Below are 53825 nucleotides of genomic sequence, written 5' to 3' on the forward strand. Positions count from 1 at the left end.
TACGACAGGGCGGCCCCGCGCAGGCTGACGACCGCGCCGGTTCCGCCCTGTGCCGGGATCCGGCCTGGGCTCCTCACTTGTCGAGCGCGCCCGCGAGCGCGTCGACGTTGGAGGTCATCCAGCCGAGGTAGTCCTTGCCGCTGGGCAGGGTCTCGGTCACCGGGACGACGGGGATGCCGGCCGCCTTGGCCGCGGCCTCGGCCTTCTCGGTCTGCGGGCCGGAGGTCTGGGAGTTGTAGACCAGCGCCTCGACCTTCTTGCCGGAGAACAGTGCCAGGGCGGCCTGAAGGACCTTGGGGGAGACGTCGCCGCCCTCCTCGATGGCCTCGCTGAACTCCGCGGGCGTCGCGTTCTCCAGCCCGCTCGCCTCGATCATGTACAGCGGCACGGGCTCGGTGATGGCCACGGCCTCACCGCCGTGCTCCTTCTTGATCTGCGCCTCCTTCGTCTCCAGCGGCTGGAGCTTCGCCTTGAAGGCCTCGGCGTTCTTGGTGAAGACGGCCGCGTCGGACGGGTCGGCCTTGCCGAGGGCGGCGGCGATGCTGTCGGCGATCTTGGAGACGGTGGGGAAGTCGTACCAGACGTGCTCGTTGAGCTCGCCGCCCTTCGGTGCGGCCTTTCCTGAGATCTTGACGGCGTTGACGACCTCGGCGGAGGAGTTGCCGCTCTTCAGCATCCGGTCCACGAAGTCGTCGTAGCCGCCGCCGTTCTCGATGACGACCTTCGCCTTCGACAGGGCCAGCTGGTTCTGGGTGTTGGCCTCGTAGGAGTGCGGGTCCTGGTCGGGGTCGCTGATGATCGAGGTGACGTCGACCTTCGCGCCGCCTATCCGCCCGACGATGTCGCCGTAGACGTTCGTCGAGGCCACGACCGGTATCGCGGAGGCGGCGGCCGGGCTCTGTGAGGTGCTCCCGCCGCTGTCGGAGTCCGACGAGCTGCCGCAGCCTGCCAGGACGACCAGCGAGGCGCCGGTGATCAGGGCGGCCAGGCGCCGGGACGGGAACGTGGACATGGATCCTCCGCGAGGGGGGTGGAACAAGGGGACGCCCGCCACGTTAGATGAAAATGAATGTCAGAAGCATTGCCGAATCCGATCCATGTGAAAACCATTGCCAATACTTGACGTGCTGGCCGAAAGCTGACGCGGGCTTTGCCGCTGACTGGTTGTACCTGCGAATTGTTCGCAGAAGCCTGGAGGGCGCGGCTGAAGACGGCCGTTCACCGACGAGTAAGGCCCGCGCCCCCCATGACCACCGCTCACCGCATCCGCACGTCGATGACCCGGAAGGAGTGGGCGAGTCTCGGCGGGATGGCCGCGTTCATCCTGGCGCTGCATGTCATCGGCTGGTTCACGCTGGTGGTGATCGTCGCGCCGGAGCACTACAGCCTGGGGGAGAGGAGCTTCGGGATCGGTATCGGCGTCACCGCCTACACCCTCGGCATGCGGCACGCCTTCGACGCCGACCACATCGCCGCGATCGACAACACCACCCGGAAGCTGATGAGCGAGGGCAAGCGGCCGCTCTCGGTGGGCTTCTGGTTCTCGCTCGGCCATTCCAGCATCGTCTTCGCGCTCGCGTTCCTGCTCTCGCTCGGGGTGAAGGCGCTGGCCGGACCGGTCGCGGACGACGGCTCCGCGCTGCACAGCGTCACCGGCTGGATCGGCACCACCGTCTCCGGGACCTTCCTGTACCTCATCGCCATCATCAACATGGTGATCATGGCCGGAATCTGGAAGGTCTTCCGGCAGATGCGCACCGGCCACTTCGACGAGGCCGCCCTGGAGGAACAGCTCAACAACCGGGGGTTCATGAACCGCCTGTTGGGCCGGCTGATGAAGTCGATCACCGAGCCGTGGCAGATGTACCCGCTGGGCCTTCTCTTCGGCCTCGGCTTCGACACGGCGACCGAGATCGCGCTGCTCGTGCTGGCCGGCTCGGGCGCCGCGTCCGGGCTGCCCTGGTACGCGATCCTGTGTCTGCCGGTCCTGTTCGCGGCCGGCATGTCCCTGCTGGACACGATCGACGGCTCGTTCATGAACTTCGCCTACGGCTGGGCGTTCTCCAAGCCGGTCCGCAAGGTCTACTACAACCTCACCATCACGGGGCTGTCCGTCGCCGTCGCGCTCCTCATCGGCACGGTCGAACTCCTCGGCCTCCTCGCCGAACAGGCCGACCTGCACGGCCCGTTCTGGGACCGGGTCTCCGGCCTCGACCTCAACATCATCGGCTACGTCGTCGTGGCACTCTTCTTCACCACGTGGGCGGTGGCCTGGCTGGTGTGGAAGGTCGGCCGCATTGAGGAGAAATGGACGCAGGGCCTGGCCCGGCCGACCGCGGTCTCGTCGACCGAGGAGGGCTGAACGGGCCGGCTCCTGTCCCCTGCCGCGGCGCCCGGCGTCGGGGGCGATCTTGGTGCCGACACGGGTGTGTGAGGGCCGGCCTCGGCGACATGCTCGGCACAGGGGGCCGGGTTCATCGTCCCCGGACTTGCCCTGGCGCGTGTCGGCCGGACCTCGGCCCCGGGGGCCACCAGGTCGCGCTCAGCGATGGCATGCGCGTGCTGTCGGTCAGTCCTTCTTGCCGCGGCCGGTCAGGGTGTCGCGGAGGCGGTCGACCATGCCGACGCCCGGGGCCAGCAGTTTGTTGGCCGGAGGGGTGCTCGGGGTGGACGGGTGCGGGCGGGTGGGGGCGACCTTCTTGGCCTGGCGGACCTTGTCGCCCAGGGCGTCGAGGGCGTCGGGGGGACAGGACGCGCGGAGCTTGGGAAAGAGGTTCTGCTCCTCGTCGGCCACATGCGAGCGGATCTCGGTCATCAGCGCCGTCATGAGCCGGTCGAACTCGGGATCCCCGGCCTCGCAGCCCTCCAGGTCCTTCATCAGCTGCTCGGCCCGGGCGTGGTCCTCGATCTCCTGGTCGGCCAGGGCGTCCCCGCCGGGCACATGCTCGCGCACGGCCGGATAGAGATAGGCCTCCTCGGCCACGGAGTGCCGCACCAGTTCCATCGTGACCTGGTCGGCGTACACCTTGCGGTCCTTGTCACCGGGCGCGAGACCGTCGATCCGACCGAACAGCTCCTCGACCTCCCGATGATCGGTCATCAGCTCGTCGACGACGTTCCCACCATGGCCCATGTCCTCCACCTCCCTGGAAACGGCGGCCCGGACGGCCGCCCGCGACCCCGAGTGCCCCGTCGCAGGCGGACCCACACGACGGCGGGCAAGCCGGACACAGCGGGGTACTCGCAGGAGCAGCCCGCTCGTACGGGGAGGTGACACGGTGACCGAAGGCCGTGACCGCACCAAGGACATCTGGGGAGCGCGCACCCCCTACGACCCCGGCACCCCCTGGCCCGCCCGCGCCGACGCGCACCTGGCCCCCGGGGTCGCCGAGGACGACGTGGAGAGGTGGGTGCCGTCCGCCTCGCTGCTGCACTCCAACGGCGACGCCATGGACATCGCCGTCCGCGACGGACGGATCGTCGGTGTGCGGGGCCGGACCGAGGACCGTGTGAACCGTGGCCGCCTGGGTCCCAAGGACCTCTACGGATGGCAGGCGAACGGTTCCCCGGACCGGCTGACCCGACCACTCGTACGCCGGGACGGGCACCTTGAGGAGTGCGACTGGGACACGGCGATGGACCAGGTCGCGGGCCGCTCACGGGAACTGCTGGAGCAGCGGGGACCCGGAGCCATCGGCTTCTACACCACCGGGCAGCTCTTCCTCGAGGAGTACTACACGCTGGCCGTCCTCGCCCGCGCCGGCATCGGCACCAACCATCTCGACGGCAACACCCGCCTGTGCACGGCCACCGCAGCCGAGGCGCTCAAGGAGTCCTTCGGCTGCGACGGGCAGCCCGGCTCCTACGAGGACATCGACCACGCCGACGTGATCGCGCTGTTCGGACACAACATGGCCGAGACCCAGACCGTGCTGTGGACGCGCGTGCTGGACCGGCTCGCCGGGGCCCGGCCGCCCCGTCTGGTCTGCGTGGACCCCCGGTACACCCTGGTGGCCCAGCAGGCCGAGGTGCATCTCGCCCCGCGGCCCGGCACCAACGTCGCCCTGCTCGACGCGCTGCTCCACGAGATCATCCGCAGGGACCTGATCGACCAGGAGTACATCGAGACCCACACGGTCGGCTTCGACGACCTGGCGGCCGCGGTCGCGCCCTGCACTCCGCGATGGGCGGCCGGGATCTGCGACGTGACGCCGGCCGCGATCGAACGCGCCGCGGAACTCCTCGGCACCGCCGAACGGCTGACCTCCACGGTCCTTCAGGGCGTCTACCAGTCCCACCAGGCCACGGCCGCCGCCGTGCAGGTCAACAACCTGCACCTGATCCGCGGCATGCTGGGCCGCCCCGGCTGCGGGCTGCTCCAGATGAACGGCCAGCCCAGCGCGCAGAACACCCGGGAGTGCGGCGCCGACGGGGATCTGCCGGGGTTCCGCAACTGGCAGAACGACGACCATGTCGCCGACCTGGCGCGGGTGTGGAACGTGCGCCCCCAGGACATCCCGCACCACGCGCCGCCGACGCACGCGATGCAGATCTTCCGCTACGCCGAGCAGGGCTCGATCCGCATGCTCTGGATCACCGGCACCAACCCGGCGGTCTCCCTGCCCGAGCTCTCCCGCATCCGTTCGATCCTCGCCCAGGAGCGGCTGTTCGTGGTGGTGCAGGACCTGTTCCTCACCGAGACGGCACAGCTCGCCGACGTGGTGCTGCCCGCGGCCACCTGGGGAGAGAAGACGGGCGTCCTCACCAACGCCGACCGCACCGTGCACCTGTCGGAGAAGGCCGTCGAACCGCCGGGCGAGGCCCGAGCCGACCTGGACATCTTCCTCGACTACGCCGCCCGCATGGACTTCCGCGACAAGGACGGCGGCCCCCTGATCAGCTGGCACGACCCGGAGTCGGCGTTCGCGGCCTGGCAGCGGTGCAGTGCCGGGCGCCCCTGCGACTACACCGGACTCAGCCACGACCGGCTGCGGCGGGCGGACAGCGGCATCCAGTGGCCCTGCACCGAGGAGGCGCCCGACGGCACGGCGCGCCTCTACACCGACGGCATCACCTTCGCCGACCCGGACACCTGCGAGAGCTACGGCAAGGACCTCGTCACCGGGGCGTCCACCGAGGTCGTCGAGTACCGGTCGCTCAACCCGGACGGCAAGGCGGTGCTGAGGGCGGCGGAGTATCTGCCGCCCCATGAGGACACCTCCCCGGAGTATCCGGTGCAGCTGATCACCGGACGGACCGTCCACCACTTCCACACCCGCACGAAGACCGGCCGCGCCCCCGAGCTGAACGCGGCCGCCCCCGACGTATGGGCGGAGATGTCACCCACCGAGGCCGCCCACCAGGGTCTGTCCGACGGCGATCTGGTCCAGGTCGGCACCCCGCGTGGGGCGGTGCGCGCCCGGTTGCGGACCACCGCCATGCGGGACGGCGTGGTGTTCGTGCCGTTCCACTACGGCTACTGGGACACACCCGAGGGACACCGGCCCCCGGAGGGGAGCGCCGGCCGCGCCGCCAACGAGGGCACCATCACCGACTGGGACCCCGTCTCCAAGCAACCCCTGTTCAAGACGTGCGCGGCCCGCGTCACCCTCGTCGCCCGCCGCGCCACGCCGCCGGTCCGGGAGCGGACCGACGCCGACGCCGACGCCGGGAGCCGGTCATGAACGGCATCGCCCACACCCTCCGCGCCCTGCACGACGGCGAACGCGCGCTGGAACGGGACCTGCGGGCAACCGCCGAACGTCACCGCACCGACCACGAGGTCCACCATGTGGCGAGCGACCTCGCCCGGTGGTCCCGCCGGCACAGCGCCCTCCTCGCAGAAACCGGCCGTCACTACGGCCTCGACCTCGACGGTCCGAAGGACGACCCGTCACCCGGCGCCCTGGCCGCCCTGCGCGAGAAGGCCGCCGACGCCCTCGGCCGACGCCCCGGAGCCGGCCTGCTGCTCCTGCAAGACCTGTGCGACCTGCACCTGGCCGCGAGCCGCAACTCGCTGCACTGGGAGATGCTCGCCCAGGCAGCGCAGGTCACCCGCGACGAACGGCTCCTCGACCTGGCCGGCGACTGCCATCCGCGGACTCTGCGGCAGATGCGCTGGACGAACACCCTCATCGAGGAACTGTCGCCCCAGCTGCTGACCAGCGCCTAGGAAGCGCTGCCCGGCACATCGGCGCCGGAGCTCATCCGCCGTCGCGTCGCATGGGGCCCCATCGTCCGTCCTGGCCGACCACCGCGGCCTCCGCGTCCTCGATGACCTGTTCGTCGATCCAGCCCACGGGTTCCACATCCCGGACCAGCGGCTCGTTGTCGGGCCCGCGCCCCTCCTCCCGGCCGCGCAGCACCCAGGGACGGACGCCCTTGCCCTTCTCCCGCGGCAGATGGGAGTAGTCGTACAGACGCCGGGCCACCCACAGATCGATCGGCCGCGCCTCCCACCAGGGCTCGACGGCGAGCGGGTTGGCCGACAGCCCGGACATCCGGACACCGGTGAGGGCGTCACGGCTCTCGTTCAGGGCCCGGTCGGCCTCGGGCCCTCGCGACCAGCGCACATAGAGGTCGGGACTGCGCTTCACCAGTTTTGCCAGTTCACCGAGGGTGCGCAGAACCGGGAGCCCGTCAGGGGTGCTCATCAAGTCGTCGCTCCGTCTTCTCGTGCGGGACCCGGCGGGGTCAGATGTCCCGTTTCTCCAGCGGCCGTACGGCGGGCCCCTGCACGATGTCTCCGTCGGGGGTGAAACGGGACCCGTGGCACGGGCACTCCCAGGCGCGTTCCGCCGAGTTGAAGGCGACCAGACAGCCCAGGTGCGTACAGCGGGCGGAGACGGCGTGCAGCTCGCCGTCCTCGTCGCGGTGGACGGCGCAGCGGTGTCCACCGACGCGGACGATGGCGCCGTCCCCGGGGGCGATGTCGTCCACCGAGCCTCCGGTCGCCGACGCCAGACGGTCCCCGACGAAGTGCCGGGCGACCTTGACCTGGTTCTTGAGGAAGGCGGGCGCCTCACCGACGACGGTGCGGACGCGCCGGGGGTCGTACAGGTCGCTCCAGGCGGACTTCCGACCGGTGATCTGCTCTGCGAGAAGACGGCCCGCCATGATGCCGCCGCTCATTCCCCAACCGCCGAAGCCGGTGGCCACGTACGTGTGCTGGGCACCCGCGTGCAGCGGACCGACGAGCGGTACGGAATCGGTGGGGTCGTTGTCCTGCGTGGCCCATCGGTGCGTGAAGGCCAGGTCGCCGAAGTGCTCGGTGGCCCAGCCGGCGAGCCGCTCGAACCTGGCCTCCACCTCGCCGGTGCCCGGCGTGAAGTGCTCGCCGGTGACGATCAGCAGCCGCTGTCCGTCCTCGTACGGGGCGGTGCGCACGGAACGGGTGCCCTGCTCGGGCGTGATGAACATGCCGTGCGGATCGAGGCCGGCGGGGATCGGCGCGGTCAGGACGAGCTCGCGGCGCGGGGACAGCCGGGTGAACAGCAGCGCCCGGTCGAAGACGGGGTAGTGCGTGGCCACCACGACGTCGTCGGCCCGTACCGTCGCTCCCCCCGCGGTCCTCAGAGTGCAGGGGCGGCCTTCGTGGAGGTCCACGACGCGGGTCCGCTCATGGATCACCGCGCCCTGCCGGACCAGGTCCTCGGCGAGTGCCAGGAGGTACTTGCGGGGATGGAACTGCGCCTGCTCCGTCACCCGGACGGCGCCCGCGACGGGGAACGGCAGACCGGTCTCGGTCACGTACTCGGCGGGCAGCCCCGCCTCCCGCGCCGCGTCCGCCTCGGCCTTCAGCTCCTCGGTCGCGGCCTGCTCCCGGGCGTAGGTGAAGGCCGCCGTGTCCTCCCAGTCGCAGTCGATGCCGAGCTCGTCCACGATCTCGGCGGCATGCCGGACGGCCTCCGTCTGCGAGCGCGCGTACAGCTTCGCGGCCTCGGGGCCTCGGGTCCTGCGCAGCCGGGCGTAGACGAGCGTGTGCAGAACGCTCAGTTTGGCGGTCGTGTGCCCGGTGACGCCGGCGGCGATCCGGTCGGCTTCCAGCACCGCCACGCGGCGGCCCGCGCGGGCCAGCTCCCAGGCGGTACTGAGGCCCGCGATGCCGCCACCGACGACGGCCACATCGACCGTGAGGTCGGATTCCAGGGGCGGATGGAGGGGTCCCGGAGGTGCGGTGTCGATCCAGTACGACCGGTGATCGTCTGCGGGTGTGTTCATGGGGGCCGAGTTCCCCGGGCGTTCTCTGTGAAGCACTCGGGCATCCAGGTCAGGAGGCTGATTGCATTCGGCGGTCTTCGCTCCGCTTCCCCCGGGTACCCGGCGCGGACGACGAGAGTTGAGGAGGAGAGCAGATGAGCACGGTCAAGGAATCCGTGGACGTCGAGGTCCCCGTCCGCACCGCCTACAACCAGTGGACCCAGTTCGAGGAGTTCCCGCAGTTCATGGAGGGCGTCGAGGAGGTGCGGCAGCTCGACGACAAGCACAACCACTGGACGACCAAGATCGGCGGGGTGCGGCGCGAGTTCGACGCCGAGATCGTCGATCAGCTGCCGGACGACCGGATCACCTGGCGGGTCGTCGAGGGCGACGTCCGCCAGCGCGGAACGGTCAGGTTCCAGGAGCTGGACCCGACGCATACGCGCGTGGAACTCACGATGGACGTGGAGCCCAGCGGTGTCGCCGAGAAGAGCGCGGACATGCTGGGTGTGCTCGACCGCCGGATCAAGGGGGACATGCGGCGCTTCAAGGACTACATCGAGCACCGCGGCGGTGAGACCGGCGCCTGGCGTGGCCGCATCCGGCCCGACGAGCCCGGTTCACCTCTCGTCTGAGCCGCGTCCGAGCCGTCGGCGAGTCCGAGGCTCCGAACGCCCCGGGCGGTCCCGCACACGGCGGACCGCCCGGGGCGGGCGTTTCACGGCTCGGTATGCGGCCTGGACCAGCGGCACAGCAGACGGAACGCCTGGAGGAGGGTCACCGGCCACAGGACGGTGAAGGCCCAGAGCACCGCGAGGTCGGAGGTCTTCACTCCGACGACCGCGAGGAAGACGGACGCCGTCCCCAGCAGCCCCACGGCCAGGGGCAGCCACGGGTCGCGCCTGCGCCCCCGCGTGCCGGATGTCTTCCCCGGAGGCCTGTTCCGGCGGCGGTCGCGCCGCATCTCGGTCTCTATGTGCTTGAGGACAAGACGCTCTCGGATCGAGAGACGGACACCGGCATCATCGCGCATGGCGGCCTCCTGGGGGCGTGCGAAAGTGGCCCACGAGTACCCCGGCGGCGCCACCGCGAACCCGCGCCGGACGCGGCGCTGTCCCCACCCTGACCCGGCTGTTTCCGGGCAGCGCTTGACGTGCCGTACCGGCAGGCGGTGAGGTGAGGCCAGGCCAGATCAACTCCGGGAGTCCGTATGCCACTTGACGCCAAGCTCATCAACAGCGATGTGCCCCACTCCGCCCGGATCTGGAACTACTGGCTGGGCGGCAAGGACTGCTACGAGATCGACCGCCTCGTCGGTGACCAGATCGTCGAGGCGAACCCGCAGATCCTCGACATAGCCAGGGCCCAGCGGGCCTTCCTCGTCCGCGCGGTGGAACACCTCGTCCGAGAGGTGGGCATACGCCAGTTCCTGGACGTCGGCACGGGCCTGCCCACCGCCGACAACACCCACGAGGTCGCCCAGCGGATCGCCCCGGAGACCCGGATCGTCTACGTCGACAACGACCCCGTCGTACTCGCCCACGCCGAGGCCCTGCTCACCAGTTCGCCCGAGGGCGTGACCGCCTATATCGACGCCGACATCCGCGACCCCGAGGGCATCCTGCGGACCGCCGCCGAGACGCTGGACTTCACGCAGCCCATCGCGCTCGTGCTGCTGGGGATCACCGCCCACATCGTCGACGACCAGGCGTACGACATCGTCGGGCGCCTGATCGAGGCGCTGCCCTCCGGAAGCCACGTCGTGCTCTGCGACGACACCGAGGTGCTCGACCCCGAGGGCATGCGCACCATGATCGAGCAGTGGAACGAGGCGGGCGACAACCCGCGGATCAACCGGAGCCCCGAGCAGCTGGCCCGCTTCTTCGACGGCCTGGAGCTGGTCGACCCGGGCGTGGTCTCGGTGTCCCGCTGGCGCCCGGGCCCGGCCGGAACGGAGGGTCCGGAGGTCGACGACTTCGGGGGCGTGGCCCGCAAGCCGTGACAGCGGAGGGCCTCTTCCGCGGGGGAGGTGTTGGTCACCGCATGCCGGGCGCCGGCCCAACGGGCTCCCGGCCGACGCCCCGCCGAGAGCCCGTCCGGTGCTTCCCCGTCCGGCCCGGGTTCAGCGGGGCCGCCTTCCCTCCCAGCCGCTGCCCGCGGCCTCGTCCCGTAGGGTGTCCGAGATCGACTTGACTCCGCCGTGTGCGGTGAGACCGCCGTCGACGGGGATCTCGGCGCCGGTGATGAAGGACGCCTCGTCGGAGAGCAGGAAGGCCACCAGCGGGGCGATCTCGGCGACCGTGCCGGTGCGGCCGAGAGGGGTCTCGCGGAGGTTGGCCTCGCGGAAGGCGGGGGCGGCGGAGGCGGTCATCTCGGTCTCGATGAAGCCGGGGTGGACGATGTTGACGCGGATGCCGCGCGGGCCCAGCTCCGTGGCAGCCGCCTTCGACAGGCCGCGCAGGGCCCACTTGCTGGCCGTGTAGGCGACCGGGTAGTGGCCGGTGAGCGCGGCGGTCGAACCGACGTTGACGATGGAGGCGCCGGGCGGCATCAGCGGGGCGAGGTGCTGGATGCCGAGCAGCGGGCCGGTGACGTTGACGGCGTGGACGCGGGCGAAGTCCTCGGGGCGTACGTCGTCGATGCGGGCGCGCCAGGTGATGCCCGCGTTGTTGACCAGGCCGTGGACCTGGCCGTACGACTCCCGCAGTTCCGCGGCGAGTTCGGCCCACTCCTTGTCGCTGGTGACGTCGAGGCGGCGGCAGCCCGGGGCGTCCGTGATGTCGGTGGCGATGACCCGGGCGCCCTCCCGGGTGAGGGTCTCGGCCTCGGCGGCGCCCTGGCCGCGAGCGGCGCCGGTGACGACCACCACCTTGCCCTTCAGCCGTGTCACGGCCGCTCCCGGCTGCGGCGGCGGCCGGTCGCCAGCGGCACCCGGTCGACACCGGCGACCACGGTGTTGGAGACACTGCCGATGCCCTCGACGGTGAGCGTCACGGTGTCGCCGGGCTTGAGCGGCGGCGGGTCCTGGCGGCCCCTCACACCCCAGAGCTCCGCCAGACAGCCGCCGTTGCCGCAGGTGCCCGAGCCGAGGACGTCACCGGGTCGGACGACCGTGCCGCGTGAGGCGTAGGCGGCCATCTCCTCGAAGGTCCAACTCATGTTGGAGAGCAGGTCCTTGCCGATGACCTCGCCGTTCACGGAGGCCGTCAGGGACAACCTGAGGAACCCGTCCGCGTCCCGGTACGGCTCCAGCTCGTCGGCGGTCACGAGATACGGCCCGAGCGTGGCGGCCGTGTCCTTGCCCTTGCAGGGGCCGAGGTTGACCTGCATCTCACGGGACTGCAGATCGCGGGCGGACCAGTCGTTGAGGATCGTGTAGCCGACGATGTGGTCCCGGGCCCGCTCGGGCGTGAGATCCCGGCCCTCGCGGCCGATGACCGCGGCGACCTCCAGCTCGAAGTCCAGGACCCGCGAACCCGGGGGCACGGGCACGTCGTCGTACGGCCCGATGACCGCGTAGGGGTTGGTGAAGTAGAAGGTCGGGGCGTCGTACCAGGCCTCCGGCACCCCGGCGTTGCCGTCGATCGAGCGTCGTACGCCCTCGACATGTTCCTCGAAGGTGACGAAGTCCCGGACGGTGGGCGGCTGGAGAGGCGCCAGCAGGCGTACGTCGGTCAGCGGTACGGCCGTTCCGAGGGGGTGCCCGCCGAGCGCGGCCTCGACCGGTGAGGTGCCGTCGGGCACAGGGCGTACGACGGTGTCCTCGACGACACCGACCCGGCGGCGGCCTTCGTGGAGATAGGTGGCTATGCGCACGGGGGCCTCACACCGGCGGGGCGACGAACACGCCGCGGTCGACGTCGTTGAACGACTCCTTGGCGACCAGCTCGTTCATCGGGTTGGCGGTGCCCCACTGGTCGGCGATCTCGGGCTGGGAGAAGTCGTAGACGTGCGGGTGCCAGGTGTCCTCGTCCAGCAGCTCCAACTCGGTCGTGTACTCGACCGTGTTGCCGTGCGGGTCAAGGAAGTACGTGAAGGTGTTGTCGCCCGCTGTGTGCCGGCCCGGACCCCAGAGCTTCCTGTGGCCGGCCCGGATCACCCGGCCGGAGCCGCGCAGGTACTCGTCGATGCCGCGCATCTCGAAGGAGACGTGGTGCAGGGCGGTGTGCGGGCCCCGGGCGATGGCCATGGAGTGGTGCTGGTTGCTGATCCGCATGAAGTGCATGGCCTCGCCCATGCGCGGGTGCATGAGGGTGTCGGAGAGCCGGAAGCCCAGATGACGCTCGTACCACTCCCGGGTGACGTTGAGATCGGGTGAGTTGAGGACGACGTGCGACAGCTTGACCGGGATCGCCTCCTTCTCCTCGATCCTGCGGTGCTGCCGGACCTCGACGTCCGCCGAGACCTCGATGGTGCGGCCGTCGACGTCGAAGAAGCGGAAGCCGTAACCGCCGCCGGGGGTGTCGACCTTGCCGGGCCGGGAGATCAACCGGACGCCGCCCGCGAGGAGTTCCTCCGCGAGGGTGTCCACGTCGTCCGCCGAGGCGGCGCCGTACGAGACGAGGTCCAGCCGCTTCTCCTCGGCCTTGCGCAGCCGGACCACGTACTGCTCCGGTGAGCCCTCGGCGGCGAGGAAGGAGATCCCGGAGTCCTCGGCGACCTTGGTCAGGCCCCAGACGCCGGCGTAGAAGTCGAGCTGCTTGTCGTAGTCGGGCACGGCGAGGTCGACGTGCCGCAGATGGGTGAGCAGACGCATGAGGTCAGTCCTTCCGGAGGAGGGCGACGGCGTTGCCGCCCCGTACGGCGTGGAAGTCGGGGTCGGGGAGCCGGGCCGCGCGCAGGGCGCCGACGGGGTCCTCGGTGCCCATGTCGAAGGGGAAGTCGGAGCCGAGCAGCACCCGGTCGGCGCCGGCGGCCCGGACCAACTCCCGGAGCACGTGCGGGTCGTGGACGAGGGAGTCGAACCAGATCCGCCCGAGGTAGCTGCTCGGCGGGTGCGCGCAGCCGGCGCCCGCGTCGGAGCGGGCCGACCAGGCGTGGTCGGAGCGTCCGATGTGGGTGGGCAGATAGCCGCCGCCGTGCGCGGCGACGATCTTCAGTCCGGGGTGGCGGTCCAGCACTCCGGAGAAGATGAGGTGGGAGAGCGCGACGGCGTTCTCCGTGGGCTGGCCGACGACGTTGGACAGATACCACCGGTCCAGGCGCTCGTCGAGGGTGCAGCCGAAGGGGTGCAGGAACAGGATCGCGCCGGTTGCCTCGGCCAGGGCCCACAGGGGTTCGTAGGCCGGGTCGGACAGTTCCCTGCCGGGGGCGTGGGACGAGATCTCCACTCCCGACAGGCCCTGGTCCAGGGCGTGGGAGAGGGCGCGCACCGCCTGTTCGGGATGTTGCAGCGGGACGATGCCCAGCCCGCGGAGCCGGTCGGGCGCCTGTGCGCAGTGCGCGGCCGTCGCCTCGTTGGCCAGGCGGTACACCTTCTCCGCGGTCTCCTCGTCCGCCCAGTAGTGGTAGTGCGAGGGGGAGGGGCTGACCAGCTGGATGTCCACGCCCTGGGCGTCCATCGTGGCCAGTCGCAGCGAGACGTCGGTCGCCTTCGGGACGATGGAGCGGACCATCGGGCCGCTGACCGCGAGGGACGCGGCGCCGTTGCGGCGGGCGTCCAGTGCCCTGGCCTCGGCCAGGCCGGGGAGTGCGGCGACGGCCTCCTCGACCTCCGGGATCAGGAGGTGGGCGTGCACGTCGACGGTGGGTGGGGTCACGGCAGTTCCTTCAGGATGGTCATCGTGCGGCCGATCAGCCCGGGCACGTCGGCGTCGCGGACACCGTCCAGCTGCCACTGCCCGATCTGCACGGACGCCTCGACGACGGTTCGCACGCGGGGGATGCGGCGCTCGTAGTACGCCTGCAACAGGTCCTCGTCCCAGTCCCGCCCGCTCGTGAGCAGCTCGGCGAAGACGGAGGCGTCCTCCAGGGACTGGGCAGCGCCCTGGGCGATGGTGGGCGGACAACAGTGGGCGGCGTCGCCGACGAGGACGACCCGGCCGCGGTGCCAGGAGCCCTCCACCAGCAGCCTGTCGAACCACGTGTAGTTGACCTTCGCCGGGTCCGTGATGTGCTCGACGATCTCGGGCCAGACCCCGCCGTACGCCCGCGCGAGCCGGCGCATCTCGTCCGCGTAGGTCTCCGGCGGGATCGAGGCGCGGTCGCGGTTCGCCTCGACGACGTACGCGTAGATGGTGTTCTCGCTGGTCGGGCAGTAGCCGGCGATGTAGGCCGGGCCGCCGTAGGCGAGGTCGGTGCGGGTGACGCCCGCGGGGCGCGGGGTCGGCGTGCGCCAGATGGCCATGCCGGTCGGCTCCGGTTTGTCGGCGATGCCGATCGCGGCGCGGGTGGCGGAGTTCAGGCCGTCGGCGGCGATCACGAGGTCGTAGCGGCCGGTGGTGTCGTCGCTGAAGCGCACCGAGACACCGTCGGCGTCCTGTTCCAGGGTCTTGGCGGTGGTGCCCAGCCGGACCGTGGCCCCGCAGGCGCGGACCGCGTCGATGAGGATCTGCTGGAGCCGGGGCCGCTGCATGCCGAGCGTGGCGGGCAGGTCCTCGCCGCCGGTACGGATGTCCTCGATCTCGTGGAGCACGGTCCCGTCGGGGATGGTCACACCGAGCGAGCCGAAGGCGTACCCGCGGGCCGACACCTCTTCCCACACGCCGAGTTCGCGCAGCACGCGCAGGGCGTTGCCCTGCAGGGTGATGCCGGAGCCGTTGGTGGCGTTCCAGTCCGGCCTGGCCTCGATGAGGTCCACCGTGACGCCGGCGCGGCGCAGCAGGATCGTCACCGCGTTGCCGGAGGCGCCGCCGCCTATGACGAGGACTCTGCGGGGTGTGCTCATGGGGAACTCCCTTGTTCCGCGGGTTACTTGACGGCGATCGGGTTCACCGGGGAGCCGACGGCCCCGGTGATGGGCAGGGGCGCGGCGGTGAGCCAGAACTCGTACGCACCGTCCGCGGCGCAGTCGGCGGCGAGCGCGTCGAGGTCCCACATCTCGCCGATCAGCAGGCCGATGTGCGGGATGGCGACCTGGTGCAGCGGCTGGAAGGCGTGCTCGAACTCGTTGGGCCGTACCTCGAAGCCCCAGGTGTCGGTGGCGATCGCGGCGATCTCGGTGCGGTGCAGCCAGCCCGCCGTGGTGAACGACAGCCCGGCGGAGCCACCGCCCGCGTAGTCGCCCCAGCCCTCGCGCCGGGCCCGGGCGAGGCGTCCGGTCCGTACGGTGACGATGTCGCCGCGGCCGACCCGCACGCCGTGGGCCTCGGAGGCCGCGGTCAGGTGCTCCTCGGTGACGGCGAAACCGTCGGGCAACTCGCCGTCTGAGCCGATCACTTGGCCGACGTCGAGGAGTACGCCCCGACCGGCGACATGCGGTGCCATGTGCTCGATGCCGGTGACGAGGTCACCGTCGGAGGTGACGACCTTCTCGGCCCGCCGTCCGTTCCAGGCGTTGCCGTGGTCGAAGATGTGCCCGAGCCCGTCCCACTGTGTCGAGCACTGCAACGGCATCGCGATCACGTCGTCGGCGCCGCCGATGCCGTGCGGGAAGCCCTGGTTGCCGAGGGCCGCGTCGGTACCGGTGTCGAGCATGGTGTGCACCGGGTTGGTGCGCCGCCGCCACCCCTTCTGCGGACCGTTCATGTCGAAGGACTGCGACAGCGAGAAGCTCACGCCCCGCCGGACGAGCGCGGCACCCTCGCGCCGCTTGGCCTCGTCGAGGAAGTTGAGCGTGCCGAGCACGTCGTCCTCACCCCAACGCCCCCAGTTGGAGTACGCCTTGGCGGCCTCGGCGATGGCGCCCTCGGGGTCGGTCCGGTCGAGCGTCACCGGGGCACCTCCGCGGTACAGCGCGTGCGCTGGGCACCCAGACCCGTGATCGACCCGTCCATCACATCGCCGTCCCGCAGCAACCGGCCCCAGTGCATGCCGTTTCCGGCCGGGGAGCCCGTCAACACCAGGTCCCCGGGGAGGAGTCGGGCGCTCTGGGAGGCGTACGACACGATCCGCGCGACGCCGAAGAGCATGTCCTTGGTCGACTCGTCCTGCATCGTCTCCCCGTTCAGCCGGAGCGTGACCCGCAGGTCACCGGGGTCGGCGATCGACGAGGCGGGCACGATCCACGGGCCGAGCGGGGTGAAGCCGGGCGCGTTCTTGCTGCGCAGCCAGTCCGTGCCGATGGCCTTCATGTCCCGGCGGAAAACGGTGGCGCGGTCGGTGAGGTCGTTGGCGATGGTGTACCCGGCGACGTACTCCAGGGCCGCCTCGACGGACACCCGGTAGGCGGGCCGGGAGATCACGGCCGCCAACTCCAGCTCCCAGTCCGGCTGTTCGGCCCAGGACGGGAGCACGACGTCGTCGTACGGGCCGGTGATCGCGCTCGGCAGTCCGATGAAGACGTACGGCAGGTCCTCGGCGGCCCGGCGGTCCATGAGCTCGGCGGTCTCGGCCCGCGCCTCCTCGACCGTGCGCGGGTCGTCGGGGGAGCGGTGGGCGAGCTCCAGGTCGATCACGTGCTGCCGGTAGTTGGCGCCGGACTGGAAGACCTGGCGGGGCTCGACGGGAGCGTGGACGTGCAGGGCGTCGAGCGTCCGCCGGTCCGCCCGCGCGTCCGCCGCCAGCTCGTGCAGACGCGGGAGCAGCTCGGCCCAGCGTTCGAAGACCGCGCGGGTCGTCAGAGCGGGTTCGCCGAGGGCCGTACGGAGATCCAGCACGTGCCCCTCGGGGACCACCAGGCCGGGGAAGGGAGCCTCGCCGGGGGCGGAGAAGGTGCCGAGGGCGAACGGTCCGGAGAAAGCTGCGGGTTTCACGGGCATGTCCTCCTGATTGCGATGTGACTAATCTGGCCCTCCGTCTCGTAATCTGGGAAATCGATTCTGTGGATGCGGATCATCCACGCCGTCTATGCCTTGTGGAGCGCGCCGTGAACCTGGCCAGCCTCGACCTCAACCTGGTGGTCGCCCTGCGCGCCCTCCTGGAGGAGCGCAACGTCACCCGCGCCGGGCGCCGGGTCGGTCTGAGCCAGCCCGCGATGAGCGCGGCCCTGGCCCGGCTGCGCCGCCACTTCGACGACGACCTGCTCTCCCGCGTCGGCGGCCACTACGAGCTGACCGCGCTCGGCCAGGTCCTCCTCGACCGCACCTCCACCGCCTGCGATCTGCTGGAACGCCTCTTCACCAGCCAGGCCGACTTCGATCCGGCGGTCGAGGAGCGGGAGTTCACGATCGTGTCCTCCGACTACGCGGTCGCCGTCTTCGGCGCCGAACTCGCCCGCACGGTCCACCGGGAGGCGCCCGGCATCCGGCTGCGCTTCGTCCAGACCCCGACCGGCATAGTCGAGCAGGCCGGCACCCTGCTGAGCACCACCGAGGGAGTGCTCATGCCGCACGGCATCATCAGCGGCTTCCCCACCACCGAGCTCTATCGGGACCAGTGGGTCTTCCTGGTCGCCGACGACCATCCGGACGTCGGCGAGCGGCTCACCCGGGACGATGTGGCGCGGCTGCCCTGGGTGACGTACCAGCGCACCTACGACGCCCCGGCGGTCCGCCAGCTCGGCATGCTCGGCATCGAACCCAAGGTCGAGGTGTCCGTCGACAGCTTCACGGTGCTGCCGTTCCTGGTCGCCGGGACCCGTCGCATCGCCCTGGTCCAGGCGCTCCTCGCCGAGCGGCTGCGCGGCGTGGCCCCCGTGCGGATCATGGAGGCGCCCTACGAGTCCGTGCCTCTCCAGGAAGCCCTGTGGTGGCATCCGGTGCACACCCACGATGCCGCGCACATGTGGCTGCGCGAGACGGCGGCACGGGTCGGGGCCTCGGTGACGGGACACGACGTCCGGGCGGCCCAGGGACAGGGGCATCCAGCCGACGGATGATCCCGATCCGGGAGATCGATCGGCTGAGGGGTAGGCGTGGCGGGCACGCCGGTTCATAGTCGGGGCAGTTCCTGACGCCCGCCGCTCGGGCGCAGAGTCCCTCCGGTGCGCGGTCGCCGCACCTCCTGCCCCTGACGTGGAGCCCCGCCATGCCCGGATCCGTACCCCTGCGCGCCCCTCTCCTGATGGCCGGCAGCTGTCTGCCCGTCCTCGGCGCGGTCCTGATCGCCCCCGTGCTGCCGAAGATGCAGGACCACTTCGACTCGGTGCCCGGTGCCAAGACGCTCGTCCCCGTGGTCCTGACCGTCCCGGCGCTGGCGCTCGCCCTGCTGGCACCCTTCGCGGGCGTCATCGTCGACCGGCTGGGCCGCCGACGCCTGCTGGTCGTGGCGACCGTGCTGTACGCGCTCTTCGGCACCGCCCCGCTCTGGCTCGACTCGCTCGGCGCGATCGTCGCCTCCCGGGTCCTGGTCGGCATCACCGAGGCCGCGATCATGACCTGCTGCACCACACTGATCGGCGACTACTACACGGGCCGGGTCCGGGACCGCTATCTCGCCCTGCAGACCATGTGCGCCTCCGCCTCCGCCACCGCGTTCTTCGTGATCGGCGGCGCGGCCGGCTCGGCGGGCTGGCGCGCACCCTTCTGGATCTACGCGGTCGGCCTGCTGCTGGCCCCCCTCATGGCGACCGCCCTGCCCAGGCTCCGCCAGGACGACGCCCCCGAAGAACTCACCACCGGCTCACGCCCGTTCCCCGTACGACGGCTGGCCGGCATCTGCGCGCTGACCGTGTTCGGTGCCATGGTCTTCTACACCGTGCCCGTCGAAACGGCCTACCTCCTCGACGACCTGGGCATCACCTCCACCGGCGTCATCGGCCTGGCCACCGCCCTCGCCAGTGCCGCCACGGTGGCCGGATCGATCGCGTTCACCAAACTGCCGGGCACCCCCGCGAGCCGGCTGCCCGTGGTGTTCGCGCTGTGCGGCACCGGGTTCGTGGTCATGGCCCTGGCGAGCGGCCCCGTGCTCCTGATCGCGGGCGCCGTGCTCAACTGCCTTGGTACGGGCGTCCTGTTGCCGTCCCTGCTCACCGTCGCGATGTCCGGGCTGGAGTACGCCGACCGCGGGCGCGGCACCGGACTGTGGACCGCGGCGTTCTTCTTCGGCGAGTTCGTCTGCCCGCTGATCCTGATCGGGCTGGAGTCCGTGGTCGGGAGTCTGGCCACCGCGGTCGGTGTCCTGGGGCTCGCCTCGGGGCTGGTCGCGGGCGGACTGCTGCTCGCGGGACGGTCGGCGGTCGTGGAGCACGAGCACGCCGCCTAGACAGGCCGAAGGCGGCGCCCCTCGACGGGGCGCCGCCCTGCTCTCTCAGTCCACGTGGCCTCGGCCTCGGTGTGTCAGCCCGTGTCTCGGCCCGTGTGCAGGATCCGGAAGCGGCCGGGTTCCGCCGGATCGCGATCCACGACCTGGACCGGCGGCGAGGCCCACTGCCACACACTGACGCCCGGAGTGCGGGAGAACCCGATCCGCCCGCGTGTCCCCTCGACCGCGACGCGCGGCCAGGAACCGGCGATGCCCGCCCGGTCCGTGCCATGAGTACGCAGCAGATCGGCGAGGACGGCGACCGTGTCGTAGCCCTCGAAGGCGACGAAGGAGGGCACCTCACCGAGCCGCTCACGAAGGGCGGCCTCGACCCGTGTTCCGAGCGAGGTGAGGCGCTCGGGCAGATAGCGCAGGAACGGCACCCCGGCACCGTGATCACCCAGCAGCGCGGCCCATTCGGCGAGCTCCGGCTGCCCGGCCGGCGCACCGATCAGGACCTCGGCGAGACGCCGGTCGCGGCGGACGGACTCGACGACCGGAACGGCCGGCTCCGGGTGTCCGACCAGAAGCAGGAGGGCTGTGGCGCGCCGCTCGACGAGCGCGTCGCACACCGCGGCGGGCGCGAGCGCGCTCATGTCCAGTTCGACGACGGTGCCGCCGCGCTCGGCGAGGTGGTCCCGCAGGACGCGGGTCCCGGACGCCCAGTAGACACTCGGCTGCGTCGCCACGGCGATACGGCTGTGGCCCGCGCCGAGGAGGAAGTCCGCGTAGACCCGCCAGCCGCGGGACTGCGGCGGCGAGAGGCGCGCGACCCAGTCCGTCGGCCGTTCCGTGAGCCCGTCGAGCACCGCCGACGAGCAGAGGAACGGCACCCCGAGGGCGTCGGCACGGCCGGCGGCGGCTCGCGCGACGACGCTGTGATACTCCCCGGCCAGGGCGGCCACACCCAGGCCGGCCAACTCGTCCACGGCCGCGGCGGCCTTCTCCGGATCGGCCGCGGTGTCCCGGACCACCAGCTCCAGGGGTCTGCCGGCGATCCCGCCGGTGTCGTTGACGTCGCGAGCGGCCAGTTCGAGGCCCGCGAGCACATGCCGGCCCGCCTCGACCCAGCCGGGGCGGGTGAGCGGAACGAGAACGCCGATCCGGACGGGCGCTTCGTCCCGCCGGGATGGGTGCACCGAGGTGATCATGCCGGACATTGCATCCACCAACCCGGCGGACGGGCAAGCGATCGGGGGATCGCTCTCGGCCCTTGGGATGCGACGGGCGCATGGCTATAGTCAACAATGTTAGTAGGTGTCTATTTGGCTGAGCGGGGCGGTCGACCATGACGGAGAACGGACCTCTGCGGTACGTCGCCCTCGGTGACAGCCAGACCGAAGGGTGCGGCGACGGCGACGACGTACGGGGACTGCGCGGCTGGGCCGACCGGCTCGCCGAGCACCTCGCCCGGGACACACCGGAGCTCCTCTACGCCAACCTCGCCGTGCGCGGCCGGCTCGCCGGGCAGGTGCGGGACGAACAGCTCGCGCCCGCCCTCGCGTTGGAGCCCGGCCTCGCCACGGTCGTCGCCGGGGTCAACGACCTGCTGCGGCCCCGCTTCGACGCCGACGAGGTGGCCGGGCACCTGGAGGCGATGTTCGCCGCACTCACCGCGCAGGGCGCCCGCGTGGCGACGGTGACCTTCCCGGACGTCGGCCGGATCACCCCGCTGGCCCGCCCGATCGGCCTCCGGATCATCGCCCTCAACGACCGCATCCGACAGGCCGCCGCCCGGCACGCAGTCGTGGTCGCCGAGACCTCCCACCACCCGGTCGTGACCGACCCGCGCCTGTGGAGCCCCGACCGGCTGCACGCAAGCCCGCTCGGCCACGCCCGGATCGCCGCCGCTGTGGCCGACGCCCTCGGCCTGCCGGGCAGCGACGACGGCTGGACCCGCCCGCTGCCCGTCGATCCACGCCCGGCCTCCGGTCTGCGGGCGGTCGGCGGCGAGTTGCGCTGGGCCGGCTCCTTCCTCGGTCCCTGGCTCCTTCGGCGGGTCCGGGGACGGTCGTCCGGCGACGGCCGGCAGGCCAAGCGGCCCGAACTGCTCGCGATGCCCCGGCCCGCTGCCATGCACTCCCTTGACTAATCAATTAGGTTGGGCCCATGGCTCTGCGCAACGCTGTGATGGCCGCCCTCCTGGAGGGCGAGGCCTCCGGATACGACCTCGCCAAGGGCTTCGAGGCCTCCGTCGCCAACTTCTGGATGGCCACCCCGCAGCAGCTCTACCGCGAACTGGAGCGCATGGAGACCGAAGGCCTCGTCTCCGCCCGCGTGGTCCAGCAGGAACGCCGCCCCAACAAGCGCCTGTTCTCCCTCACCGAGGCCGGTCTGGAGATCCTGCGGGCGTACATCGCCGACGTGCCCGCGAAACCGACCGCCATCCGTGACGAGCTGATGGTCAAGGTCCAGAGCGTCGACATCGGTGACGCCGACGCCGTGCGGACCGCGATCGCCGAGCGCGTGGAGCGGTCCACCGCCAAGCTGGCCCGCTACGAACGGATGCGGGAGCGCATGCTGGCCGGCCGCACCGAGGACGAGTACTTCGCCGAGGCCGACCGCATCGGGCCCTACCTCACCCTGCTCGGCGGCATGGACTTCGAACGCTCGAACCTCAAGTGGGGCGAGACCGCACTGAAGCGGCTCGACCAGCGCGCCGCACGCCAACCGGTTCCGCCGGGACCGTGACGCGGAGGCCCGGCGCCTCAGCTGAGCGTGAACCCCTTCGCGCAGAAGTCCCAGATCTCGTCGGCGGTGACCGGGTGGGAGTCCGTCCGGCCGCTGGACTGCGCGTTGGACATGACGGTCTGCACGGTCAGGGCCGCCACCCGGCGGGGCTCGAAGCCCTCACGCAGCAGACCGGCCTCATCGAGGTCCGTCATCAGCTCGGTGAACAGGGCGAGCAACGGTGCGTTCGCGACCCGCATCTCGTTGGGGTGCGAGACCAACAGGCGCTGCGCGGCCGGGTCGGGGCGGGAGTTCTCGAACAGCGTCCGCACGGCGACCTCGAGCCGGTCCAGCGGGTCCGAGTGTTCGGCCGCGGCGGTCCGCAACTGCTCCGCCGACTTGCTCATGGCGTCCTCGAACAGGGCGAGCAGCAGCTCGTGTTTGCCGTCGAAGTGCTGGTAGAAGCTGCGCAGCGACTGCTTGGAGCGGTCGACGACCTCCTGCACGGTGAAGTCTGTCGTCCCCTTGTCCGCCATGATCGCCTGGGCCGCGTCGAGGAACCGCTCCACCCGCTGCTCGGCCCGGCGCTTCGCCGCCTGGGTGGACCGCTCGACGGCGCGCTGCTTCCAGGCGGGCTCTTCGGTGGGGGTGCCCAACGGCTGGTCCGCCTTCTCTGCCATAGGGAGAACTTTACTGCGGCGTAGCGACAACGGGCCTACCGAGCAGGTCGGGCATCTCCTCTCCTCACCGGGATACTCTCAATTCCCCTGAGCGAGATGGTGATTCTCGCCGAGCCATCCCGATGCGTCGGGACACGTGCAGGCGGGGCCCCAGCTGTCGGGGTTCGGCGTTGCCTGGGGTGGCTGACGGATGCCGCAGCCACCCCAGGTGCAACCACGTCAGCCCTTGCGGGTGTTGATCTCCTCGGTGAGGGCGGGGACGACGTCGAAGAGGTCGCCGACGACGCCGTAGTCGACGAGGTCGAAGATCGGGGCCTCGGCGTCCTTGTTGATCGCCACGATCGTCTTGGAGGTCTGCATGCCGGCCCGGTGCTGGATCGCGCCGGAGATACCGGAGGCGATGTACAGCTGCGGGGAGACACTCTTGCCGGTCTGGCCGACCTGGTTGGTGTGCGGGTACCAGCCCGCGTCCACCGCGGCGCGCGAGGCGCCCACGGCCGCGCCGAGGGAGTCGGCCAGGGACTCGATCAGCGCGAAGTTCTCCGCGCCGTTGACCCCGCGGCCGCCGGAGACCACGATCGCGGCCTCGGTCAGCTCCGGGCGCCCGGTCGACTCGCGCGGGGTGCGCGCGGTGACCTTGGTGCCGGTGGCCAGCGCACCGAAGGACACCGACAGCGCCTCGACGGTGCCGGCGGCCGGGGCGGCCTCCACGGCGGCGGAGTTCGGCTTGACGGTGATGACCGGGGTGCCCTTGGCGACGCGGGTCTTGGTGGAGAAGGACGCGGCGAACACCGACTGGGTGGCGACCGGGCCCTCGTCACCGGCTTCCAGGTCGACGGCGTCGGTGATGATGCCGGAGCCGATCCGCAGCGCGAGACGGGCGGCGATCTCCTTGCCCTCCGCGGACGACGGCACCAGCACCGCGGCCGGGGAGACGGCCTCGTACGCGGCCTGCAGGGCGTCCACCTTCGGGACGACCAGGTAGTCGGCGTACTCGGCGGCCTCGTGGGTGAGGACCTTGACGGCGCCGTGCTCGGCGAGCGCGGCGGCGGTGTCGGCGGCGCCGGCACCCAGCGCGACGGCGACCGGCTCGCCGATACGGCGGGCCAGCGTCAGCAGCTCCAGGGTGGGCTTGCGGACGGCGCCGTCCACGTGATCGACGTAGACGAGAACTTCAGCCATGGATCAACGCACCCTCTCTCAGATGAACTTCTGGCTCGCGAGGTACTCGGCGAGCTGCTTGCCGCCCTCGCCCTCGTCCTTGACGACTGTTCCGGCCGTACGCGCCGGGCGCGCGGTGGCGGAGTCGACCTTGGTCCAGGCACCGTCCAGGCCCACGTCCTCGGCCTCGATGCCGAGGTCGGACAGGTCCCAGGACTGAACCGGCTTCTTCTTGGCGGCCATGATGCCCTTGAAGGACGGGTAACGCGCCTCGCCCGACTGGTCGGTGACCGACACGACCGCCGGGAGGGATGCCTCCAGCTGCTCGGTGGCGGAGTCACCGTCGCGGCGGCCCTTGACCGTGCCGTCCTCGACGGAGACCTCGGACAGCAGCGTGACCTGCGGGACACCGAGTCGCTCGGCGACCAGCGCCGGGACGACTCCCATGGTGCCGTCGGTGGAGGCCATACCGGAGATCACCAGGTCGTAGCCGGCCTTCTCGATCGCCTTGGCCAGCACCAGCGAAGTGCCGATCGCGTCGGTGCCGTGCAGGTCGTCGTCCTCGATGTGGACGGCCTTGTCGGCGCCCATCGACAGCGCCTTGCGCAGCGCATCCTTGGCGTCCTCCGGACCGACCGTCAGAACGGTGACCTCGGCGTCGTCCGCCTCGTCGGCGATCTGCAGCGCCTGCTCGACCGCGTACTCGTCCAGCTCGGAGAGCAGACCGTCCACGTCGTCACGGTCGACGGTCAGGTCATCGGCGAAGTGCCGGTCGCCGGTGGCGTCGGGCACGTACTTCACGGTCACAACTATCTTGAGACTCACGGCAATTGCTCCTCTTTCGACAGTTCGGCATACGGCGTCACCGGCCGCTGCGCCGCAGCCGTACGCGGTACGAGTAGTGCTCGGGCAGGAAGTGGCTGATCGCCAGCTCGACGAGTTGTCCGGCGACCGTCTGGTAGACCCGGTCGATGCGCAGCAGCGCGCGGCCCGGTTCGCAGCCGAGGTGTCCGGCGAGTTCGGGGGTGGCCTCCGCGACCGTGATGCTCTGCTCGGCCTCGGCGATCGGCTCGGGCAGCCGGCCGTCGAGGAAGCCGATGACGGTGGAGGCGCTGGGGATGCCGGGCTCGGTGAGTTCGGGGACCGACTCCAGCAACTGGCCGACGGCGGGCGGCAGGGAGACCGCGGTGTGGCAGAACGCGGTCTCCTCGTGCAGCCGGACGAAGGCCAGCCTGTGCACCCGGTCGGTGTGCAGGCCCAGTCGCCCGGCCGCGTCGACGTCGACCCGTCGGTGCAGGGGCGTGACGACCCGCATACGGGTGTCGATGGACAGGCCCATCAGGTCGTCCACCGAGCCGAACTGGCGCAGGTACTGCTCGTCGCGGGGCGTGGCGAAGGTGCCGCGCCCCGGCACCCGGTGGACCAGCCCTTCCGCCACCAGGTCCTGGAAGGCGCGGCGCACGGTCTGACGGCTGATCCCGTGGTGCTCGGCGAGTTGGGCCTCCGTCGGCAGCCGCACCCCTTCGGGGTAGTCGTGCCGCAGGATCGCGGTGCGCAGTTCGCGGGCGAGCTTGAGGTAGGTGCTTTCACGCTGTGGCTGCTCGAGCATCGACGTCACCCCGTCATCAGACGACGCCGTCGGCGCGCAGCGCCTCGATGTCGTCGCGGCTGCGGCCGAGCCCGGTGAGAATCGTGTCGGTGTGCTCGCCCACCGCCGGTACGGGGTCCATGCGCGCGGGCAGCCCCGCCAGGTCGGCCGGCGGCACCAGCGCCCGCACGGTGGCGCCCGGTACACCCACCTCGCGCCAGCGGCCCCGGGCGGCCAGCACGGGATGGTCGAGGAACGCGGCGATGTCATTGACACCGGCGCAGGCGATGCCGATGTCCTCCAGGTCCTTGAGGATCTCCTCGGCGTCGGAGCGCGCACAGCGCTCGGCGACGACGGTGTTGAGCTCCTCGCGGTGGGCGACACGGTCGGAGCCGGTGGCGAAGCGCGGGTCGGTGGTCAGTCCGGGATCGCCGAGGAACTCCGCGCAGAGCACGGCCCATTCGCGCTCGTTCTGGATGGAGAACAGCACGTCCTTGCCGTCGGCGGACCTGAAGGTGCCGTAGGGAGCGATGGTGGCGTGCTGGGTGCCCAGGCGTGGGGGCTGGCTGCCGCCGTACTGCGTGTAATTGGCCGGTTGGCCCATCCACTCGGCCAGTGCCTCGAAGAGGGACACCTCCACCGGGTGGGCGGTGCCCGTGGTGGCGCGTGTGTACAGGGCGGTCAGGACGCCGCTGTAGGCGTACATCCCGGCGGCGATGTCAGCGACCGAGATCCCGACGCGTGCGGTCTCCTGCGGGGTTCCGGTCAGGGAGACCAGGCCGGTCTGGCACTGCACCAGCAGGTCGTACGACTTGCGGTCGGCCCACGGTCCGTCGGTGCCGTATCCGGAGATCGTGCACGGGATCAGCCGTGGCCAACGCTTGCTGAGCGTGTCGGTGTCGAGGCCGAGGCGGTCGACCGCGCCGGGGGCGAGGTTCTGCACGAAGACGTCGGCGTCGTCGAGGAGCCGGTGCAGGATCTCCAGGCCGCGCGGGTCCTTGAGGTCCAGGGTGAGGGATTCCTTGGAGCGGTTCAGCCAGACGAAATAGCTGGAGTGACCGTGGACGGTCGTGTCGTACCGCCGCGCGAAGTCTCCGCCGCCCGGCCGCTCCACCTTGATGACCCGGGCGCCGAGGTCGGCCAGCTGCCGGGTGGCGTAGGGGGCGGCCACCGCCTGCTCCAGGCTGACGACCGTGATCCCGGACAGAGGAAGCTTCGGGACGCTCATATGGCCCATTTGTACGGCCAAATCGAGGACACGTCAAAGTGATCCAAGTCATCTGCACGGAGTCATCTGTGGGCGGGGAGGAAGGACACCCGGTCCTCCCTCCTCACCCCGCGTCATCAGGACTGGCGGCTCGGATGGCACAGCACCATCACGGCGCGGGCGACGAGTTCGCCGGCACCGCCGAGCTCCTGGCGGTAGCGGTCCGTCATCTCCCGTACGGTCTCCGCGAACTCGGGATCGACGGCGCGGGCGCGCGCGGGGGGAGGCAGTTCCTGCGCCATGGCGCGGCGACGGGCGAGAAGGGTGATGATCTCCTCGTCGAGCCGCTCTATCCGGTCCGGTGACGGGTCCGCCGTCAGGTCGGCGGTGCTGTTCGTCGTCACAATGAATCTCCGTTCTTCCGCGGGTGATGCGACGGGCGTCATCGCAGTCGGTCCTTCAACACCTTGCCCGTGGCGCCGATCGGCAACTCCTCTCCGGACTCCGCGGATCGGGGAACGCGTGCACCTGCCGCGCTGAGCCGTGAAACCCGCTGGTCGGTGTCTCGCCGCCGCGGGTAGGGTCGCCGCGTTCCGATCGGCCACGCACGTCGATCACCCACCTCGACCACGTACGGAGCCCGACCCCCATGACCAGCCCTCGACCGACGACGACCCTCTGGCGCCCCACCGGCCCCGTCGAGCTGGAGCTGGTCCGCGAGCTGAACTGGCGTGCCTGGCCGCCGCGGCTGCCCGAGCAGCCGATCTTCTATCCCGTCCTGAACGAGGACTACGCCGTGAAGATCGCCCGGGACTGGAACGTGAAGCACGACGGTGCCGGCTTCGTGACCCGCTTCGAGGTCGACGCGGACTTCCTGCGCCGCTATCCCGTCCAGCAGGCCGGCGGCGAGACGATCCTGGAGCTGTGGGTGCCGGCCGAGGAGCTCGACGAGTTCAACGCGCACATCGTCGGCGAGATCGAGGTCGTCCACGAGTTCCGGTGACGGGGGCGACGCTGACCGCGTTTACGAGCGGGCCAAGTGGCGCATCGTCAGGGCCAGTTGCAGCCTGAACCGGCCCTGCGGGGTGCGCACGGGCCAGCCCAGCACGTGCTCGGCGTGCACCAGCCGGTCCTGGAGCGTCGAGTGGTGCACGTTGATCTCCACGGCGGCCGCCCGCAGGCTCGCCGTCGACGCCACGGCGTGCAGCGTGACCAGAAGCCACGGTGTCGCCGCGGCCGCGGACTCCAACGCGACGACGTCGGGCGGGGGTTCGGCCCCGGGTACGACGAGGTCGGCGAGGAGGGCCGTGCCGCCCAGCTCGTCGGCGTACACCACTCGCTGACCGGGATCCTGCGCGGTGCCCTCCGCGGTGAACCGCAGCGCGGTGCGCGCGGCGGCCCAGGAGCGCGGCAGGTCGAGCACGGGCACGGCGGGGCCCAGACCCAGGCGCCCGGCGGGCAGTTCCGCCCCGAGCGGCTCGGGGACGATCCGGGGCAGGCCGTCGGCGGCGGCCACGGCGCGCGCGGGCGCCGCCGGGTCGAGGCCCAGGCGCCGCGCCGCGTGCAGCCGGGCCGGTTCCGGGGCCGTGGCGTCGAGGAGTGTCTCCACCAGCGCCGGATCGTCGACCGGGGCCCGCCCGCGGGTGCGGTCGAGGACGAGCCGCACGGCACCGGCGGCCCGTTCCAGGATCACGGCGTCCACCACGCTGGGCTCGGCCGCCCGCTCCAGCCACAGTGCGGGCACCCCGCCGGGCGCCAGCGCCGCCGACGGCCAGGCCGCGTCCGGTGGCAGATCCGAGTCGCGGCGCGTGCCGTCGGCCTCCACACGCACCCGCACCCGCCGGTCCGCGTCGACGAGCCGGGCGGGCACCCCTGCCAGGACGGCCGCCCCGCGCACCAGGGCCTCCAGACCGGCCCGTGACTCGGCCAGCCGGTCGAAGTAGGCGATCACCTGGACGGCGGCACCGGCGTCCGGGTCCAGCGCGGTCAGGCGCCCGGCCAGCTCTTTCATGGGTCCATGGTGCGCCATGCGGGGCCCGGCCGGGGAGCCAGCGGCTCACACCGGGCAGCACCCGAGGTGAGCCGTACCGCACGGTCACGCGTCGAGGAGCCTGCGCAGCCAGTCCAGATGTGCCGCCCGGGTCCGCTGGGACAGCGCCGCCTGCGGGGCGAAGCCGTCGAAGCCGTGGAAGCCGCCCGGCCACACATGCAGCTCGGCGATCCCGCCGGCCTGCCAGATCCGGGAGGCGTAGGCGACGACCTCGTCCCGGAACGTCTCCGCGGAACCCACGTCCAGAAACGCCGGGGGCAGCCCGGTCAGGTCCTCGGCGCGGGCCGGTGCCGCGTACGCGGGGACGTCCGGGCCGCCGCGCCGGTCGCCGAGCAGCGCCGTCCAGCCGGTCTCGTTGGCTGTCCGGTCCCAGACGCCCAGGCCCGCCATCTGGCGCGAGGACGGGGTGTCGTTGCGGTCGTCCAGCATGGGGCACATCAGCACCTGGCCGATCGGACGCGGCCCCTGACGGTCCCGGGTGAGCAGGGCGAGGGCCGCGCACAGTCCGCCGCCCGCGCTGGCGCCCGCGAGGACGATCCGCTCCGGGTCGACACCCAGCTCCCCGGCGTGCTCGGCCGTCCACACCAGACCGGCGTACACATCCTCGATCTGCGCGGGATACGGGTCCTCCGGGGCCAGCCGGTACTCCACCGACACCACGACGGCGTCCAGCTCCTTGGCCCAGGCCAGCGCCACGTCCACGCCCACCCGGTTGGTGCCGAGGACCATGCCGCCGCCGTGCACGTGGTAGACGACCGGGCGCGGGCCCGCGGCCGAGGGCACCGTGGGGCGGCAGATCAGCAGCGAGATGTCGGGGGCGCCCTGGGGACCCGGCACCACACGGTCCTCGGCCTTGAAGAAGCCGTCGAGCGTCAGGTCCAGCTCGGCCAGCATCTGGATGCCGGGACCCTGCCGTATCTGCTCGATGTCCTCCAGGGTCATCCCCGGGGAGATGACCTCTTTGATCAGCTCCAGGGCTCCGGCAAGTTCCGGGTCGAACGGCGGCGGCACCAGGGTCATGTCTTCTCCTCACGCGGGAACGCGGCGGCTCATGCCGACATGATCCGCGCCCTGCCCTCCGTCCGGAGCGCCGCCGTACGGCGGAACCTGCCCGCCGTACGGCGGGTGGCACCAGCGTGACCTGGGCCCTTGCAATGTCATGACTTTTTGTTCACCCGGTAGGGGTGGAAGAGATCAGAACCTGAGACAACCCTGTGAAGGCCCCACACGTACCAGGAGTAACAAGTGAATGTGTCCCTCTCCGTCTGGCTGCTGACGGTTGCCGCCTTGTGCGTGCTCGTCGGTGTCGACTTCTTCATCGGCCGCAAGCCCCACGACGTGTCGATCAAGGAAGCCGGCATCTGGACGGTCGTCTGGGTCGTGCTGGCCTGTCTCTTCGGCGTCGGTCTGCTCATCTTCAGTGGCGGAAAGCCGGCCGGTGAGTTCTTCGCCGGGTTCATCACCGAGAAGTCGCTGAGCGTCGACAACCTCTTCGTCTTCGTCCTGATCATGGCGAAGTTCGCGGTGCCCTCGCAGTACCAGCAGCGGGTCCTCATGGTCGGCGTCGTGCTGGCCCTCGTGTTGCGCGCCGGGTTCATCGCGGCCGGCGCGGCGATCATCTCCACGTTCTCCTGGGTCTTCTACCTCTTCGGCGCCTTCCTGATCTGGACCGCCTGGAAGCTCGTCCAGGACGCCCGCAAGGAGGAGCACGAGGAGGAGTACCAGGAGAACAAGCTCCTCAAGATGGTCGAGCGGCGCTTCGGCGTGGCCGACCGGTACCACGGCACCAAGCTGTGGATCGAGGAGAACGGCAAGCGGGTCATGACCCCGATGCTGGTCGTCATGCTCGCGATCGGCTCCACCGACGTGCTGTTCGCGCTCGACTCCATCCCCGCCATCTACGGCCTCACCGAGGACCCGTACATCGTGTTCACGGCGAACGCGTTCGCGCTGATGGGGCTCCGCCAGCTGTACTTCCTCATCGGCGGCCTGCTGAAGAGGCTCGTCCACCTCAGCTACGGTCTGTCGATCATCCTCGGCTTCATCGGCGTCAAGCTGGTGCTGCACGCCCTGCACGAGTCCGGCGTCCATGTGCCCCAGATCAGCATCCCCTTCTCGCTCGGCTTCATCGTGCTGGTCCTCGCCGTCACGACCTTCACGAGCCTGAGGGCCACCCGGAAGCAGGAGGAGCGGGTCTCCTAGCCGCGCCTCTTGACTTCGAGAGCGCTCGAAGACCTAGCGTCACCAGGGTCGGTTACGACCCTGGTGAACGGAGACGGCCATGCGCGTGGGCGTGCACATCAACCGGTTCGACCATTCCGGGGGAGGGCCCGCGCTCGGCGCCGAACTCGCCGCCGCGGGCGACGCCGCCGAGGCCGCGGGCCTGAGCTGGCTGTCGGTGATGGACCACTACTTCCAGATGGAGTTCAACGACCGGGCCGAGGACCCCATGCTGGAGGCCTACACCACCCTCGGCTATCTCGCGGCCCGCACCTCGACGGTCCGGCTCGGCGCGTTGGTGACCGGGGTGACGTACCGGCACCCCGGACTGCTCGCCAAGATCGCCACCACGCTCGACATCCTGTCCGGCGGCCGGGCCACCCTCGGGATCGGCGCCGCCTGGTACGACCGGGAGCACGCGGGCCTCGGTGTGCCGTTCCCGCCGGTCGCCGAGCGCTTCGAGCGGCTGGAGGAGACCCTGCGGATCTGTCTGCAGATGTGGGACCCGGAGGAGAACGGCCCCTTCGAGGGCAAGCACTACCGGCTCGCCGAGACGCTGTCCGTCCCGGCCCCGGTCAGCGACCCGCGCCCCGAGATCATGATCGGCGGAGGCGGCGAGAAGAAGACGCTCCGGCTGGTCGCCCGGTACGCGGACGCCTGCAACCTGTTCACCACCACCCCCGAGGAGATCGCGCACAAGCTCGACGTCCTGCGCGGCCACTGCGACACCGAGGGCCGCGACTACGACGCGATCCGCAAGACCGTCCTCTACTCCGGGGACCCGCTCACCACCGGCGACCTCGACGCCTTCACCCAGGACATCACGGGCTACACCAAGCTCGGCATCGACACCGTGATCCTCTCCCCGCGCACGGGGGAACCGGCGGCGTTCATCGAGCGGTTCGCGGCCCCCGCCGTTCAGCGGCTGGCGGGACTCGACTGAGGGACGGCGGGCTCGCTGCGGGACACGATCCGCATCCCGCGGTCGTCGACCACACGCACCTGCAGCGAGCCGCAGCCGCAGCGGGTCCATACCGTGCGGCCCGCCGCGGTGGCGTGCCGGGACACCACCTGGAAGGGCTCGGCGCCGTCCGGCCATCCGCAGTGCGGGCAGACGGAGCCGGCCGGGGTCGTGCCGGTCGGGCTGGTCATGGGGAACTCCTCGTACGTCATGGATGGTTGACCGTCGCGACACATCCAGGGTGCAGCGCACGCTTCGTACACGTCCAGGTTGACTTTCCGGACCTCACCTTGAAGCGTGGGCTTCATGATTGATCTGCGTCGGCTCCACGTCCTGCGCGCGGTCGCGCACTACGGCACGGTCACCGCGGCCGCCCGCGCCCTGCACTTCACCCCGTCCGCCGCCTCCCAGCAGATCCGCCAGCTCGCCCGCGATCTCGGCGTCGACCTCCTGGAACCCCAGGGCCGGGGGGTCCGTCTCACCCCGGCGGCCGAGAGTCTGCTGGCGCACGCCGACGCCATCCAGGCCCGCTGGGAACAGGCGGAACTCGATCTGCGCGCCGAACAGGGCGCGCCCGGCGGGCCGTTGCGGGTGAGCGGCTACCCGGTGGCGATCTCGGTGCTGCTGGCGCCGATGGCGGTGCGGCTGCAGGAGCGGTATCCGCGGCTGTGCGTGCGGATCCAGGAGGCGGATGTACCGGAGAGCTTCGATCTGCTCTTCGAGGGTGCGACCGACCTCGCGATCGTGGAGGCCACCCCGCACAACCCGCCGCTGAACGACGTCCGTTTCGATCAACAGCCGCTGCTGGACGACCCGTTCGACCTCGTCGTCCCCACCGGTCATCCGCTGGCCGGGCGTGAGCGCGTCGACCTCTCGGAGGCGGCGCACGAGGACTGGATCGCCCCGATGCCGGACAGCCCCTGCCGCCCGCACATCATCTCCGCCTGCGCGGAGGCCGGGTTCAGCCCCGCGGTGGTGCACCACGCCGTGGACTGGAACGTCATGGCCCATCTCGTCGCCCACCGGCTCGGCGTCGCGCTGATCCCGCGCCTCGCCCAGCTCGCCCCGCACCTGCCGGTCACGCGGGTGCCCTGCACCGGCGACCCGCACCGCAAGCTGCTCACCTGCACGCGGCGCGCCGGACGTGAACGCCCTGCGGTGGAAGCCGCGTTGACACAGCTGCGGGAGCTGGCGTCCACCGCTGTGGCCTGAGTGTTGTCAGTGCCGTTCGGCACGATGGGGATCATGAGTCGCAACATCAGCTACAACACCGCCGACCAGCACGACATCATCGCCTTCCTCGGCGCCGGCGAACTGACGAAGGACCAGCAGCGCATCCTCGGCAATGTCCGCAAGTACGCCGAGGCGCACCAGGCCGACCTCGAACGGCAGGGCGTCGACTGGGGCCTGACCGTCCCCGAGGCGCTGGACCACCTCATAGCGGGCCGCGCCGACTCGGACGCCGAGTGCGCGGGCAACGCGTACTACACCGCCCTGCAGAAGATCATCGACCGGAACGGCAGCGACCCGTACGAGCTGGGCACCTTCTCCAAGCCCTTGACCTTCTTCGGGCTGATGGACGACGAGCTGCGCCGCCTCGGCGTCCCCGCCGACCTGCTGCCGGGCGGCTTCCTGTTCGCCGGACCGCCTGACGGCATCCCCTTCCACATCCCCTGTCCCGTAGACGGCACCCCGGACATCGGCCGTCTGCCGCTGGCGAAGGCGAAGCCGGCCGCGGACGCCTACCGCGCCGTCCTGGACCGCGTCGACAGCGCCTTCTCCTACGAGCTCGGGCAGCTCGCCGGACAGCTGGAGTTCGAGCACGACGAGTGGCGGTCCGCGCAGTCGATCGACTGGTACAGCCAGGACACGATCTTCTTCTCGATCACGGGCTGAACCGTCGTACGGGCGGGAGGGCGTTGGAGGGCGTACGGGCATGGGAAAGGGGCCGGAGCTCCATGAGCTCAGGCCCCTCGCTGCGAGGAGGTGATCAGGCGGCAGCGGTCTCGCCGGCGTGGCTGTGCACCCGGGCGATGACCTCGGTCAGCTGCTCGGCGACCTCGGCGTCGTCGGCCGGGTGGGTCTCGGCGAAGCGGACCACGGAACCGGGGATGGAGAGCTTGACGTCCTCGAGCACCGTGGCGCCGGCGATGCCCAGCGCCTTGCGGGTCTCGTCCTGCGCCCACACGCCACCGAACTGGCCGAACGCGGTGCCCACCACGGCGGCCGGCTTGCCGCCGAAGGCGCCGGCGCCGTACGGGCGGGACAGCCAGTCGATGGCGTTCTTCAGGACGGCCGGGATGGTGCCGTTGTACTCGGGGGAGAAGAGCAGGAAGCCGTCGGCGGCCTGGGCGGCCTCACGCAGCTTGGCGGCCGGGGCCGGGACGCTGCCCTCGACGTCGATGTCCTCGTTGTAGAACGGGATCTCGGCCAGGCCCTCGAAGAGCTCGACGCTCGCACCCTCGGGGGCGAACTTGACCGCCGCCTCGGCCAGCTGGCGGTTGTGCGAACCGGCGCGAAGGCTGCCGACGAGCGCAAGGATGCGAACAGACATGCGAACTCCAAGATGCTGAAACAGTGCCGTCACAAATACGGACCGGGGTCCGTTTAACTTCTATCACCCTAACCGGACCGCGGTCCAGTTTCATTCCCGATGCTTTACGCTGTCGTCATGTCCGCCTCTCTGCCGCCGTTTCCCAGGCATCAGGAACCTGCGGGCGATGCCGAACTGCTCCAGCTCGGCACGCCCGAGGAGGAGCCCTGCCTGCGCGCCGACGCCGCGCGCAACCGTGCCCGGCTGCTGGAGGCGGCGGCCCGGCTGATCGCCGAGCACGGCGCCGCCGGGGTCACGATGGAGGCGGTGGCCGCCGCCGCCCAGGTCGGCAAGGGAACCGTCTTCCGCCGCTTCGGCGACCGCACCGGCCTGCTGATGGCGCTGCTGGACCACACGGCGAAGAAGCTGCAGGAGGACTTCCTCGGTGGCCCGCCGCCGCTCGGCCCCGGGTCGCCGCCCCTGGAGCGGCTGCGGGCGTTCGGTGTGGCGGTGCTGTATCGAACCAACGAGCAGCTGGACCTCCACCTCGCCGCCGTGCCGGAGCCCACCCGCCGGTTCTCCCACCCGTCGCACCGCGCGCTCACCATGCACGTCACGGTCCTGCTGCGCCAGATCGTCCCGGACGCCGACTGCGAACTGCTGGCGCGGACCCTGCTCGGGTATCTCGACCCCGCCCTGATCCACCACCTGACCAGGGAGTGCGGGATGCCGATGGAACGCCTCGAGGCCGGCTGGGCCGATCTGGTGGACCGCGTGACGGGCAGCGGGGCGACCCACTGAGGGGCGACTCGCACAGGTTCTGCAAAGATGCGTCACGTCATGGTGCAGATACCGAAAACGCCCGCCCCCGCGTCGCCCGCACCGCGCTCCGTTCCCACGAGCGCCGATGTGGCCCGTCTGGCCGGCGTCTCGCGCGCGACCGTCTCCTACGTCCTCAACAACACCAGCGCCGTCCGGATCAGTGAGCCCACCCGCCGCCGTGTCCACGAGGCCGCCAAGGAACTCGGGTACGTGCCGCACGCGGCCGCCCGCAGCCTGCGCGCCGGACACAGCCGCCTGGTCCTGATGCCCGCCCCCACCATCCCCGTCGGCCAGCTCTACGGCCAGTTCATCAACGAACTCCAGTGGGCCCTCAGCCGCCTCGACTACACCGTCGTGCAGCACGGCAGCGTCGGACTGCACGGCGACGAGGCCGCCCGCGCCTGGGCCGAACTCCGCCCGGTCGCCGTCCTGGTGCCCGGCGCCGGACTCGGCCCGAAGGGCGTCGCGGTCCTCAAGCGCTCCGGCGCCCGCGCCGTCGTCACCCTCGGCCCCGAGTCCGTCGAGGGCGCCCACGCCCTGCTCATGGACCACGAGGCGGTCGGCCGCTGCGCCGGCGCCCACCTGTACGAGCGCGGCCGGCGCCGCATCGGCGTCGTCGTCCCCGAGGAGGCGGGCCTGGAGGCCTTCTCGCTGCCCCGCCTCGAAGGCGTGCGCAACGCCCTGCGCGGCACCGACGCCACCGTGACCCATCTGCCCCTCGCCCACACCGAGGAGGCCGGCGCCCGGCTCGCCGCCCGCTGGCGCGACCTCGGCCTGGACGCGGTGTTCGCGTACAACGACGAGTACGCGATGCTGCTGATGCGCGCCCTCCAGGACCAGGGTGTCGACGTGCCCGGCGAGACGGCGCTGATCGGCGCCGACGACCTGATGATCGGCCGTCTCCTGCGGCCCCGACTGAGCACGGTCCACCTCGAACTGCCCTCCGGCCGCGACCTCGCCGAACTGGTCGACCGGGCGGTGCGCGACCCCGGCGCCGTGCCCGAGACGCACAAGGTGCTGGGAGCGACGGTGGTGCACCGCGAGTCCAGCTGAGAGCCTGAGTCCCAGGCTGTCACCCACGGAAGGCGTGCCATGCGCACGACGGTCGGCATCATCGGCGGCGGCCCCGCCGGACTGCTCCTCGCCCGCCTGCTGCACCGCGCAGGCGTCGACTGTGTCGTCCTGGAGGCCAGGACGCGCGAGTACGTCGAACAGCGCCAGCGTGCCGGAATGCTGGAGCAGGGCACGGTCGACGCCCTGCGCGAGTGCGGCGCGGCCGAGCGACTGGAGGCCCGGGGCCTGGTCCACCAGGGCATCGAGCTGCGCTTCGACCGGGAACGCCACCACATCGACTTCCCGGTCCTCACCGGTGGCCGTACCGTCACCATCTACGCCCAGACCGAGATCGTGAAGGATCTCGTGGCCCTCCAACTGGCCGACGGGCCACCGCTGTTGTTCGAGGCGCAGGCGCTCGCGATCGAGAAGCCGCAGACCACGGCACCGGTCGTGAGGTTCGTGCACGAGGGCCGCGAACAGACGCTGAACTGCGACTGGGTCGTCGGCTGCGACGGCTTCCACGGCATCGCCCGCGATACCGTCCCCGCCGAGGTGAGCCGTGCCTACGAGCACGACTATCCGTACTCCTGGCTGGGGATCCTCGCCGATGTCGCCCCGTCCTGCGACGAGTTGATCTACGCCCGCGGCGAGCGCGGCTTCGCCCTGCACAGCATGCGCTCACCGCATGTGTCACGCCTGTACCTACAGGTCCCGAACGGCACCGACCCCGACGACTGGTCCGACGACCGCATCTGGGAGGAACTCGCCGCCCGCTTCGCCATCGACGCCGACTGGACCCTGCGTCGCGGCCCGATCACCGCCAAGTCCGTGACCCCGATGCGCAGTTACGTCCACGAACCGATGCGCCACGGACGGCTCCTGCTGGCCGGCGACGCCGCCCACATCGTCCCGCCGACCGGCGCCAAGGGCCTCAACCTCGCGGTCTCCGACGTCCGCCTGCTCGGCCGCGCCTTCGCCGAGCTGCGCCGCACCGGCTCCGAGCAACTCCTGGACACCTACTCGCAAGTGTGCCTCGCCCGCGTCTGGCAGGCGACCCGGTTTTCGTACGACATGACGACGATGCTGCACACCCACCCCGACGCGGACCCCTTCGAGCACCGAATGCAGCTGGCGCGGCTGCGCCGGATCACCGCGTCCCGGCACGCCGCCGCCGAACTGGCCGCGAACTACACGGGACTACCCCTTCAGTGGTGAGCCCCCACCGGGACGCGGTGCCTCAACAGCCGTACGGTCACTGGCCGTTCTGCTCGGCTTCGGCCTGCTGCTCGGCGACCGACTTGCGGACCTCGTCCATGTCCAGCTTCCGGGCCTGCCCGATCACATCCGTCAGCGCGGCCTCCGGCAGCGCGCCCGGCTGGGCGAACACGGCCACCCGGTCACGGACGATCATCAGCGTGGGAATCGACTGGATCCCGAAGGCCGCCGCCAGCTCCGGCTGCGCCTCCGTGTCCACCTTGCCGAAGACCAGGTCCGGGTTGGCCTCGGCGGCCTTGTCGTACACGGGCGCGAACTGACGGCACGGCCCGCACCAGGACGCCCAGAAGTCGATCAGCACGAACTCGTTGTCCGTCACCGTCTGGTCGAAGTTCTCCTTGGTGAGCTCCACGGTCTTGCTCATGGCGTGAATCCCTCTTCCTGATGTCGGGGCGAAGCCGTCGTCGCAAACACGAAAGGCAGAGTAGGTATTCCGCGCGCGTACCCATGTGGCCTGAGCGCACACCACCCGTAAGACTGACCCCATGACGGAAACGGAATCCACTGTGTACGACGTCGTGGTGCTCGGTGCCGGGCCCGTGGGGGAGAACGTCGCCGACCGCACCCGTGCGGCCGGTCTCTCCACCGCGGTCGTGGAGAGCGAGCTGGTCGGCGGCGAATGCTCCTACTGGGCCTGTATGCCCAGCAAGGCCCTGCTGCGCCCGGTCATCGCCCAGGCCGACGCCCGGCGCCTGCCCGGACTCGCACCCGCCGTGCAGGGCCCCCTCGACACGGCCGCGGTCCTCGCACGACGGGACGAGTACACCTCCCACTGGAAGGACGACGGCCAGGTCCGCTGGATCGAGGGCATCGGCGCCGACCTCTACCGCGGCCACGGCCGCCTCACCGGCCCTCGCACGGTCACCGTGGGCGACAAGGTCCTGACCGCCCGGCATGCCGTCGTCGTCAGCACCGGCACCCGCGCCGTCCTGCCGGACCTCCCCGGACTCGACGAGGTCAAGCCGTGGACCAGCAGGGAGGCCACCAGCGCCAAGGCCGCGCCCGGCCGCCTGGTCGTGGTCGGCGGCGGGGTCGTCGCCACCGAGATGGCCGCCGCCTGGCAGGCCCTCGGCTCCCGGGTCACCCTCCTGGTGCGCGGCAAGGGCCTGCTGAACCGCATGGAGCCCTTCGCCGGCGAACTGGTCCACGAGGGCCTCACCGAGGCGGGTGCCGACGTCCGCACCGGCACCTCGGTCGCCTCGGTGACCCGCGAGAACGGCACCGTCGTGGTCGTCACCGACACCGGTGAGCGCATCGAGGCCGACGAGATCCTCTTCGCGACCGGACGCGCCCCGCGCACCGACGACATCGGCCTCGACACCGTCGGCCTGGAACCCGGCTCCTGGCTGGACGTCGACGACAGCCTCCGCGTCACCGGCAACGACTGGCTCTACGCCGTCGGCGACGTCAACCACCGGGCCCTCCTCACCCACCAGGGCAAGTACCAGGCCCGCATCGCCGGGGCCGCCATCGCGGCCCGCGCCTCCGGGGCTTCCCTCCTGGAGACGGCCCCCTGGGGCGCGCACGCCGCGACCGCCGACCACTGCGCCGTACCCCAGGTCGTCTTCACCGACCCGGAGGCCGCCGCCGTCGGCCTCTCCCTGGCGGAGGCCGAACAGGCGGGCCACCGGGTCCGCGCCGTCGACTACGAGCTCGGCAACGTCTCCGGCGCGAGCCTGTACGGCGACGGCTACCGGGGCCGCGCCCGCATGGTCGTGGACCTGGAGCGCGAGATCCTGCTCGGGGTGACCTTCGTCGGCCCGGGTGTCGGCGAACTCATCCACTCCGCCACCATCGCCGTCGCCGGAGAGGTGCCGATCAGCAGGCTGTGGCACGCCGTGCCGTCGTATCCGACGATCAGCGAGGTGTGGCTGCGGCTGCTGGAGAGCTACCGCGACAACTGAGCCCCGCGGCGGGCACGCAGCCGGGCACGGCCGTCATGGTCACCCACGACGACCGCGCCCGGCGCTCCCCGGTTCACCGTCCGCTACGGCAGCGTGAAGCCCAGCGACTCGGCCGCCTCCGCCGGCGTCGGCTGCGCCCATCGCTCCGCCATCGCCTGGCCCGAGGACAGGGACCGCAGCTCCGCCCGGTCGAGGTAGAGCAGGCCGTCGAGGTGGTCGGTCTCGTGCTGCACGATCCGCGCCGGCCACCCGGAGAACACCTCGTCCACCGCGCGCCCGTGCTCGTCCTCGCCCGTCAGCCGCACCTCGGCGTGGCGCGCCACGACCGCCTGCCAGCCCGGCACGCTCAGACACCCCTCGAAGAACCCGGCACGCGCGGTGCCGACCGACTCGTACGACGGATTGACCAGCACCCGGAACGGCTGCGGCACCCGTCCGCGCGCCACCCTGATCTCGTCCGGCACCGGCGCCGGGTCCTCGATCACCGCGATCCGCAGCGGCACGCCGACCTGCGGAGCCGCCAGGCCCACGCCCGGCGCCGCGTGCATGGTGATCCGCAGCGCCTCGACGAACCGGGCCAGCAGCGCGGAGTCCAACTGCCCCTCGAACCGCTCGGTCCCGCGCCGCAGCACCGGATCACCGGCCGCCACGATCGGCAGCGGGCCCTCGCCCGCCAGGAGTTCCTCGACCAGCCCGGCAAGGGGCGCGTGATGACGGGGAGTTGCCATCGCGCCAGGATGCCATGCCCCCCTGCCCACCTTTGTGTGACGCAGGTCACTTCAGCCTCCGGGAACTCGAAGGCACCTTCCCCCGACTACTGGACCGGTACAGCCGAGAAACGTCCCCTGCCCCAGAAAAGAACCGCCGATGACCTCCGCTCTCACGAGGACCACGGACGAGGCCCCGAAAGCCGCCGATCCGACGCCGTCACGCAGCAGTTGGGCACCGCTCCGCCCCCTGCTGCTGCGCCTGCACTTCTACGCCGGACTGCTCGTCGCGCCGTTCCTTCTGGTGGCCGCCTGCACCGGACTCCTCTACGCCGCGTCCTTCCAGGCCGAGAAGATCCTCTACGCCGACGAGTTGACCGTCTCCGCGGTCGGCGACACCAAGCTGCCCATCTCCCAGCAGGTCACCGCCGCCCGCGAGGCCCACCCCGAGGGCACCGTCGCGGCCGTCCGCCCCTCCCCGCAGGACGACGCGACGACCCGGGTCCTGCTGTCCGGCGTCAAGGGCGTCGACGCCGACCACACCCTCGCCGTCTTCGTCGACCCGTACACCGCCGAGGTCCAGGGCGCCCTCGAGCAGTACGGCTCGACCGGCGCACTGCCCCTGCGCACCTGGATCTCCGAGCTCCACCGCAATCTGCACCTCGGCGAGACCGGCCGCCTCTACAGCGAGTTCGCGGCGAGCTGGCTGTGGGTGATCGCGAGCGCCGGCCTGGTGATGTGGTTCACCCGCCGCCGGGCCCGGCGCAAGCTGCGCGGGACCAGCGGGCGGCGCCGCACCCTGGGCCTGCACGGCGGCGTCGGCGCCTGGGCCGCCGCCGGGTTCCTCTTCCTGTCGGTGACCGGTCTGACCTGGTCCACCTACGCCGGCGCCAACATCGACGTTCTGCGCACCTCGCTGCACCAGGCCACCCCGTCGATCTCCGCGAGCGGGGGCGGCGACCACTCCGGGCACGGCGCGTCCGCCTCGGCCGGGGACGCCGAGCACGGCGTCGGCCTCGACAGGATCCTGGCGGCGGCGCGGGCCGAGGGGCTCGGCGACCCGGTCGAGATCGTCCCGCCCGCCGACGCCGCGTCGACGTACGTGGTGAAGCAGGTGGGGCGCGGCTACCCCACGAAGCAGGACGCGGTGGCCGTCGACCCGACCAGCGGCGAGGTCACCGACGTGCTGCGGTTCGCCGACTTCCCGGTCCTCGCCAAGCTGACCCGCTGGGGCATCGACCTGCACACGGGCGTCCTGTTCGGCCTGGTCAACCAGATCGCCCTGATGCTGCTCGCGCTCTGTCTGATCCTGTTGATCGTGTGGGGTTACCGGATGTGGTGGCAGCGCGGGCGTGGCTCCGCCTTCGGCCGTCCGATCCCGCGCGGCGCCTGGCAGAAGGTGCCCCCGCTGATCCTGCTGCCGTGCGTGGCGGGCATCGCGGTCCTCGGGTACTACGTCCCGCTCCTCGGCATTCCGCTGGCCGCGTTCCTCGTCGTCGACATCGTCCTCGGCGATATCAGCCACCGGCGGGGGAAGCGCGCCGAGGCGGCGGCCTGACCGTACGGCAGCGCAGGGGCCCGGTTCCATCACGGAACCGGGCCCCTGCTGTCGTGCTCAGAGCGTGTCGAAGTCGCCCGCGAGGGCGGAGGCGAGGCGGAGGTGCGGCCCGGCCTCCTCGTGCCGTCCCTGTCGCTCCAGGGTGCGGCCCAGCATCAGACGGGCGTACTGCTCCACCGGGTCGCGCTCCACGATGACGCGCAACTCGCTCTCCGCGCGGCGCAGTTGGGCCGAGTGGTAGTAGGAGCGGGCCAGCAGCAGCCGGGGTCCGGTCTGCTCCGGCACCTCCTCGACCAGCCCGTCCAGAACGCGCGCCGCGGCGGCATAGTCCTTGGCGTCGAAGAACATCCGCGCGCGCTCCCAGCGCTCCGCCGGTGTTCCGTGGTCGTAGTACGTCATCTCCACTTCGACCTCCTTCGGGGCCGTCAACGGAGAGAGTTGGTTCAATATTCCACTACTTGTCGAGGGTCGCGAGCTCGGCGTCGGCCCGGTCGGCGATCAGGGTCAGCACCCGTCCTGCGACGGCGAGATCCTGCGTCGGGATGCCGTCGTAGATCCGGGCCGTGATGGGCGCGGTCTCGGCGGACGTCCTTTCGTACAGCTCCCGCCCGGCTTCCGTGATCCGCACCTGTGACGGCTCCGTGAGAGCCACCAGCTTCGCGTCGATCAGCTCGTCGACCACGGCGTGGGCCTCCGCGGCGCCGATCTTCAGTGAGCCGACGACAGTGTCGGCGAGTTGGCCCCGCTCGACCGGTCCGTCGGCGACGGCCACGACCCGCAGGGTGACGGACTGCTGGAACGTCACGCCGCGGCGGGCCAGCACCCGCTCCAGGACGCCGCGGGCGGCGTAGTGGGCCAGGGCTATGACGCGGGGGTCGAGCAGGGGAGTGGTGGTGGTCATGAGTGCTCCTTGTCGGGTTCGCCGGTGACGGCGAGTGGATCGAGAGGTGCGTCGAGCAGGGTCACGAGGTCGTGCTTGAAGTCCTGGGTGCGCTCGCTGTCCAGGCCGCCGAAGGGTGCCAGCAGCTGCTCCAGGAGTCCCTGGACGACCTTGACAGCCTGCCGGGTCGTGTCGCGGCCCTGCTCGGTCAGGGCCAGCTGCACGGCGCGGGGGTCGCGGGGGTCGCGGGTGCGCTCCAGGAGGCCCGCGGACTCCAGGGAGCGCGCCAGCTTGGACACGTACAGCGGCTCCAGTCCCACATGGTCGGCGAGGCGCCGCTGGCTGGGGCGCTCACCGGCGCGCTGCATGCCGTACAAGGACGCCACCAGCGAGTACTGCGCATGGGTGAGCCCCAGCGGAGCCATCGCGCGGTCCACCGCGGTCCGCCACTTCATCGACAGTCGCCACACCAGGAATCCGGGTGTCGCCTTCTCGGAACCTTCGCTCATACCAAATACAGTACATGGCTACTATGTACATGGCTACTATTTTTCGAACGAGCCGGACGGCCCGGACGACCGACTGACGGGACGCGTCTTGCGGGTCTAGGTTGGGCGCCATGAGCAATCTTGATCGCGAGGCGGCTCCCGCCCTGTGCGGCGGCCGCGGCTTCGTGGTGGCGGAGCCCGTTCGCGAACTCCTCAGCCCGCGCACCGTCAAGCTCGGCGAGTCCACCGAGGTCCGCCGACTGCTGCCCAACCTGGGCCGCCGCATGGTCGGGGCATGGTGCTTCGTCGACCACTACGGCCCCGACGACATCGCCGACGAGCCCGGTATGCAGGTGCCGCCCCACCCGCACATGGGCCTGCAGACGGTGAGCTGGCTGCACCAGGGTGAGGTGCTGCACCGCGACTCGACCGGTAGCCTCCAGACGATCCACCCGCGCGAGCTGGGCCTGATGACCTCCGGGCGGGCCATCAGCCACTCCGAGGAGAGCCCCAAGTCGCACGCCCCCTATCTCCACGGCGCCCAGCTGTGGGTGGCCCTCCCCGACAGCCACCGCCACACCGACCCGCGCTTCGAGCACCACGCCGAACTGCCGGTCGTCACGGCACCCGGCCTCTCGGCCACCCTGATCCTCGGCGCCCTCGACGGCGCGACCTCGCCCGGAACGACGTACACCCCCATCGTCGGCGCCGACCTGACCCTCGCCCGCGGCGCGGACGTACGCCTGCCGCTGGAACCGGACTTCGAGTACGCCGTGCTGTCCATGTCCGGCGAGGCGCGGGTGGACGGCGTTCCGGTCCTGCCCGGCTCCATGCTCTACCTCGGCTGCGGCCGCACCGAACTGCCGTTGCGCGCCGAGTCGGAGGCGTCCCTCATGCTCCTGGGCGGTGAGCCGTTCGAGGAAGAACTGATCATGTTCTGGAACTTCATCGGCCGCACCCAGCAGGAGATCGAACAGGCCCGGGAGGACTGGACGACCGGTTCACGCTTCGGCGAGGTCAAGGGCTACGACGGTGCTCCCCTGCCCGCTCCCGCGCTGCCGCCGGTGCCGCTGAAGCCGCGGGGACGGGTGCGCTGACCCGCGGATCCCGCGCCGGTCACAGGGGCAGGAGCACCTTCGTGGCGCGGCGCTCGTCCATGGCCCGGTAGCCCTCCGAGGCCTCTTCGAATGGACAACCGTGACGACGTCCGTGAGTCCCTCACCTCGCGATCTCTACGCCACAGAGGAAAGGACACCGACATGGCACTGGTCCTGGTGACCGGAGCGTCCAGCGGAATCGGGCGCAACACGGCGGACGCGCTGGCCGACGACGGGCACGACGTGGTCGTCCATGTGCGCAACCCGGCCCGTCTCACCGGCCCGGACGACGCGGCCCGGTGGCGAGGCGTCGTCACCGGGGACCTCGCCCGGCCGGACGAGATCCCCGGCGTCGCCCGGCAGGCCGCCGCGTTCGGCCGCTTCGACGCCGTCATCCACAACGCCGGCACCATGCACGTTCCGGACGCGGTCACCGTCAACACCGTCGCGCCGTATGTGCTCACGGCGTTGATGGACAAGCCGGGCCGGCTCATCTACCTCAGCAGCTCGATGCACCGGACCGGCTCCACGGAGCTGCGAGAGCTGGCCACCGCGAGCGCCGCCTACGACGACACCAAGCTGTGGGTCACCACCCTCGCGCTCGCCCTCGCCTCCCGCTGGGACGGCACCACCAGCCATGCGGTCGACCCCGGCTGGGTCCCCACCCGCATGGGCGGCGCGGGCGCCCCGGACGACCTGACCGCCGGCCACCGCACACAGACATGGCTCGCCACCCACCCCGACGTGACCCCGCGGACCGGCGGCTACTGGTACCACCGGCGCCCGCAGTCACCCCACCCCGCAGCGCAGGACGCGGAGTTCCAGGCCCGCCTGCTCCAGGCCCTGGAGAGCCGCACGGGTGTCCGCCTCGACTGAGCGTGACACGGGCCGACGCCGCGTGACCGGCGGCTACCAGGTCACGGGCAGCTCGTAGACCCCGTACACCACCCCGTCGTCCTTGAACGGGATCTTGTCGAGTTCGACCGCCCGCCGCAGGGTCGGGACGCGGCGCAGGAGGGTGCTGTAGACGACCTGGAGTTCCAGGCGGGCCAGCGGCTGGCCCAGGCACTGGTGGATGCCGAAGCCGAAGGCCATGTGGCGGCGGGCGTCGCGGGTGACGTCGAGGCGGGCGGGGTCCGGGAAGCGGTCGGGCTCCCAGTTGCCGGTGGCGCCGGGGATGATGACGCCCTCCCCGGCGCGGAGGCTCTCGCCGCCGATCTCGAGGTCCTCCAGGACCACACGGCGCTGGCCGTTGTGGACCACCGTCAGATAGCGCAGCATCTCCTCGACGGCACCCGCGACGACCTTGGGATCGTCGGTGTCGCGGACGAGCGCCAGCTGGTCGGGGTGTTCCAGGAGGGCCAGGACACCGAGCGCGATCATGTTGGCGGTGGTCTCATGGCCCGCGCCGAGCAGCAACAGGCCCAGCATCGCGGCGTCGAGGCGGCCGAGGTCGCCGTCCCGCATCCGGGCGGCCAGGTCGGAGAGCATGTCGTCGCCGGGGGCGGCGAGCTTCGCCTGGAGCTGCTCGTCCAGGTACTGGAGCAGTTCCCCGCTCGCGGCCCTCGCCTCCGCCACGGAGGCGTCCCGGCGGACGCCGACCTGGCTTCTGCTCTGGAAGAACCCGTGATCGTCGTACGGGACTCCGAGCAGTTCGCAGATCACCAGCGACGGGAGCGGCAGTGCCAGCGCCCCCACCAGGTCGGCGGGGTTCGGGCCGGCCAGCATCGTGTCGATGAACCGGTCGGTCATGCGCTGCACGGCCGGTCGCATGGCCTCGATGCGCTTGACGGTGAAGGGGCCGGTGACCATGCGCCGTATGCGCGCGTGATCGGGGTCGTCCATGTTGAGGAAGGACGGCGGCATCTGGGAGTAGGCCTCCTGGAAGGCCGCGCTGAAGTGGGGGAACCCGGGCCGCCGGGGATCGACGCTGAGCCGCGCGTCGCCGTACAGCGCCCGCTGGTCCTCGTAGCGCGTGACGAGCCAGGGAGTGCTGCCGTCCCACAGCCGGACACGGGCGACGGGCCGCTCGCTCCGCAGCCGCAGCATCTCCGGGGGCGGGTCGAAGGGGCAGCCGGCCGCACGCGCCATCGGGAAGTCGGGAACGGTGTCGGTCATCTCACTCCTCGGGGTGGGGGGAAGGGAGTTGGCGTCATGGAAGTCCGCGAAGCTGACAACTCCCGGTCATCGGGCTGACACGACCCGGATCTGGCCGGATCACGCGGGCGCAGGGCAGCGATCTCGCCATCTGTGATCGTCTCCGGCGGCAGACGAGGGGCCGAGCGCTGCGCCCGACTCCGCGGCGCGGGGACGCGGCCCACCCGAATGGCGGCTCCCGCTTGACGGGCGGACGATGGAGTGGTGGGGCTCTGCCCCTGCCGGTGCCGCGCGTGGTGGCCGGGAGACGGAGACCGGCCGAGCGAGCGGTCTGAAGGGAGCGTCGACATGCTGGAGATGAAGATCCTCGACAAGCCGGACGAGCGGCGGGACTTCCCCCGAGGGCATCTGGAAGCCGTCCATCTGACGGGCCTCGACTTCGCTGTCGGGACGTTCGAACCGGGCTGGCGCTGGTCCGAGTCCGTGGCGCCCCTCGCGGGGACCAGCAGCTGCCAGGTCCACCACAACGGCTATGTGGTCCAGGGCAGGATGCACATCCGCATGGACGACGGCAACGAGGGCGAGGTGGGTCCCGGCGACGTCTTCGTGGCGTCGGCGGGGCACGACGCCTGGGTGGTGGGCGACGAACAGTGCGTCGTCTACGACTTCGCGGGCGGCATGGCCAAGGACTACGCCAAGAAGAGCGACGGCTGACCGTCGCGACCTCCGCGGTCTATCTCGCCGCGCTGTGCCCGGCGGTGAGCGCGGCAGATGGGTCGAGGTCGCCGTAGACGTCGCGGTGACTGCCCAGCAGGCCCTCGAAGAGTGCCGGGAGGCGAGCGGCGACGGCGTACGCGCTCTCCTTCACCGCCCAGGGGACCGGGCCCGAGCACTCCAGGACCCGGCGGGCCCGGCGGAGCAGCGGTTGCGGGCTGTCGGTGTGCAGGCGGCCGGCGTCGCGCCCGAGCACTTCGGCGAAGGCGGCCTCGCAGGTGTCGCGGTCCTCGAACCAGTCGGCCCACAGCGAGTAGGTCACGGCGTCGGCCGCCTCGGGAGCCTCCAGGCGCCGCCGGTAGCCGTCCCAGAGGACGCCGGACGGCAGCGGGCCGCCCGGGCCTCGGTCGGCGAAGCGGATCTCGCAGGTCACCCAGTAGTCGTCGAGGAGGTCCAGCAGCCCGAACGCCAGCCCCAACTGCCCGGCCACGTCCAGACGTTCGTCGGTGAAGGCCCGTCCCGCCCAGGAGTGGGCGACCTCGTTGGCGGTGAGCCGACTCTCGGGAGCGTTGCCGTCGGTCCACGCGTCGTCGCCGACCTGCGTGACGCCGGCCTCCGCCGGCCGGCGTCGGGCGTCCTGTCCGGCCTGCGTGTCCATCCGCACGGTATGGCGGTTCAGATCGGCAGGAGCCGTCCCACCAGCATGCCCAGCTGCCGCGCGTTGCGGCACTCGTGCATCTCGACGAGCTCGGCGTACTCCGGCGCTGCGGAGTCGCCGGTACCCCACTGCGCGTGCTGCTCGGGGTTCAACCAGTAGACGCGCCGGGCCCGTTCGGAGATCTGCCGGACGGCCGCGAGGTTGGGGTCGCTCATGTTCGTCCGGGCGTCCCCGAGGACGAACACGGTCGTGCGCGGGCCGACCGCGTCGCCGTAGCGCTCCGCGAACTCGCCCAGCGCCATGCCGTAGTCGCTGCTGCCGTGGTAGCCCGTGAGCGCCGCCTCGGACTGGATCCGGGCGCCGAGTCCCGCCGCGTCGGCCGCGCCGCGCTCCAGCAGTCCCGTCACCTCGTCGATGCGGTTGACGAAGGCGAACACCCGCACCTTGCTGAACTGGTCGTGCAGGGCCTGCACCAGCAGCATCGTGAAGTCGGAGAAGCCGGAGACCGAGCCCGACACGTCGCACAGCAGCACCAGTTCGGGCCGCGCCGGGCGGCGCCTGCGCAGGACCGGCTTCATCGGCACCCCGCCGGTCGACAGCGAACCGCGCAGGGTACGCCGCAGATCGATCGTGCCCCGGGCGGCCCGCCGCCGACGGGCCGCCAGCCGTGTGGCCAGCTTCCGCGCCAGCGGCTGAACCGTCCTGCGCAGCTCGGCCAGTTGGGCCTTCCCGGCGAACAGGAAGTCGACCCGGTCGGCCGTGGGCCGCACCGCACGCCGGGCGATCTCGTCCCGATCGCGCCGCTCCGCCACCCGGCGCCGTGCCTCCGTCGCCACCAACGCGCGGAAGGACTCGATACGCCGCCGGATCTCGTCGTCGAGCAACCGGTCGGCGAACCCCGAACTCCCGCCCTGCGCACGGACATCGGCGCGGACCCGGGCGAGCAGCGTCTGCGGACGGACCCGTTCGAGGGCCTGGTACGACGACCAGCCGTCCGAGGCGGGGGAGGAACCGTAGCCGCCGAAGCCGTCGACGGCCTCGATCGCCAACCGGGCCATCATGGCCTCGTCGTTGGCGGCGAGGGCGGCCGCCAGCCGGTCGCGCAGACCGTCGCGGCTCGGGGTGCCGGTCTCGGGCGCGCCGACGCCCCGCGGGAAGTAGAGGTCGAAGACCGGGTCGAACACCGGCCGTTGGGCCGTGCCGTGCAGCAGCGTCGCCGCCAGCCCCTCGCGCAGCAGCTCCCGGTCCGCGAGGCCGAGCGCCGCCATCGCCTCGGCGGCGTCCACCGTCTCACCGGTGCCGACACGGATGCCGTGGGCGCGCAGGGCGGCGACGAGCGACGTGAGCCGATCGGCGACCGGTGTGCTCACAGCGCGTCCAGATCAAGCTTCGCCGCCGCCTTGAGGACGTCGTCCTGATGCTTGAGGAGGACGCCCAGGGTGTCGCGTACGACGGTCTCGTCGAGCGTGTCCGCGCCGAGCGCGAGCAGAGTGTGCGCCCAGTCGATGGTCTCCGCGACCGACGGCATCTTGCGCAGGTCCATCGCCCGCAGCGCACCCACCACCCGGACCACCGACTCGGCCAGCGCCGCGTCGAGCCCCGGCACCTTCAGCCGTACGATCCGGCGCTCCAGCTCCTCCTCGGGGAAGCCGATGTGGAGGAACAGGCAGCGGCGGCGCAGCGCCTCGGACAGCTCGCGGCTCGCGTTGGAGGTGAGGACGACGAAGGGGCGGCGGGTGGCGGTGATCGTGCCCAGCTCCGGCACCGTGACCTGGAAGTCGCTGAGCACCTCCAGGAGCAGGCCCTCGACCTCGACGTCCGCCTTGTCGGTCTCGTCGATCAGCAGGACCTTCGGGTCGTCGCCGCGGATCGCCGTCAGCAGCGGACGGGTGAGGAGGAACTCCTCGCTGAAGATGTCCGTGCGCGTCTCGTCCCACGTCTCGTCGCGGCCCGCGCTGATCCGCAGCAGCTGCTTGGCGTGGTTCCACTCGTACAGCGCCCGGGACTCGTCGACGCCCTCGTAGCACTGCAGCCGTATCAGCTGCGCCCCCGCCACCTGGGCGACGGCCTTGGCGAGCTCCGTCTTGCCGACCCCGGCGGGGCCCTCCACCAGGAGCGGCTTGCCGAGCCGGTCGGCCAGGAAGACGGTCGTGGCGACCGAGGGCGAGGCGAGATAGCCGGTCTCGGCGAGGCGCGCGGAGACGTCGTCGACGGAAGTGAACAACGGAGGGCCTCCAGGTCGGCGGCGTGAGCGTTCCAGGACAGTCCACCTATCTAAGCGCTTGTTCAGCGCCCGTGTCACCCCGGATCCGGGCCCGGCCCGGCTCTGCCGACGTGACGGTGTGCACATCGGCGTCGAGGCGCGAGGCCGGACCGCCGGCGACCGACGACAGGTGAGGGGCGGCTGCCGAAGCAACCGCCCCTCACCCCGTACGTCCCCTTCTCAGGCGGCCAGTCCCACCGCTTCCGTCGCCGGTGTGCGCAGCACCTTGCGGGCCGTCACCAGACTCGTCCCCAGCGTCACCACCACCGCGACCGACACCACCGCGAGCCAGATCCCGAAGGCCTGACCCGGCAGCACCGAGTCGGTGCGCACCACGGTGAAGGGAACGATCCCCGCCAGCGCGGCGACCGTGCCGAAGAAGACTCCGGTGATGGTCAGGACCAGCGTCTCGGCCCCGACGACACGGAGCACCTGGTTCGGCGTCGCCCCCGCCAGCCGCTGCTGTCCGAACTCCCGGCCGCGGTAAGTGGTCGCCGCGTAGAGCGAGTTGACCAGCATCACGCAGACGAAGACCACGATGATCCCGACTACCGTGAGGTTCAGCGTCTCCAGGTTCTTCGCGTCCACCGTCTTCACGAGCCCCGAGGCCTCGATGGCGTCGCTCTCCACCGCCTGCATGGTGAGCGTGGCCGTGGCCATCGCCGTGAACAGGATCAGCGACATCAGGACCCCGGCGAGGTGCCCGGCCCGCTCCCGCAGATTGCGCACGGCCAGCCAGCCCGCCGCACCCGACAGATGCAACCGGTCCAGGACGCCCTCGAGGAGCCGCGGTGCCAGCATGGCGAGCCCGACCGAGAGCAGGATCGCCCCGTACGCCGGCGGCGCCATCAGCGCCTCGTCCGTGCCGGAGAAGGCGAAGGTGGAGGTGGCCGACAGGGCGCCCATCACGAGAGCGGCGCAGGTGAAGAACTTCCGAGCCCGGCCGCTTTGCCGGCGCTGTCCGCGCGTCACCCGGCGTACCGCGAGGAACGCGGCGCCCGCGGCGGCGAGCATCGTGACGGCGACTCCCGACATCAACGCGATCGGGCCGAAGGCGTGGTCGACCGAGGCCGCCACCTGGCCGTTGTCCTGAAACATGTCCAACAGCGCCTGTCCGCCCAGCATCGCCGGGCCGATGGCCAGCACGGCACCCACCAGGGCGACGGCCACCGCCTCACCGACCACCATCCGCTTGATCTGCGCCGGCGTCGCTCCCGAGCAGCGCAGCAGCTCCAGTTCGGCGGCCCGCTGGCGCACGTTGACCGTGAGCGTGGAGGCCACCGCGAAGAACACCAGCAGGGAGCCGTAGCCCCCGACCACGCTCGCCGCGGTCGTCAGCGTCTGCGAACTCACCGAGTCGACGCCGCTGCCCGCCGCCGTGTCGTGCATCGAGTTGAACGTCATGATGACCGCCGCGCCCAGGAAGGCGGACAGCAGCGTCGCGAGGAACCGTCCGGGGCGCTGCCGGATCGACCGCATGGCCAGTACGAACATCGTTCACACCCCCGCCGTCATGTCGTCGCCCAGGTGCGCGAGGCGCTCGGCCACCGCGTCCGCGGTGGGCGCCGTCAGCCCGCCCGCGAGCCGCCCGTCGGCGAGGAACAGCACCGAGTCGGCGTACGAGGCGGCGACCGGGTCGTGCGTCACCATCACCACGGTCCGCCCGTGCACCCGCACCGCCTCCTGGAGCAGCCGCAGCACATCCCACGCGCTGCGCGTGTCCAGGGCACCCGTCGGCTCGTCCGCGAAGATCACCCGCGGCTCGGCGACCAGCGCCCGGGCGATCGCGACCCGCTGCCGCTGACCGCCGGACAACTGGTCGGGACGGTGCCCGAGCCGGTCGCCGAGGCCGACCTGCGTCAGGATCTCCCGGGCCCGCTTCCGGTCGACGCGCTGTCCGGCCAGCTTGAGCGGCAGCACCGTGTTCTGCGCGACGGTCAGCGTCTCCAGCAGGTTGTACTGCTGGAAGACGAACCCGATCCGGCCCCGCCGGAACTTCGTCAGCTCCGCCTCGCCACCGCCCGTCAGCTCGGTGCCGTCCACGACGACGATGCCGCTGTCGGGCCGGTCCAGCCCCGCCGCGCACTGCAACAGCGTCGACTTGCCGGAACCCGACGGACCCATCACCGCGGTGAAGGTGCCCCGGCCCAGGCTGAGCGTGACGCCGTCCAGAGCGGTGACCGCGCTGTCGTCGCTGCCGTAGGTCTTGGTGACCTTGACCAGCCGCAGCGCCTCGGCGGCGGGTCCCGTGTCGTGCGTACGTCGCGAGCCTGTGCGAAGCATCGTCTTCACCCCTCGGTCCGGCACTCCGTGTGCCCTGACAGAGAAATTACGGAGATGTCGCGGGGACCACATTGGGTCCAGAACCCGTATCGGGGGGTGTACCCAGCGACACCCCGTACGGGTCACCCCAGCGAGCCGACCCCCTGGCCCGCCGGTGCAATGGAGTCGTGACCGCGCCCCCGGACGACTGCCAGCGCGCAACAAGGGGGTCCCCCCGGCTCGAGCGAAGCCGAGAGCTGGGGGAGGATCTGCGGCGAGTATCTGAGCACCGCCGGCAGATCCTCCTCGACGCGGTCGTCCAGCACCTGGAGCTCACCGCGGTCTCGGTACTCATCGGCCTGGTCATCGCCCTGCCGCTCGCCGTGCTGGCGCGCCGTTGGGGCTGGGCGGCCGGTCCCGTCCTCGCCGCCACGACGATCCTCTGCACGATCCCGTCCCTGGCGATGTTCTCCCTGCTCCTGCCCGTGTACGGACTCTCGGCCGGCCTGGTCGTGGCCGGTCTCGTGCTCGACTCGCTCACCCTGCTCGTACGGAACATCCTCGCCGGGCTGCGGGCCGTCCCCGAGGAGACCCGGCAGGCCGCCCGCGGCATGGGCTACGGCCCGGTCCGCCTCCTCCTCACCGTCGAACTGCCGCTCGCCCTGCCCGCCGCGATGGCCGGTCTGCGCATCGCCGTGGTCTCCGCGGTGTCGCTGGTGACGGTGGGCGCGATCGTGGGCTTCGGCGGACTCGGGAACCTCATCTACGCGGGCATGAACACCTACTTCAAGGCACAGGTCCTCACCGCCTCCGTCCTGTGCGTCGTGATCGCCGTCGCGGCCGACGTGCTGCTCCTGGGCGTGCAGCGGCTGATCACCCCGTGGACGAGGGCGGCCCGCGCATGACCACCCTGACCGACGCCTGGGACTGGCTCACCGACTCCGCCCACTGGGAGGGCGCCGACGGCATCTGGCACCGGCTGCCGCAACACCTCGTCCTCACCGTCGTCTGCCTGGTCATCAGCTGTCTGATCGCCCTCCCGGTGGCCCTCGTCCTCGGCCACCTCGGCAAGGGCGGCGCCCTGGCGGTCAACATCTCCAACATCGGCCGCGCGGTCCCCACGTTCGCCGTGCTGGTCCTTCTGCTGCTGACCCCCGTCGGGGACTGGGGGAGGGCCCGACGGTCGTCGCCCTGGTGCTGTTCGCCCTCCCACCCCTGCTCACCAACGCGTACGTCGGCATGCGCGAGGTGGACCGCGGCGTCGTCCGGGCGGCCCGCGGGATGGGCATGACGGGGCGGCAGATGCTGTTGCGGGTCGAACTGCCCCTGGCGCTCCCCATGGTGCTGACCGGCGTACGCATCGCCGCCGTCCAGCTCGTCGCGACGGCCACGATCGCCGCGCTGGCGGGCGGGGGAGGGCTGGGCCGGATCATCACGGCGGGCTTCAACCTGGCCAGTACGCCGCAGGTGGTGGCCGGAGCGGTACTCGTCGCGG

General features: G+C 71.4%; 57 protein-coding genes and 2 pseudogenes (2 of these 59 cut by a window edge). 24 read left to right on the forward strand and 35 right to left on the reverse strand.

Features of this window, described 5'->3' with window-relative positions; translation table 11 throughout:
• Both OG381_RS40730 and OG381_RS40735 read right to left on the reverse strand, forming a co-directional pair.
• Positions 1–77, reverse strand: the beginning of a protein-coding gene (locus OG381_RS40730; protein WP_327720985.1) for a metal ABC transporter ATP-binding protein. It extends 811 nt beyond the left edge of the window; 77 of the gene's 888 nt are visible here — the first part of the coding sequence; its start codon is at positions 75–77; its stop codon lies off the left edge, out of view.
• Positions 74–1012 (reverse strand): metal ABC transporter solute-binding protein, Zn/Mn family, encoded by a 939-nt coding sequence (locus tag OG381_RS40735; protein WP_327720986.1) that lies wholly within the window; start codon positions 1010–1012, stop codon positions 74–76. Before OG381_RS40735 ends, OG381_RS40730 begins: the two co-directional genes overlap by 4 nt.
• 234 nt (positions 1013–1246) lie before the next feature.
• Here OG381_RS40735 and OG381_RS40740 point away from each other — a divergent pair, with 234 nt between their 5' ends.
• Positions 1247–2362, forward strand: a complete 1116-nt coding sequence (locus OG381_RS40740; RefSeq protein ID WP_327720987.1) for a HoxN/HupN/NixA family nickel/cobalt transporter — start codon at positions 1247–1249, stop codon at positions 2360–2362.
• Positions 2363–2569: 207 nt separating this feature from the next.
• On the opposite strand, the gene OG381_RS40745 is transcribed toward OG381_RS40740, so the two are convergent.
• Positions 2570–3133, reverse strand: a complete 564-nt coding sequence (locus tag OG381_RS40745; RefSeq protein ID WP_327720988.1) for a hemerythrin domain-containing protein — start codon at positions 3131–3133, stop codon at positions 2570–2572.
• Between the two features lie 145 nt (positions 3134–3278).
• Here OG381_RS40745 and OG381_RS40750 point away from each other — a divergent pair, with 145 nt between their 5' ends.
• Positions 3279–5684 carry a molybdopterin oxidoreductase family protein gene (locus OG381_RS40750; RefSeq protein ID WP_327720990.1) on the forward strand — a complete coding sequence of 802 codons (2406 nt, stop codon included), beginning with the start codon at positions 3279–3281 and terminating at the stop codon, positions 5682–5684.
• Positions 5681–6172 carry a hypothetical protein gene (locus OG381_RS40755; RefSeq protein WP_327720991.1) on the forward strand — a complete coding sequence of 164 codons (492 nt, stop codon included), beginning with the start codon at positions 5681–5683 and terminating at the stop codon, positions 6170–6172. Before OG381_RS40750 ends, OG381_RS40755 begins: the two co-directional genes overlap by 4 nt.
• 31 nt (positions 6173–6203) lie before the next feature.
• On the opposite strand, the gene OG381_RS40760 is transcribed toward OG381_RS40755, so the two are convergent.
• A complete protein-coding gene (locus tag OG381_RS40760; protein WP_327720992.1) occupies positions 6204–6653 on the reverse strand; it encodes a DUF6098 family protein in 450 nt (149 codons plus the stop codon).
• Positions 6654–6693: 40 nt separating this feature from the next.
• Positions 6694–8220, reverse strand: coding sequence for an FAD-dependent oxidoreductase (locus tag OG381_RS40765; protein WP_327720993.1), 1527 nt, complete (start codon positions 8218–8220; stop codon positions 6694–6696).
• A gap of 134 nt (positions 8221–8354) precedes the next feature.
• On the opposite strand from OG381_RS40765, the gene OG381_RS40770 reads away from it, so the two are divergent.
• Entirely contained in the window at positions 8355–8834 is a 480-nt protein-coding gene (locus OG381_RS40770; RefSeq protein ID WP_327720994.1) for an SRPBCC family protein, read from the forward strand.
• Positions 8835–8917: 83 nt separating this feature from the next.
• Here OG381_RS40770 and OG381_RS40775 read toward each other — a convergent pair whose 3' ends face one another.
• The gene (locus OG381_RS40775) at positions 8918–9232 is read right to left on the reverse strand and encodes a DUF3040 domain-containing protein (RefSeq protein WP_327720995.1); all 315 of its coding nucleotides are present in this window, start codon (positions 9230–9232) and stop codon (positions 8918–8920) included.
• Positions 9233–9409: 177 nt separating this feature from the next.
• Between OG381_RS40775 and OG381_RS40780 the strand changes: the two genes are divergently transcribed.
• Complete coding sequence (locus OG381_RS40780) at positions 9410–10201, forward strand: SAM-dependent methyltransferase (RefSeq protein WP_327720996.1); 792 nt, start codon at positions 9410–9412, stop codon at positions 10199–10201.
• A 120-nt stretch (positions 10202–10321) separates the two neighbouring features.
• Here OG381_RS40780 and OG381_RS40785 read toward each other — a convergent pair whose 3' ends face one another.
• From OG381_RS40785 to OG381_RS40815, 7 genes are read right to left on the reverse strand one after another with little or no spacing between them, the layout of a single operon-like run.
• Complete coding sequence (locus tag OG381_RS40785) at positions 10322–11089, reverse strand: SDR family NAD(P)-dependent oxidoreductase (protein WP_327720997.1); 768 nt, start codon at positions 11087–11089, stop codon at positions 10322–10324.
• Positions 11086–12015, reverse strand: coding sequence for a fumarylacetoacetate hydrolase family protein (locus OG381_RS40790; RefSeq protein ID WP_327720998.1), 930 nt, complete (start codon positions 12013–12015; stop codon positions 11086–11088). Before OG381_RS40790 ends, OG381_RS40785 begins: the two co-directional genes overlap by 4 nt.
• 7 nt (positions 12016–12022) lie before the next feature.
• Entirely contained in the window at positions 12023–12955 is a 933-nt protein-coding gene (locus tag OG381_RS40795) for a VOC family protein (protein ID WP_327721000.1), read from the reverse strand.
• Positions 12956–12959: 4 nt separating this feature from the next.
• Positions 12960–13958, reverse strand: coding sequence for an amidohydrolase family protein (locus OG381_RS40800; protein WP_327721001.1), 999 nt, complete (start codon positions 13956–13958; stop codon positions 12960–12962).
• Positions 13955–15085 (reverse strand): FAD-dependent oxidoreductase, encoded by a 1131-nt coding sequence (locus tag OG381_RS40805; protein ID WP_327721002.1) that lies wholly within the window; start codon positions 15083–15085, stop codon positions 13955–13957. Before OG381_RS40805 ends, OG381_RS40800 begins: the two co-directional genes overlap by 4 nt.
• 23 nt (positions 15086–15108) lie before the next feature.
• Positions 15109–16071, reverse strand: a complete 963-nt coding sequence (locus OG381_RS40810; RefSeq protein WP_327721003.1) for a cyclase family protein — start codon at positions 16069–16071, stop codon at positions 15109–15111.
• Positions 16068–17057, reverse strand: a complete 990-nt coding sequence (locus OG381_RS40815; RefSeq protein WP_327721004.1) for a fumarylacetoacetate hydrolase family protein — start codon at positions 17055–17057, stop codon at positions 16068–16070. The genes OG381_RS40810 and OG381_RS40815 overlap by 4 nt, the downstream gene beginning before the upstream one ends.
• 107 nt (positions 17058–17164) lie before the next feature.
• On the opposite strand from OG381_RS40815, the gene OG381_RS40820 reads away from it, so the two are divergent.
• Positions 17165–18115: a LysR family transcriptional regulator gene (locus OG381_RS40820; protein WP_327721005.1), complete on the forward strand. Its 951-nt coding sequence runs from the start codon at positions 17165–17167 to the stop codon at positions 18113–18115.
• Between the two features lie 149 nt (positions 18116–18264).
• Positions 18265–19440 (forward strand): MFS transporter, encoded by a 1176-nt coding sequence (locus OG381_RS40825; protein WP_327721006.1) that lies wholly within the window; start codon positions 18265–18267, stop codon positions 19438–19440.
• A 74-nt stretch (positions 19441–19514) separates the two neighbouring features.
• Here OG381_RS40825 and OG381_RS40830 read toward each other — a convergent pair whose 3' ends face one another.
• The gene (locus OG381_RS40830; RefSeq protein ID WP_327721007.1) at positions 19515–20630 is read right to left on the reverse strand and encodes an ABC transporter substrate-binding protein; all 1116 of its coding nucleotides are present in this window, start codon (positions 20628–20630) and stop codon (positions 19515–19517) included.
• 137 nt (positions 20631–20767) lie between these two features.
• Between OG381_RS40830 and OG381_RS40835 the strand changes: the two genes are divergently transcribed.
• Both OG381_RS40835 and OG381_RS40840 read left to right on the forward strand, forming a co-directional pair.
• Positions 20768–21571 (forward strand): SGNH/GDSL hydrolase family protein, encoded by an 804-nt coding sequence (locus OG381_RS40835; RefSeq protein ID WP_327721008.1) that lies wholly within the window; start codon positions 20768–20770, stop codon positions 21569–21571.
• A 17-nt stretch (positions 21572–21588) separates the two neighbouring features.
• Complete coding sequence (locus OG381_RS40840) at positions 21589–22170, forward strand: PadR family transcriptional regulator (RefSeq protein WP_327721009.1); 582 nt, start codon at positions 21589–21591, stop codon at positions 22168–22170.
• A 17-nt stretch (positions 22171–22187) separates the two neighbouring features.
• Here OG381_RS40840 and OG381_RS40845 read toward each other — a convergent pair whose 3' ends face one another.
• From OG381_RS40845 to OG381_RS40870, 6 genes are all read right to left on the reverse strand, one after another.
• Positions 22188–22829 carry a TetR/AcrR family transcriptional regulator gene (locus OG381_RS40845; protein WP_327721010.1) on the reverse strand — a complete coding sequence of 214 codons (642 nt, stop codon included), beginning with the start codon at positions 22827–22829 and terminating at the stop codon, positions 22188–22190.
• Between the two features lie 219 nt (positions 22830–23048).
• A complete protein-coding gene (locus OG381_RS40850) occupies positions 23049–24011 on the reverse strand; it encodes an electron transfer flavoprotein subunit alpha/FixB family protein (protein ID WP_327715474.1) in 963 nt (320 codons plus the stop codon).
• An 18-nt stretch (positions 24012–24029) separates the two neighbouring features.
• Positions 24030–24815 carry an electron transfer flavoprotein subunit beta/FixA family protein gene (locus tag OG381_RS40855; protein ID WP_327721011.1) on the reverse strand — a complete coding sequence of 262 codons (786 nt, stop codon included), beginning with the start codon at positions 24813–24815 and terminating at the stop codon, positions 24030–24032.
• A gap of 37 nt (positions 24816–24852) precedes the next feature.
• On the reverse strand, positions 24853–25599 hold the full coding sequence (locus OG381_RS40860; RefSeq protein ID WP_327721013.1) for a GntR family transcriptional regulator: 747 nt from the start codon (positions 25597–25599) through the stop codon (positions 24853–24855).
• A 16-nt stretch (positions 25600–25615) separates the two neighbouring features.
• The gene (locus OG381_RS40865; RefSeq protein WP_327721014.1) at positions 25616–26806 is read right to left on the reverse strand and encodes a CaiB/BaiF CoA transferase family protein; all 1191 of its coding nucleotides are present in this window, start codon (positions 26804–26806) and stop codon (positions 25616–25618) included.
• A gap of 116 nt (positions 26807–26922) precedes the next feature.
• Positions 26923–27189: a hypothetical protein gene (locus OG381_RS40870; protein WP_234441500.1), complete on the reverse strand. Its 267-nt coding sequence runs from the start codon at positions 27187–27189 to the stop codon at positions 26923–26925.
• 245 nt (positions 27190–27434) lie between these two features.
• On the opposite strand from OG381_RS40870, the gene OG381_RS40875 reads away from it, so the two are divergent.
• A complete protein-coding gene (locus OG381_RS40875) occupies positions 27435–27788 on the forward strand; it encodes a hypothetical protein (protein ID WP_327721015.1) in 354 nt (117 codons plus the stop codon).
• Between the two features lie 21 nt (positions 27789–27809).
• Here the strand turns inward: OG381_RS40875 and OG381_RS40880 are convergent, their stop codons facing one another.
• Together OG381_RS40880 and OG381_RS40885 are read right to left on the reverse strand one after the other, a co-directional pair.
• Positions 27810–28796, reverse strand: a complete 987-nt coding sequence (locus OG381_RS40880) for a helix-turn-helix domain-containing protein (protein WP_327721016.1) — start codon at positions 28794–28796, stop codon at positions 27810–27812.
• Between the two features lie 84 nt (positions 28797–28880).
• Positions 28881–29855, reverse strand: coding sequence for an alpha/beta hydrolase (locus tag OG381_RS40885; protein ID WP_327721017.1), 975 nt, complete (start codon positions 29853–29855; stop codon positions 28881–28883).
• A gap of 225 nt (positions 29856–30080) precedes the next feature.
• Here OG381_RS40885 and OG381_RS40890 point away from each other — a divergent pair, with 225 nt between their 5' ends.
• Together OG381_RS40890 and OG381_RS40895 are read left to right on the forward strand one after the other, a co-directional pair.
• Complete coding sequence (locus tag OG381_RS40890; protein ID WP_327721018.1) at positions 30081–31037, forward strand: TerC family protein; 957 nt, start codon at positions 30081–30083, stop codon at positions 31035–31037.
• A gap of 79 nt (positions 31038–31116) precedes the next feature.
• Complete coding sequence (locus OG381_RS40895) at positions 31117–31998, forward strand: LLM class F420-dependent oxidoreductase (RefSeq protein ID WP_327721019.1); 882 nt, start codon at positions 31117–31119, stop codon at positions 31996–31998.
• Here the strand turns inward: OG381_RS40895 and OG381_RS40900 are convergent.
• On the reverse strand, positions 31974–32207 hold the full coding sequence (locus tag OG381_RS40900) for a hypothetical protein (RefSeq protein WP_327721020.1): 234 nt from the start codon (positions 32205–32207) through the stop codon (positions 31974–31976). The two genes, OG381_RS40895 and OG381_RS40900, sit on opposite strands and share 25 nt — an antisense overlap.
• Before the next feature lie 115 nt (positions 32208–32322).
• On the opposite strand from OG381_RS40900, the gene OG381_RS40905 reads away from it, so the two are divergent.
• Complete coding sequence (locus OG381_RS40905; RefSeq protein ID WP_327721021.1) at positions 32323–33228, forward strand: LysR family transcriptional regulator; 906 nt, start codon at positions 32323–32325, stop codon at positions 33226–33228.
• Between the two features lie 33 nt (positions 33229–33261).
• Entirely contained in the window at positions 33262–33912 is a 651-nt protein-coding gene (locus tag OG381_RS40910; RefSeq protein WP_327721022.1) for a DUF7691 family protein, read from the forward strand.
• A 94-nt stretch (positions 33913–34006) separates the two neighbouring features.
• Here OG381_RS40910 and OG381_RS40915 read toward each other — a convergent pair whose 3' ends face one another.
• The gene (locus OG381_RS40915; RefSeq protein WP_307023046.1) at positions 34007–34570 is read right to left on the reverse strand and encodes an NAD(P)H-dependent oxidoreductase; all 564 of its coding nucleotides are present in this window, start codon (positions 34568–34570) and stop codon (positions 34007–34009) included.
• A 99-nt stretch (positions 34571–34669) separates the two neighbouring features.
• Between OG381_RS40915 and OG381_RS40920 the strand changes: the two genes are divergently transcribed.
• From OG381_RS40920 to OG381_RS40930, 3 genes are read left to right on the forward strand one after another with little or no spacing between them, the layout of a single operon-like run.
• Positions 34670–35350: a TetR/AcrR family transcriptional regulator gene (locus tag OG381_RS40920; protein ID WP_327721024.1), complete on the forward strand. Its 681-nt coding sequence runs from the start codon at positions 34670–34672 to the stop codon at positions 35348–35350.
• A 27-nt stretch (positions 35351–35377) separates the two neighbouring features.
• Positions 35378–36424 carry a LacI family DNA-binding transcriptional regulator gene (locus tag OG381_RS40925; protein ID WP_443061978.1) on the forward strand — a complete coding sequence of 349 codons (1047 nt, stop codon included), beginning with the start codon at positions 35378–35380 and terminating at the stop codon, positions 36422–36424.
• A 39-nt stretch (positions 36425–36463) separates the two neighbouring features.
• Positions 36464–37642, forward strand: a complete 1179-nt coding sequence (locus OG381_RS40930; protein WP_327721026.1) for a 4-hydroxybenzoate 3-monooxygenase — start codon at positions 36464–36466, stop codon at positions 37640–37642.
• 37 nt (positions 37643–37679) lie between these two features.
• Here OG381_RS40930 and trxA read toward each other — a convergent pair whose 3' ends face one another.
• Positions 37680–38066, reverse strand: a complete 387-nt coding sequence (gene trxA / locus OG381_RS40935) for a thioredoxin (protein WP_307023038.1) — start codon at positions 38064–38066, stop codon at positions 37680–37682.
• Positions 38067–38187: 121 nt separating this feature from the next.
• Here trxA and OG381_RS40940 point away from each other — a divergent pair, with 121 nt between their 5' ends.
• Positions 38188–39606, forward strand: coding sequence for a dihydrolipoyl dehydrogenase family protein (locus OG381_RS40940; protein WP_327721027.1), 1419 nt, complete (start codon positions 38188–38190; stop codon positions 39604–39606).
• Positions 39607–39689: 83 nt separating this feature from the next.
• Here OG381_RS40940 and OG381_RS40945 read toward each other — a convergent pair whose 3' ends face one another.
• Positions 39690–40334, reverse strand: coding sequence for a peptide deformylase (locus tag OG381_RS40945; protein WP_327721029.1), 645 nt, complete (start codon positions 40332–40334; stop codon positions 39690–39692).
• Positions 40335–40473: 139 nt separating this feature from the next.
• Here OG381_RS40945 and OG381_RS40950 point away from each other — a divergent pair, with 139 nt between their 5' ends.
• Entirely contained in the window at positions 40474–41871 is a 1398-nt protein-coding gene (locus OG381_RS40950) for a PepSY-associated TM helix domain-containing protein (protein WP_327721030.1), read from the forward strand.
• Positions 41872–41928: 57 nt separating this feature from the next.
• Here the strand turns inward: OG381_RS40950 and OG381_RS40955 are convergent, their stop codons facing one another.
• From OG381_RS40955 to OG381_RS40965, 3 genes are read right to left on the reverse strand one after another with little or no spacing between them, the layout of a single operon-like run.
• A complete protein-coding gene (locus OG381_RS40955) occupies positions 41929–42276 on the reverse strand; it encodes a tetratricopeptide repeat protein (protein ID WP_327721031.1) in 348 nt (115 codons plus the stop codon).
• Between the two features lie 49 nt (positions 42277–42325).
• A complete protein-coding gene (locus OG381_RS40960) occupies positions 42326–42772 on the reverse strand; it encodes a MarR family transcriptional regulator (protein ID WP_327721032.1) in 447 nt (148 codons plus the stop codon).
• A complete protein-coding gene (locus tag OG381_RS40965; protein ID WP_327721033.1) occupies positions 42769–43260 on the reverse strand; it encodes a MarR family winged helix-turn-helix transcriptional regulator in 492 nt (163 codons plus the stop codon). The genes OG381_RS40960 and OG381_RS40965 overlap by 4 nt, the downstream gene beginning before the upstream one ends.
• 110 nt (positions 43261–43370) lie before the next feature.
• Here OG381_RS40965 and OG381_RS40970 point away from each other — a divergent pair, with 110 nt between their 5' ends.
• Positions 43371–44336: a pirin family protein gene (locus OG381_RS40970; RefSeq protein WP_327721034.1), complete on the forward strand. Its 966-nt coding sequence runs from the start codon at positions 43371–43373 to the stop codon at positions 44334–44336.
• Between the two features lie 162 nt (positions 44337–44498).
• Entirely contained in the window at positions 44499–45212 is a 714-nt protein-coding gene (locus tag OG381_RS40975) for an SDR family NAD(P)-dependent oxidoreductase (protein ID WP_327721035.1), read from the forward strand.
• 33 nt (positions 45213–45245) lie between these two features.
• On the opposite strand, the gene OG381_RS40980 is transcribed toward OG381_RS40975, so the two are convergent.
• Positions 45246–46454 carry a cytochrome P450 gene (locus OG381_RS40980; protein WP_327721036.1) on the reverse strand — a complete coding sequence of 403 codons (1209 nt, stop codon included), beginning with the start codon at positions 46452–46454 and terminating at the stop codon, positions 45246–45248.
• A gap of 327 nt (positions 46455–46781) precedes the next feature.
• Between OG381_RS40980 and OG381_RS40985 the strand changes: the two genes are divergently transcribed.
• Positions 46782–47147, forward strand: coding sequence for a cupin domain-containing protein (locus tag OG381_RS40985; RefSeq protein WP_327721037.1), 366 nt, complete (start codon positions 46782–46784; stop codon positions 47145–47147).
• 19 nt (positions 47148–47166) lie between these two features.
• Here OG381_RS40985 and OG381_RS40990 read toward each other — a convergent pair whose 3' ends face one another.
• The 5 genes from OG381_RS40990 to OG381_RS41010 all read right to left on the reverse strand — a co-directional run bounded on the left by OG381_RS40990 (position 47167) and on the right by OG381_RS41010 (position 52351).
• Entirely contained in the window at positions 47167–47805 is a 639-nt protein-coding gene (locus OG381_RS40990) for a hypothetical protein (RefSeq protein ID WP_327721039.1), read from the reverse strand.
• 17 nt (positions 47806–47822) lie between these two features.
• On the reverse strand, positions 47823–49175 hold the full coding sequence (locus OG381_RS40995) for a vWA domain-containing protein (protein ID WP_327721040.1): 1353 nt from the start codon (positions 49173–49175) through the stop codon (positions 47823–47825).
• On the reverse strand, positions 49172–50029 hold the full coding sequence (locus OG381_RS41000) for an AAA family ATPase (RefSeq protein WP_327721041.1): 858 nt from the start codon (positions 50027–50029) through the stop codon (positions 49172–49174). Before OG381_RS41000 ends, OG381_RS40995 begins: the two co-directional genes overlap by 4 nt.
• Before the next feature lie 219 nt (positions 50030–50248).
• Positions 50249–51562, reverse strand: coding sequence for an FtsX-like permease family protein (locus OG381_RS41005; protein ID WP_327721042.1), 1314 nt, complete (start codon positions 51560–51562; stop codon positions 50249–50251).
• 3 nt (positions 51563–51565) lie between these two features.
• Positions 51566–52351 (reverse strand): ABC transporter ATP-binding protein, encoded by a 786-nt coding sequence (locus OG381_RS41010; protein WP_327721043.1) that lies wholly within the window; start codon positions 52349–52351, stop codon positions 51566–51568.
• 167 nt (positions 52352–52518) lie between these two features.
• On the opposite strand from OG381_RS41010, the pseudogene OG381_RS41015 reads away from it, so the two are divergent.
• Positions 52519–53235, forward strand: a pseudogene (locus OG381_RS41015) (ABC transporter permease).
• A pseudogene (locus tag OG381_RS41020) lies at positions 53232–53825 on the forward strand (ABC transporter permease) (it continues 77 nt past the right edge of the window). The pseudogenes OG381_RS41015 and OG381_RS41020 overlap by 4 nt, the downstream one beginning before the upstream one ends.

Origin of the sequence: Streptomyces sp. NBC_00490, assembly GCF_036013645.1 — a bacterium.
GTDB lineage: Bacteria > Actinomycetota > Actinomycetes > Streptomycetales > Streptomycetaceae > Streptomyces > Streptomyces canus_F.

Bases quoted from the DNA above. Each gene is read 5' to 3' on its own strand.
- OG381_RS40895 (WP_327721019.1), top strand. From the start codon at position 31,117: ATGCGCGTGGGCGTGCACATCAACCGGTTCGACCATTCCGGGGGAGGG.
- OG381_RS40960 (WP_327721032.1), bottom strand. From the start codon at position 42,772: ATGACCACCACCACTCCCCTGCTCGACCCCCGCGTCATAGCCCTGGCC.
- OG381_RS40900 (WP_327721020.1), bottom strand. From the start codon at position 32,207: ATGACCAGCCCGACCGGCACGACCCCGGCCGGCTCCGTCTGCCCGCAC.
- OG381_RS40830 (WP_327721007.1), bottom strand. From the start codon at position 20,630: ATGATCACCTCGGTGCACCCATCCCGGCGGGACGAAGCGCCCGTCCGG.
- OG381_RS41005 (WP_327721042.1), bottom strand. From the start codon at position 51,562: ATGTTCGTACTGGCCATGCGGTCGATCCGGCAGCGCCCCGGACGGTTC.
- OG381_RS40910 (WP_327721022.1), top strand. From the start codon at position 33,262: ATGAGTCGCAACATCAGCTACAACACCGCCGACCAGCACGACATCATC.
- OG381_RS40965 (WP_327721033.1), bottom strand. From the start codon at position 43,260: ATGAGCGAAGGTTCCGAGAAGGCGACACCCGGATTCCTGGTGTGGCGA.
- OG381_RS40775 (WP_327720995.1), bottom strand. From the start codon at position 9,232: ATGCGCGATGATGCCGGTGTCCGTCTCTCGATCCGAGAGCGTCTTGTC.
- OG381_RS40985 (WP_327721037.1), top strand. From the start codon at position 46,782: ATGCTGGAGATGAAGATCCTCGACAAGCCGGACGAGCGGCGGGACTTC.
- OG381_RS40845 (WP_327721010.1), bottom strand. From the start codon at position 22,829: ATGGCAGAGAAGGCGGACCAGCCGTTGGGCACCCCCACCGAAGAGCCC.
- OG381_RS40860 (WP_327721013.1), bottom strand. From the start codon at position 25,599: ATGCTCGAGCAGCCACAGCGTGAAAGCACCTACCTCAAGCTCGCCCGC.
- OG381_RS40975 (WP_327721035.1), top strand. From the start codon at position 44,499: ATGGCACTGGTCCTGGTGACCGGAGCGTCCAGCGGAATCGGGCGCAAC.
- OG381_RS40990 (WP_327721039.1), bottom strand. From the start codon at position 47,805: ATGGACACGCAGGCCGGACAGGACGCCCGACGCCGGCCGGCGGAGGCC.
- OG381_RS40795 (WP_327721000.1), bottom strand. From the start codon at position 12,955: ATGCGTCTGCTCACCCATCTGCGGCACGTCGACCTCGCCGTGCCCGAC.
- OG381_RS40885 (WP_327721017.1), bottom strand. From the start codon at position 29,855: ATGACCCTGGTGCCGCCGCCGTTCGACCCGGAACTTGCCGGAGCCCTG.
- OG381_RS40760 (WP_327720992.1), bottom strand. From the start codon at position 6,653: ATGAGCACCCCTGACGGGCTCCCGGTTCTGCGCACCCTCGGTGAACTG.
- OG381_RS40735 (WP_327720986.1), bottom strand. From the start codon at position 1,012: ATGTCCACGTTCCCGTCCCGGCGCCTGGCCGCCCTGATCACCGGCGCC.
- OG381_RS40815 (WP_327721004.1), bottom strand. From the start codon at position 17,057: ATGCCCGTGAAACCCGCAGCTTTCTCCGGACCGTTCGCCCTCGGCACC.
- OG381_RS40930 (WP_327721026.1), top strand. From the start codon at position 36,464: ATGCGCACGACGGTCGGCATCATCGGCGGCGGCCCCGCCGGACTGCTC.
- OG381_RS40825 (WP_327721006.1), top strand. From the start codon at position 18,265: ATGCCCGGATCCGTACCCCTGCGCGCCCCTCTCCTGATGGCCGGCAGC.
- OG381_RS40940 (WP_327721027.1), top strand. From the start codon at position 38,188: ATGACGGAAACGGAATCCACTGTGTACGACGTCGTGGTGCTCGGTGCC.
- OG381_RS40850 (WP_327715474.1), bottom strand. From the start codon at position 24,011: ATGGCTGAAGTTCTCGTCTACGTCGATCACGTGGACGGCGCCGTCCGC.
- OG381_RS41010 (WP_327721043.1), bottom strand. From the start codon at position 52,351: ATGCTTCGCACAGGCTCGCGACGTACGCACGACACGGGACCCGCCGCC.
- OG381_RS40925 (WP_443061978.1), top strand. From the start codon at position 35,378: ATGCGTCACGTCATGGTGCAGATACCGAAAACGCCCGCCCCCGCGTCG.
- OG381_RS40980 (WP_327721036.1), bottom strand. From the start codon at position 46,454: ATGACCGACACCGTTCCCGACTTCCCGATGGCGCGTGCGGCCGGCTGC.
- OG381_RS40905 (WP_327721021.1), top strand. From the start codon at position 32,323: ATGATTGATCTGCGTCGGCTCCACGTCCTGCGCGCGGTCGCGCACTAC.
- OG381_RS40920 (WP_327721024.1), top strand. From the start codon at position 34,670: ATGCTTTACGCTGTCGTCATGTCCGCCTCTCTGCCGCCGTTTCCCAGG.
- OG381_RS40740 (WP_327720987.1), top strand. From the start codon at position 1,247: ATGACCACCGCTCACCGCATCCGCACGTCGATGACCCGGAAGGAGTGG.
- OG381_RS40970 (WP_327721034.1), top strand. From the start codon at position 43,371: ATGAGCAATCTTGATCGCGAGGCGGCTCCCGCCCTGTGCGGCGGCCGC.
- OG381_RS40915 (WP_307023046.1), bottom strand. From the start codon at position 34,570: ATGTCTGTTCGCATCCTTGCGCTCGTCGGCAGCCTTCGCGCCGGTTCG.
- OG381_RS40875 (WP_327721015.1), top strand. From the start codon at position 27,435: ATGACCAGCCCTCGACCGACGACGACCCTCTGGCGCCCCACCGGCCCC.
- trxA (WP_307023038.1), bottom strand. From the start codon at position 38,066: ATGAGCAAGACCGTGGAGCTCACCAAGGAGAACTTCGACCAGACGGTG.
- OG381_RS40780 (WP_327720996.1), top strand. From the start codon at position 9,410: ATGCCACTTGACGCCAAGCTCATCAACAGCGATGTGCCCCACTCCGCC.
- OG381_RS40745 (WP_327720988.1), bottom strand. From the start codon at position 3,133: ATGGGCCATGGTGGGAACGTCGTCGACGAGCTGATGACCGATCATCGG.
- OG381_RS40865 (WP_327721014.1), bottom strand. From the start codon at position 26,806: ATGAGCGTCCCGAAGCTTCCTCTGTCCGGGATCACGGTCGTCAGCCTG.
- OG381_RS40805 (WP_327721002.1), bottom strand. From the start codon at position 15,085: ATGAGCACACCCCGCAGAGTCCTCGTCATAGGCGGCGGCGCCTCCGGC.
- OG381_RS40945 (WP_327721029.1), bottom strand. From the start codon at position 40,334: ATGGCAACTCCCCGTCATCACGCGCCCCTTGCCGGGCTGGTCGAGGAA.
- OG381_RS40755 (WP_327720991.1), top strand. From the start codon at position 5,681: ATGAACGGCATCGCCCACACCCTCCGCGCCCTGCACGACGGCGAACGC.
- OG381_RS40765 (WP_327720993.1), bottom strand. From the start codon at position 8,220: ATGAACACACCCGCAGACGATCACCGGTCGTACTGGATCGACACCGCA.
- OG381_RS40840 (WP_327721009.1), top strand. From the start codon at position 21,589: ATGGCTCTGCGCAACGCTGTGATGGCCGCCCTCCTGGAGGGCGAGGCC.
- OG381_RS40880 (WP_327721016.1), bottom strand. From the start codon at position 28,796: ATGAAAGAGCTGGCCGGGCGCCTGACCGCGCTGGACCCGGACGCCGGT.
- OG381_RS40770 (WP_327720994.1), top strand. From the start codon at position 8,355: ATGAGCACGGTCAAGGAATCCGTGGACGTCGAGGTCCCCGTCCGCACC.
- OG381_RS40835 (WP_327721008.1), top strand. From the start codon at position 20,768: ATGACGGAGAACGGACCTCTGCGGTACGTCGCCCTCGGTGACAGCCAG.
- OG381_RS40950 (WP_327721030.1), top strand. From the start codon at position 40,474: ATGACCTCCGCTCTCACGAGGACCACGGACGAGGCCCCGAAAGCCGCC.